This window comes from Streptomyces sp. NPDC056160, from assembly GCF_042268205.1.
In the GTDB taxonomy this organism is placed as follows: Bacteria; Actinomycetota; Actinomycetes; order Streptomycetales; family Streptomycetaceae; genus Streptomyces.
Window position 1 is genome coordinate 1 of sequence record NZ_JBHJUW010000041.1, and the last position, 56,664, is coordinate 56,664.

Here is a 56,664-nt window from a genome sequence, read left to right on the forward strand (position 1 = left end):
CCGCCGGAGCGCTCCCGCGCCGGCCCGCGCGCCCGCCCGGCCGCTCCGTCCACGCCCGCCGTCGGACGCCTCGCGGTACGGTCCCCACCAGGCAGTCCTCGCCGCCCCGCCGCTCCCGGGCGGGCGGGGCGGCACGGGTGCCGGCCCGGCGCCGTCGTCACGGAACGTGAGCGGCGGCTGAGGTGGAGGGCAGGCGCCGGGACGCCGTACGGGCCCGCGCGGCCGTGCTGCCCCCCGGCCCGGATCCGGCTCGCGCGGACCGCGCCGTACCTTGATCACGGAGAGTCGCCCCGGGGAGGCGGTCCCGGCCGGGTCTCGTCACGTCCCGGAGTCGCCGCCCCGCTCGGGTACCTTGTGTGAGATGCGAGTGGTTCCGAGGACCAGCCGTCCCGGTGTTGCCCGAGCGGCGGCCCAGGATCCGGCGGTGCGCGCCGCTGTTCACGAGGTCGGGCGGCCTGCGTCGCCCGCTCGTTCGATTCCCTGCGGTGGGCGTCGCACAGTATGCCGCACGAGTACTCCTTCGCGCGGGAATATGCCCGAAGCGCTTGTTGCGGTGACGGTACGTCAACCATGCTGTCTGGCAACGGAGTCACAGTCCGTGACCCTTGCTCTGGCCGTTGTTCTGGCCATGCAGAGAATGGCTGTGGTCGTGGCCCCCGGGTGGCGCGGGGTCGTCGGTCCGCCGGTTCGGATGGTGTGAGCGGTGCAGGTGCTTCAGGTGCAGTTGGAGATCCGGCCCGACCCCGCGGAGGTGGGACGGGCCCGCATGTGGGCCAGGTCGCGCCTCGCCCGGTCGGGGATAGCGGCCGACGAGTCGCTTGCCGAGACCTTGGTCCTGCTCGTCTCCGAACTGGTCACCAACGCGGTGGTGCACACCGGTTGCCCGGCCGTGCTGCGGCTCTCCCTGCCCGGTGCGGCGGTCGGGGCGGCCACCGTACGCCTGGAGGTGGCCGACGCCAGCACGTGCGCGCCCCTGCCGCGCCGTGCGGGCGACGAGGCGACGAACGGCCGTGGTCTCGCCCTCGTCGACGGCCTGGCCGACCGCTGGGGCTGGAGCGCCGAGGGCGCCGGCAAGCGCATCTGGTGCGAACTGGACCGCTGTGCGGCGCCGCCGCCCGCGGCGACGGCGACGCCCGCGGCCCGCGGCGGTCAGCCGCCGGTGTGCGGCGGAACCGGACTGGAGGCGGCGGCCTACCGGGGCACGGCCTTCCAGGACCTGGCCCCTCAGGGCGCGGCCGCACAGGGCGCCCCCTCTCGGGGCGCGGGGCTCCGGGGCGTGGGCTGGGAGAGCGTGGGCTGCGCGGGCCGTGAGGGCGCGGCCTGGGAGCGGTTGAGGTACGAGGTGGTGTAGGCCCCGGCTGGGAATGGTCGAGGTGCGAGGTGGTGTAGGCCCCGGCTGGGAATGGTCGAGGTGCGAGGTGGTGTAGGCCCCGGCTGGGAGCGGTCGAGGTGCGGGGTGGGGCGGGCGGCGCCGGGTGGAGTCGAGTGGGCCCTCGGGTGGGGCCGGGCGGGCGCCGGGCGATGCCGAGCGGGCGCCGGCAGACGCAAGGTGACGTCGGCGGCGCCGGGTGGGCCGGGTCCGGCACCCGCCCCCGGCCGGCGCGAGGCCGTGCGCCGGGGGTGCTTCTGTGCGCGCCCGTTGCGATCCCGGCAGAACGGGCAAATCTCCGGGCGGCTGTTGACGCGCCGTGTCCGTTTGATCACGCTTGGGGCAGCGATTCGCCGCGAGGGGACGCCAAGGGCGCCCGGAGGGGTCGGGGCCCTCGGCGAGTGTGAGTCGTGAGGTCGGCGTGGGCCGGCCCCTTCAGGGGTGAGGGGGGTGGGGTCGGTGCGCCGGAACCGGATGGCGGCGCGCGGTGCCGTGCTCGGGGCGGGCATGGGCGCGCCGCCACCCGGATCTTGTCCACAGCCTGTGGACAGACCTCGTCAGTGCCCGGACGCCGCCGACGAGACGGCGGCGCGCGCGGTCCGCTGGACCAGCGAGACGCCCTCGCTCATGGAGGCGTTGCCGTCGGACAGGACGGCGACCAGGTAGCGGTGCCCGTCCACCGTGATCCGGCCGACGCTGTTGACGTCCCAGAGCCCTGAGGTGCTGCGTTGCAGCCATCCGTTCTTCAGCGCCGTCGCCGACGGGGACCCGGCCGCCGAGACGCCCCAGGCCTGGTCGGCCGAGACCTGGTTCATCAGGGACCGGATGTAGGCGCGGGAGGCGGCGTTCAGCGCACTCCCGGTGCCGTCGCCGCTCCCGCCGGAGGTACTGCCGCTCGTGTCGAACACCGCGCGCAGCAGCCGGATCTGGTCGCTCGCCGTCGTCTGGGTCAGGCCCCACTTGGCCCCGGGGCCGCCCTTCGTCGCCGTCAGCCCGAGCCGCTTGTTGGCCGCCTCCAGGCCGGGTGCCCGGCCGATCCGGCGCCACAGGGCGTTCGCCGCCGCGTTGTCGCTGTGCCGGATCATGGGCTCCGCGTAGGCGCGTTCCTGTGCGGTCAGGGCCCTTCCGGCGTCCTGTGCCTGCAGCAGCGCGGTGGCGAGGATGTCTACCTTGATGATGCTGGCGGTGTCGTAGGGGGCGTCCTCGCCGTACACGGTCGGCTCGTGCCCGCCCCCCGCGGCCCCTCCGGGCCGGCCGGGGTCGTCCAGGGGGAGCACGGCGGCGGTCACGCGGCCTCCGCTCTGCGCCTGCGCCGGCGCGGCGGCGCCCAGGGCGCCGGCGGACAGCAGCGTCACGGCACAGGCGAGGAGGGCCCCGGCCCTGCGGGGGCTCGGCAGGGAGCGCAGACGTTTCAGCATGGGCGAAACATAGACAGAACACCTGTGCGCGGTCGGTGACTCCCGTCACCGAAATCCCCTTTTCGCCCGGATTGTGAGAAGCGCCATAGGGCAGCGCCACAGGGCAGCGTCACAGGGCAGAGGACAGGACCACAGGGCAGGGCCGTAGGGCGCGGAGGGGGCCGGGAAGGCTATGCGGACCGGCCGGCGCCCGCGACCCGGAAGGTGCGCCGGTAGGCGGTGGGGGTCACCCCGAGGGCCGCCTGGAGGTGCTGCCGCATCGACTGCGCCGTACCGAAACCGGCGTGCTCGGCCACCTGGTCGACCGACAGGTCCGTGGACTCCAGCAGGTGCCGGGCGCGTTCCACACGCTGCTGGGTGAGCCACTGCCCCGGACTGATCCCGGCCTCCTCGCGGAAGCGCCGGGTGAAGGTCCGTACGGACATGGCCTCCTGTTCGGCCATGTCGCGCAGCTGGATCGGCTCGTGCAGCCGCCCCAGCGCCCAGGCGCGGGCGGCGGTCGTCGTGGCCAGCTGCGGGTCCGGCAGCGGCCGGTGGATGTACTGGGCCTGGCCGCCGTCGCGGTGCGGCGGTACGACCGTGCGGCGGGCCACGTCGTTGGCGACGGCGGTGCCGTGGTCGCGGCGCACCATGTGCAGGCAGAGGTCGATGCCCGCGGCGACACCCGCCGAGGTCAGCACGTCGCCGTCGTCGATGAACAGGACGTCCGCGTCGACGTCGATGTGCGGGAACAGCCGCTGGAAGCGCTCGGCGTCGGCCCAGTGGGTGGTAGCGGGGCGGCCGTCCAGGTAGCCGGCGGCGGCCAGCACGTACACGCCGGTGCAGATGGAGGCGAGGCGGGTGCCGGGGCGGATGTGCGCGAGCGCGGCGGCCAGGTCCTCGGGCAGCACGCCCTCCTCGTAGAGCGGGCCGACTTCGTACGACGCCGGGACGATCACCGTGTCGGCGGTGGCCAGGGTCTCCGGCCCGTGCGGTACGACGATCGAGAAGTCGGCGTCCGTCCGCACCGGGCCCGGCGGCCGGACGGAGCAGGTGACGACCTCGTAGAGCAGTCGGCCCACGGTGTCCTTGGGCCGTCCGAAGATCCGGTGCGGGATGCCCAGTTCGAAGGGGAGCAGTCCGTCGAGCGCGAGGACGACGACGCGGTGCGGCCGGAACCGCGTGGTGGGGGAGGCGGCGGCGGTGCCCGTGGCGGGGTCCATGGCCCGATCCTAGCGAATGCTGTCCTTCCGGCCACTCGATGGGCGGAGCCCCGCCCGCGAAGCTGAATGACGTGACCCAGACAACGGAATCCGCCATCGACCCCGAGGCGCAGTGGCCGCCCCGGCGCCGGGCACGCGTGCACCGCGCGTGGTTCGTCGCCGCCGTCACCTTCGTCACCATCATCGGAGCGGCGGCGTTCCGGTCGCTGCCCGGGCTGCTCATCGACCCGCTGCACCAGGAGTTCGGCTGGTCGCGTGGCACCATCGGCGCCGCCGTCTCGCTCAACCTCGCGCTGTACGGGCTCACCGCGCCCTTCGCCGCCGCCCTGATGGATCGTTTCGGCATCCGCAAGGTGGTCGCGATCGCGCTGACCGTGATCGCGGTCGGCTCGGGCCTGACCGTGTGGATGACCGCCGCCTGGCAGCTGTGGCTGTGCTGGGGCCTGCTGGTCGGCCTCGGTTCCGGCTCGATGGCGCTGGCCTTCGCGGCCACGGTCACCAACCGCTGGTTCACCGAGCGGCGCGGCCTGGTCAGCGGCATCCTCACCGCCGCCTCCGCCTCCGGCCAGCTCATCTTCCTGCCCGTCCTGTCCTGGACGGTCCAGTCGCACGGCTGGCGCCCGGCGGCCGTGACCGTGGCGCTGGCGGCGCTCGCCGTCGTGCCGTTCGTCTGGCTGCTGCTGCGCGACCACCCGGCCGATGTGGGCGTACGCCCGTACGGCGCACCGGAGTTCACACCGAAGCCGCCCCCGGTCCCGGGAGCCGCGCGCCGCACCCTGGGCGTGCTGGCCCGGGCGGTGCGCACCGGGCCCTTCTGGCTGCTCGCCGGTTCCTTCGCGATCTGCGGGGCCTCCACCAACGGGCTGATCCAGACGCACTTCGTGCCCGCCGCCCACGACCACGGGATGCCGGTCACGACGGCGGCGTCGCTGCTCGCGGTCGTCGGTGTCTTCGACGTGGCCGGAACCATCGCCTCGGGCTGGTTCACCGACCGCTTCGAGCCGCGCCGCCTGCTCGCCGTCTACTACGCCCTGCGCGGTGTCGCCCTGCTCTTCCTGCCCATGCTGCTCGCGCCGGGCGTGCACCCGCCGATGATCTTCTTCATCGTCTTCTACGGCCTCGACTGGGTCGCCACGGTGCCGCCCACCCTGGCCCTGTGCCGGGAGCACTACGGCGACGACAGCGCGATCGTCTTCGGCTGGGTCCTCGCCTCCCACCAGGTCGGCGCCGCTGTCGTCGCCTACCTCGGCGGGGTCGCCCGGGACGTCTTCGGCTCGTACGACGTCGTCTGGTACGCCGCCGGGGCGCTGTGCGCGGCGGCGGCGCTGATGGTCCTGGTGATCCGGCGCCGGCCGCGCGCGCTCACCCCGGCGATCGCTTAGGGCGGGGCGGGCGGCCGGGGGCGCCGTGGCCGAGCCGGGCGGTCAGCGGTGGGTGCGGGCGATCGCCTTGGCGATCCTCCCGGCGTCCCGGGCCAGTTCGCGGAGCATGCCGCTGATGGGATTGGTGAAGCCGGTGAAGTACAGGCCGGGCGCACCGGCCGGGGTGCGCGGGCCGCGGACGGCCGGCCTGCCGTCGGGGGCCAGCACGCCGAGGTGCCCCACCAGGGGCTCCAGGCCCCGGGAGTAGCCGGTGGCGGCGATGACGGCGTCCGGTCGGACGCGCTCGCCGTCGGCGAGGACGACCTCGCCGTCCTCGAAGCCCTCGACGGCCGCCACGATCTCGACCCGGCCGGCCCGGACGGCGTCGATCAGGCCGACGTCCTGGACCGGGATCGAGCCCTCCCTGACCCGGGAGTACAAACCGGTGTCCGGGCGGGGCAGGCCGTGGGCCGACAGGTCGGGCACGCTCAGCCGCGTGAGCGGCCCGGCGAGCCGGTCGACGAGCGCGACGGGCAGCCGCCGGCACAGGACGCCCGTGTACTGCGCGGGCCACCCGGCGGTCGACCGGCGCAGGATGTGCGGGGCGGTGCGCACGGCCAGCCGTACCCGCGCGGCGCCGCCCTCGACCAGGTCGACGGCGATCTCGGCGCCCGTGTTGCCGGCGCCGACGACGAGCACGTCCCGGCCGGCGTACGGGCCGGGCGAGCGGTACTCGCAGGCGTGCCGCAGCTCGCGCGGGTACGCCTTCAGGCCGGGCCAGTCCGGCAGGCGGGGCGTGTGGTTGTAGCCGGTGGCGACGACGACGGCGGCGCCCGTCAGCTCCCGGCCGCCGGTGGCGTGCAGCAGCCAGCCGGTGCCGTCGGCGGTGCGCTCGACGCGGGAGACCTCGACGCCGGTCACGATCTCCAGTTCGTGGTGTTCGGCGTACTTCTCCAGGTACCGCACCACGTCGTCGCGCGCCACCCACCGGCCGAACCGGCGCGGCATCGGCAGGCCGGGCAGCGCGGAGAGCCGCCGTGTGGTGTGCAGGCGCAGCCGGTCGTAGTGCCCGCGCCAGGAGGCTCCGACGTGGTCGGTCCGCTCCAGGACGACGGCGCGTACGCCCCGCGCGCGCAGCGCGTGCGCGACGGCCAGGCCGCCCGGACCGCCGCCGACGACGTAGACGGGGCGGTCGGTGCGCTCCGGCGCGGGGGCGGAGGCGGCGGCGGTGGACGGGGAGTCGGCCATGAGCGCGAGCGTAACCACGCCCCCGCTTGATGGGTCTCGGTCAAGACCGGAATTGGTTGCGGATTGATCACGCGTGGACGCGGTGCGTACTCGATTGCGACGCGGAGCTCCCGGGCTGTCGCGACGCGGAGCTCCCGGATCGTTGCGAGGCGGAACCCCCGGACGGCGGCGACGCGGGACCGGGCCGCGACGGCGCGTCACTCGGATGTGGTGACCCCGCTCATTCGGCCACAATGGCCGGATGGCCGAGATACGTGAGAAGTTCCTAGCCGATCCCGCCCCCGAACTGCGCGGTCACGGCCTCCGGTTGCGTGTCTGGGACCCGGCGTCCGAGGCCGACCTGGAGCACTGGCTGCGCGGGCGGTCCGATCCGGAGTTCCGGCGCTGGAACACACCGCTGATCCTGGAACGGGACCTGGCCGACGCCCGCGAATCCCTCACCGCTCACCTCCAGGGCGTCGGCGACGGCACGGGCGTGCCGTTCTGCGTCACGGACGAGGCGACCGGCGCGACGCTCGGGCACGTCAGCGTCGCCGTCATCAGCCGCCCGATGCGTTCCGGGCGGGTCGGCTACTGGGTGCTGCCCGAGGCACGCGGGCGCGGCGTCGCCACGCTGGCGCTGCTCCTGGCCGGGCGCTGGGCGTTCACGGAGTTCGGCCTCCACCGCCTGGAGCTGGACCACGCCGTCGGCCACGAGGCGTCCTGCCGCGTCGCCGAGCGGTGCGGCTACCTCTACGAGGGGACCGCGCGGGGCGCGATGTGGGAGGCGGGGCGCTACGACGCCTTCCGGGACTGCCACTTGCACGCCCGCCTGGCCACGGACCCCGAGCCGGAGCCGCCCGCGCCGCGCTGACCCATCCGGGCCCGGCGGCCTGATGCCCCCTTGGTCCGGCGGCCCGACGCCCCCTGGGTCTCCCGGCCGCCCCGGCGAAATCCGGATGCGGGCCCGGCGGCCGGACGGAATCATGAAGCATGGCTCGCGACGACTGGTACCTCACCCCCGATCTCGACGAATTCCTCGCGTGGGCAGGGGAGTTCCTGCGCTCCCGGCCCGCACAGCACACCGTGCACCTGACCGTCACGGAGAACCTGCGCGCCCGCGGCGGACGCACTTACGGAGACGGCGCCCCCGAGTTCGGCGTGCTGGAAGGGGAACCGGAGGGGGCGGGCGCGCGCGGCGTGCGGGCCTCCTTCTTCCGTACGCCCCCGCACCCGCTCGTCCTCACCCAGCTGACCGAGGCGGAGGCCGACGCGCTGGCGGCCCTGCTGGCCGGGCGGGAGCGGGAGGGGGCCGGCACCGGGGGGCTTACGGGCGTCAACGCCGATCACGACACGGCCGCCGCCTTCGCCGCCGCCTGGCACCGGCACACCGGTGCCCGCACCACCGTCCTGCGTCGGCTGCGGCTCTACCGGCTGGGCGGGCTGACCGTGCCGCGGCCCGTCCCGCCGGGGCGGGCACGGGTGGCCGGCACGGCGGATGGGGAACTGCTCGCCCGGTGGTACACGGACTTCTGCGCCGCCGTCGGCGAGACGGCCGTGCGGGATCCGCGGGACTGGGCGGACGAGCACGCGCACTCCGGCGCCGTGACGTTCTGGCAGACCCCGGAGGGGACGCCCGTCGCCATGGCCGGGACCTCGCCGGTGGTCGCCGGACAGGTGCGGGTCAACGCCGTCTACACGCCCGCGCACCTGCGGGGGCGGGGGTACGCGGGCGCCGTCACGGCGGAGGTCAGCCGGGTCGCCGTGGCGTCGGGCGCGGCGGAGGTGCTGCTCTTCACCGACCTCGCCAACCCGACCAGCAACGGCCTGTACCAGCGGATCGGCTACCGGCCGGTGTCCGACTTCGCGGTGCACGGCTTCGAGGCGGGCGACGCCACCGGGTGACGTGTGTGCGTGTGGGCGGGCGGCGGTGCCGTCACGGCCACAGCAGCTCCCGCACCCAGCCCTCCGGGGCCGCCTGGGCCTCCGGGCCCGTCTGGGCATCCTGCCCGGCCTGTTCCTCCCGACCCTCCTGCTCCTCCTGCTCCCCCTGCTTCTCCTCGGCGCGGCGGTAGCGCAGGCGTACGTGGCGGCGCCGCGCGTCGCCCTGGAAGAACTCGACCTCGGTGGGGCGCAGCCGGTAGAGGGTCCAGGAGGGGGCGTCCGTGTCCGGCGCGCGCCCCGCGAGGGCCCAGGCCGCCTCCGACGCCCGGGCCAGTTCGTCCAGGGAGTCCAGGACGCGGCTCTGCGCGCCGGTGAGGGCGGCGGCCAGCGCCCCGGCCGACCGGGCGTGCAGGTCAGCCCGTGCCTGCGCGTGGGGTGCGGCGGTGACCGGGCCCCGTACCCGGACCTGGCGGCCCAGCACGGGCCAGTAGAAGACCAGGGCCGCGGCGGGGCGGCGGGCCAGGTGGCGGCCCTTGCGGCTGTCCGCGTGGGTGGCGAAGGCCCAGCCCTCCGCGTCGGCACCGTGCAGCATCACGATCCGGACGTCCGGGTCGCCCGCCTCGTCGGCCGTGGCCAGGGACATGGTGTGCGGCTCCCGCTCACCGGCCGCCACTGCCCGCGCGAACCAGCGGGTGAACAGGGCGACGGGGTCGGCGGGCGCCTCCCGCGGGTCGAACGCGGGCAGCTCGGTGACCTCCGGGTCCCACACGCGAAGGGATCTGAGCAGGGAGTCGAGTTCCGTGTTCATGTCCCGAGTATCGCCCGGTGCCGTTCCGCGGCGGCGCGCGAGACGCCCCGCACGAAGCGGCCCGCAACGCGACAGGCGGCGGTCCACCCGGGTGAACCGCCGCCTGCCTGACAGGACTTGTGGCCTGGAGGTGCCGTAAAAGGGCCCGGGGCCGAGGGGCCGGCTATCTCGTCGGCTTCTTCCCGGTGACACCGAGGTACACCAACAGGGCGAGGTTCGGTTTGAGTTCGGCCTGCTTGACGCCCCAGGAGGTGAAACCCTTCTGGTGCGAGGCGACCGCGGCGAGCATCGCGACCAGCGAACCGGCGACCGCCGCCGGGTTCACGTCCTTGTCGACCTTGCCCTTGGACTGGAGTTCGGCAACCGAATCCGAGAGGGAGCCGTTCACCGCGTTGAGGATCTTCATACGGAGTTTGTAGAAGCGCTTGTCGCCCTCGGCTGCCCCGAGATCGACCACGCGCAGGATCGCGTCGTTGCGGCGCCAGAAGTCCAGGAACCCGTCGACGAGTTCCTGCGCCGTCTGCCAGCCGGCCTTGCCGACCCAGGACCGGCCTTCGAGCAACCCGGTCAAATCGACGCTCTCGGCGGCCATTTGCTCGGCGATCTCCAGGACGGCGCCCTCGACGTCCGGGAAGTACTGGTAGAAGGTCGCGGGCGAAGTGCCCGCCTTCCGGGCGACATCGATGACCTTGACATCCCGGTAGGGGGAGGAGCTGAGCATCTCGCTGAGGCAGTCGAGCAGCTTCTGCCGGGTCGCCTGCCCTCGCCGGCCGGCCACGCGGCCGTCGACGGTACGCACTTGTCCTGTCATGTCGTCAGCTTACCGAGGGGTGATGGGAGCGCGATTCGGCCGACTGCAAATGGGGTGCGCGGGCGCCGGGAGGCTGGTGTGCCTGGTCTGCGGGGTGCGGGAGACCCGGCTACTTTGACGGCATGGCCGAAAACAGGGCATCCGCGTACACGGAGGGCGTCCCCTGCTGGGTGGACGCGCAGCTCCCCGACACCGCCGCGGGCCGGCGGTTCTACGGTGCGCTTTTCGGGTGGACCTTCGAGGAGAAGGAGGCTTACGGCGGCTCCGTCCTGGCCCTGCTGGAAGGGCAGCCCGTCGCCGCGCTCACCCCGAAGTCGGACGGCCGGATGCCCACCGTCTGGACCGTGTACTTCGCCGCCCCGGACCTCGGTGCGCTGGCCGCGCGGATCCGGGCGGGCGGCGGGCAGATCGTGGGGGAGGCCCGGCAGGTCGGCCGCTACGGCACGGCCGTGCCGGCCGCCGACCCCGAGGGCGCCGTCTTCGGCCTGTGGCAGCCGGGCCGGCACGCGGGCTTCGGCGTGCGCCACCGGCCGGGCGGCTTCGGCTGGGCCCAGCTCTACACCCGTGACACCGAGGCGGCCGACACCTTCTACGGCGGCCTCTTCCACGAGGCGCTGTTCGGCCGGGACGCCCGTCCCGACTTCGGCCGGGCCCCGGTCGCGGACGTCTTCCCGGCCGAGATGCCGCCGCACTTCGTCGTCCACTTCCTGGTCGAGGGGGTCGGCGCCGCCCTCGACACGGTCGTCCGGCTCGGCGGCCGGGTCCAGGTGCCGCCCTTCGAGACGTCGTACGCGACGGTCGCGGTCGTCGTCGACGATCAGGGGGCGTCCTTCGCCGTCATGGAGCGGTGAAAGCGGTGAAAGCGGTGAAAGCGGTGTAAGCGGTGAAAGGGGCAGTGGGAGGTGCACTGAAGGGGCACCGGAGCTGCACCGGAAGATGCACCGGAGCCGCAGTGGGGATGCGCCGGAAGGAGCGGTGAAAGTCGTGAAGGAGAGGTGAAAACGCGCTCCGGACACGGTCTCGGCGGCGGGAAACCGTCGTTTTGCGCCGGAAACGCACCAGGACATCCCGATTCGTCGGCGGGTTCGCAACCAGTGCCGCGGCCAGGAAGAATCGGAGTGCGTGCCGCCACGGCGGTGCGGTGGTGAGACGCTGCACGGGGGCCGCGTACACACGGAGGTGACGCGGCTCGTACGGGGAGGTGGCAGGCAAGTGGTGGATCAGCTGACGCAGCACGATCCGCGGCGGATCGGTCCGTTCGAGGTGCTGGGGCGGCTGGGCGCCGGCGGCATGGGGCTGGTCTATCTCGCGCGCTCGGCGTCCGGCCGGCGGGTGGCGATCAAGACGGTCCGCACCGAGCTGGCCGAGGACCAGCTCTTCCGGGTCCGCTTCACGCGCGAGGTCGAGGCCGCGCGGGCGGTCTCCGGCTTCTACACGGCCGCGGTGGTCGACGCCGACCCGCGCGCCGCCGTGCCCTGGCTCGCCACCGCCTACGTCCCCGCCCCCTCCCTGGAAGAGATAGTGACCGAGTGCGGTCCGCTCCCGGTGCAGGCGGTGCGCTGGCTGGCGGCGGGCGTCGCGGAGGCGCTCCAGTCCATCCACGGAGCCGGGCTCGTCCACCGCGACCTGAAGCCGTCCAACGTGCTCGTCGTCGAGGACGGGCCGCGCGTGATCGACTTCGGTATCGCCTCGGGCGTTTCGAACACCCGTCTGACCATGACGAACGTCGCCGTCGGCACCCCCGCCTACATGTCGCCCGAGCAGGCCAAGGACTCGCGCAGCGTCACGGGCGCGAGCGACGTGTTCTCCCTCGGTTCGATGCTCGTCTTCGCCGCCACCGGGCACCCGCCCTTCCACGGCGCCAACCCGGTCGAGACGGTCTTCATGCTGCTGCGCGAGGGCCCCGACCTCGAAGGCATGCCGGACGAGCTGCGCCCGCTGATCGAGGCCTGCATGCAGATGGAGATCGCGGGCCGCCCCACCCCCGCCGACCTCCAGGCCCAGCTCGCCCCCCACCTCTTCGGCTCCGGCTCCGACGACAGCGGTACCGCCTCGGCCTGGCTGCCCGAGCAGGCGGTGGGCCTCATCGAGTCCCGCCGCGGCGGACGCCTCACCGCGCCGCCCACCTCGGGCGGCCCGGCGAACGGCGCCCGGCCCGCCGTACCGCCGCCGCCCCCGCCCTCCTACGACCCCGTCGTCCCGGCCCCGGCCCAGGTCCAGGCCGCCCCGCCGCTGCCCGCGATGCCCGCGCCGGTCGGCGCCCCCGACACCGGCCCCGTGCGGCTGGCCGGCGCCCAGGTCCCCATCGGTCCCGGCCCGCGCGTCGCCGACGCCCGCGCCGCCGCCGTCAAGGCGCCCCCGCCGGAGGCGGGCCTCACCGCCACCTGGTCCAGACCGCGCCCCGGCGCCGCACCCGTCGTCCAGGCGGCGCCGATCGTGCCGCCGGAGACCGCGCCCGGCTGGCGCCCCTGGCGCTTCCGCATGTCCAACGACGTCTGGGGCACCCCCGCCGTCGCCGGCGACCTCGTCTACGTCACCTCCTTCGAGGTGCACGCCCTCGACGTGGCCACCGGCCGGCGCCGCTTCAAGACCCGGGACGTCGCCTGGTCCATGGCGGTCGCCGACGGCCGCGTGCACGCCTCCGACGGCCCCACCCTGTTCGCCCTGGACGCCCGGGACGGCGCCGACCTGTGGCGGCAGCAGACCGACGCCTGGGTGTACTCGATCAAGGCCGAACGGGGCACCGTCGTCACCGGCACCCGCGGCGGCGGAGTCCAGGCCCGGGAGGCCGCCGGCGGCCAGAAACTGTGGGAGATCACCGGCTGCCAGAGCGACTTCGAGTCCCCCGAGGCCGGCCCCGCCCTCCACGACGGCACCGTCTACGTCTGGCAGGACGCCCGCCTGCGCGCCCTGGAGGCCCGCACCGGGGACGAGCGCTGGTCCTACCCGATCGGGGACGCGGCCTCCTGCGGCGGCGTACCGGTGCGCATCACGGCCGCTCCCGACGGCTACGTCTACGTCTCGGCCGGCACCCGTGTCCTCGCCCTGGACGTGGCGAGCGGCCACGTCCGCTGGCACTTCGAGGCCCCCGCCGTCTTCCTCTCCCCGCCCGCCTTCGCCCCCGGCCCGGCGGTCACCGGCGGCGGCGTCTACCTGGCCGACTACCTGGGCACCGTCTACGCCCTGGACGCCACCGACGGCCGCGACCGCTGGCGCATCGCCACCGAGGCCCGCTCCTGCGTCGACCCGGTCCTGGTCGCCGCCGGACACGTGCACGTCGGCAGCGGCAAGGGCCTGTACACCCTGGACGCGGTGACCGGGACGCCCAAGTGGCGCTTCCAGTCCGGCGGCGAGATCGTCGGCTCCCCGGCGGTCGCCGAGGGCCGCATCCACTTCGGCTCCACCGACCACCTCCTCTACACGCTCAAGGCCGACGACGGCCGCCTGCGCTGGAAACTGGCGACCGGCGGCGAGATCACCGGCTCCCCGGTCGTCCGGGACGGCGTCGTGTACGCGTGCAGCAAGGACCGCTGCGTGTACGCCCTGGACGCGGAGAAGGGCACGGGCACGGCACGCACCACCGGGTAGGGTGCCGCGCCTGCGAACACGGGGGCGCGGACGCAGGCTCACGGCGGCGCCGGCGGTCGTGGTGCCCGCCCTGACGGGCTTCTCCCGCGGCCACGGGCGCCGGTACGACTCGGACGACGACGACACCCACGGCACGAAGAAGAAGCCGTACGCGAACGCCGAAGTGACCGACCCCGGCGACAGGTCCAGGACACACGTCGGCCGCGACGGCTCCCCCTCCGCGCCGCCGCGGCCGATCCCCCGTGTCCCCCGTGTCCCCCGAGCCCCCCCCAGCCCCCGTGTCCCCCCGTGTGGCTCCGGTCGGTCAGGCCTTCTCGTCCGTGATGTGCGTGTTGAGCGGCTTGACCTCGGTGCCGGCCTCGGCGTCGGTGATGTGCGTGTTCAGCGGCTTGATCTCCGAACCGGCCGCGGCGTCGGTGATGTGGGTGTTGTCCGGCTTGACGACCGGCTCGTCCTTGGTGGCGTCGCTCATGGTGGTGGTGCCTCCCCTTGAAGGTCGCGTACAAGCTGTGGGCGGCCCATCCGGTCACTCCCCCGAGTGTGCCCGGATGGGCCGTTGGAGCCGCCCACTCTAGATCGCGAGTGAGCCGGTCTCCCCGCCGGTCCGCCTGCCCCCCGACGCGACGGCCCGGCAACGACGAGCATGCCGTGCGGCGATAAACGTTCGATGAACGCGCCGGACGCGCCGGACGCGGATCAGGTCGCGTGCGCGGGGGCCAACAGGGTCCGCACGTCCGCTGCCTCGGGCGAGTTCGACCGCTCGTAGATCTCCAGCGCTTCCTGCCAGCAGACCCGGGCCCGGCCCGCCTGGCCGATCCCGTCGAGCGCCTTGCCGAGCAGGGTCAGCACGTTCCCGCGGCGCCACTCGCCCCCGATCTCCCGCAGCGGGGTCAGGGCCATCTCGGCGTTGGCCGCCGCCTGTGCGGGGCGCTGGGCGAGCAGGTCCACCTCGGCGAGCCGGAACAGGGTCATGCCTTCCCACAGCCGCTGCCTGCTGGTGCGGAACACGTGCAGGGCCTGGCGCAGGTGCTCGGTGGCGTCGGCCGGCTGGCCGTTCTTGCCGAGCGCCATGCCGAGCGCGTAATGGCCGTTGGCGGCCTTGAGCAGATGGCCCAGCCCCTCGTACATCTCCGTGCCCTGCCGGGCCAGGTCCACCGCGCTGTCCGCCCGCCCGGTCTGCAGGTGCAGGCGCGAGAGGTTGCACAGTGCCGCCGCCGCGCCGGAGAGGTCGCCGCAGGCCCTGAAGTCCGCGATGGCCCGTTCCAGGTGCTCCTCGGCCTCCGCGTACCGGCTCTGGTAGAAGGCGAAGGCGCCGAGGATGTTCGCCGCCCAGCAGCACGGCAGCGGATCGGCGGCGGCCTCGGAGAGGGCGAGTGCCTGCCGTGCCTCCAGGTCGGCCTGGCCGAACTGGCCCGACCAGTGGCGGGCGTTGGCCAGCACGAGGCAGGCCCGGCCCTCGGCGCGGCTGTCGCGGGCCGCCCGCGCCGCGTCGCGCAGGGCCGCCCCGGCCGCTTCGTACTCCTTGGAGTTCGCCCCCGACTCGGCGAGGTCGACCGCCGCCCACAGCAGGTCGACGGCCCGGCGCAGCGTCGTACCGCCCGACGACTGGCGTACGCAGGCCAGAAGCGGTACCGCCTCGGCGTAGAGCCAGTCCTGCGCGGCGCGGCGATCGGGGAAGACCAGCCCCGGGACGGCTGTCTCCTCCAGGTGGTCCACCAGCCGGTCCCCCGGCCGCTCGATCGCGTACACCCCCGCCGCCGTGGCCAGGTAGAAGTCCAGCAGGCGCGACATCGCCGCGTCCCGTTCGCCCGGGGGGCGTTCGTCGCGTTCGGCGCAGGCTCGGGCGTAGAGGCGGACCAGGTCGTGGAAGCGGTAGCGGCCGGGGGCGGCGGACTCCAGGAGGGAGGTGTCGACCAGGGACTCCAGCAGGTCCTCGGTGTCCTCGACGGGCAGGTCGAGGACGGCTGCTGCCGCCGCCAGGGAGATGTCGGGGCCGTCGGCGAGGCCCAGCAGGCGGAAGGCGCGGGCCTGGGCCGGTTCCAGTTGGCCGTAACCCAGTTCGAAGGTGGCCTTCACCGCCAGGTCGCCCGCCTGGAGTTCGTCCAGGCGGCGCCGCTCGTCGGCCAGTTTGGCGGCGAGGACGGAGACCGTCCAGGTGCGGCGGGCCGCGAGGCGGGAGGCGGCGATGCGGATGGCGAGGGGCAGGAAGCCGCAGGCGGCGACCACGTCCAGGGCGGCCTCGCGTTCGCTCGCCACCCGCTCCTCGCCGACGATGCGGGTGAAGAGCTGCAGGGCCTCCTCCGGGCTCATCACGTCCAGGTCGACCAGGTGCGCGCCCGCCAGGTCGACCATCCGCACCCGGGAGGTGACCAGCGCGGCGCAGCCCTCCGTGCCCGGCAGCAGGGGTCTGACCTGCGCGGCGTCGCGCGCGTTGTCCAGCAGGACCAGGACCCGGCGGCCGTCCAGGACGGAGCGGTACAGGGCCGCCCGCTCCTCCAGGGAGTCGGGGATCGCCGAGTCCGCGGTGCCGAGGGCGCGCAGGAAGGAGCCGAGGACCGTCTCCGGTTCGGCGGCGCGCTGCCCGGCGCCCTGGAGGTCGGCGTACAACTGGCCGTCGGGGAAGGCCGTCCGGGCGTGGTGCGCCACGTGGACGGCCAGGGTCGTCTTGCCGACGCCGCCGATCCCGGCCAGCGCCGACACGGCCATCACCCGGCCGTCGGCCGAGGCCAGCATGGTGCCCAGTTCGGCGACGAAAGCCGCGCGTCCGGTGAAGTCGGGTACGGTCGCCGGGAGTTGGGCGGGCCGTACGGGCGTGACGGAGGGTTCCGGGGCGGGCGCGGAGGGCTGGGCGAGGGCGGGGTCGGCGCGCAGGATCCGCTGTTGCAACTCGCGCAGTTCCGGGCGCGGGTCCACGCCCAGTTCGTCGGCGAGCAGCCGGCGGGTGTCCGCGTAGACCGCCAGCGCCTCCGCCTGCCGGCCGCTGCGGTACAGCGCGAGCATCAGCAGTTCGCGCAGGCGCTCCCGCAGCGGGTGGGCCGCGGTCAGGGCGGTGAGTTCGGAGACGGCCTCGCTGTGGCAGCCCTGTTCCAGGTCCATGTCGAGGCGTGACTCCAGCAGTTGGAGCCGCCACTCGTGCAGGCGTACCCGCTGGGCCTCGGCGTACGGGCCGGGCACGCCGGCCAGCGGCTCGCCGTCCCACAGGTGCAGCGCGCGGTCGAGCAGCGTCCGCGCCCGGTGCAGGTCCCCTGCCGCCCGGGCCTTCTCCGCCTCCGTGGCGAGGTCCTGCGCCGCCCCCAGGTCCAGCGCGCCCTCACCCAGGCCGCGTACGGCGTATCCGCCGGACTCGCTGACCAGGACCCCGGCATCGAGGACCTTGCGCAGCCGGGACGCGTACGTGCGCAGCGCGGCCAGTGCCTGCGACGGCGGTTCCTCGCCCCACAGGGCGTCGATCAGCTCGGACGCCGTGGCCGTACGCCCCTCGCGCAGCAGCAGCGCGGCGAGCAGGGCCCGCTGCTGCGGTGAGCCGGTGGGCAGCGGTTCCTCGCCGCGCCAGGCGCGCACCGGCCCGAGTACGCAGAAGCGCAGCGCCGCCGACCGCTCGGCACGCCGCTGCTCCGGTACTCGCGGTACACCGTCCATCGCTGCTCCCTGGCCGCTGCCGAACTTTCCATCACCGAGAGGCCAGTTTGCCTTGTTCATGGCAGATGCGTCAGCTCCGGGAGACAGCGATCACAGGCCGTGGTGCCCGGTCTCACAAGGCCCACACACGCTCTCCGCTTGCGGAGGCGCCTCAGTCGGTCAGATCCACCCGGACGGTCAGCAGGTCCGTGCCGAAGGCGCGTACCGCCGCGCTGTTGAACCGGGGCAGGCGGCGCAGCCGGGCCCGGGCGTCGTCGTCGGGCAGGAGGTGGGCGGTGCCGTGGTGCCAGCGGCCCCGGATGCGGACGCGGACGGCCGGATCGGCCTCGATGTTGCGGACGTACTGGGACCGGTGGCCGAACTCGGAGACGATCCAGAAGGATCCGTCCGTCAGGCGTCCGCCCACGGGGGTGCGGCGGGGCAGCCGGGAGACCCGGCCGGTGGTCTCCAGCAGCGTCTGCGAGGGCAGGCGCCGGTTGACCGGGTTGGCGACGTACCGCTGGAAGCGGGTGACCACCCGGTGCTTCAGCTCGCTGTGGCGGGTCATGGGCGGTCAGCCTAGGGCCTCGGCCGGGCCCTGGGGCCGGTGCCGGGCCGAGGAGGTGCCTGACCTGTGATGGGCCGGTGCCGGGAAGCGGGTCGCGGTGCGGCCGGACCGGACCCGGGGTATGGCCCCCACGGCAACGCCATGGGCCGGGAGCGGGCGCCGAGGGGAGCGGCGCGGCAGATCACGCGGCCACCGGCGCGCGGCCGGGCGGGTCCGTGCGGGGCCCCGCCACCGCCCGAGCGGGACCGTGCGGGTCCCCGCCACTGCCCGAGCGGGGCCGTGCGGGTCCCCGCCTGCCCTCACACCGCGCGCCTGCCCTCATGCCGCGCGCCTGCCCCCGCGCCGCGCGCCCACCCCCGCCGCCGCTGGTCAACGCGATCGTATGCTCGGAGGATGACGACTTCCGCGACCTCCGGAACCGGCCCCACCGAGAACTCCCTGCGTCGCGCCCTCAAACGTGCCCGGGACGGCGTCGCCCTCGACGTCGCCGAGGCGGCGGTGCTGCTCCAGGCCCGCGGCGAGCGGTTGCAGGACCTCGTCGCCTCCGCCGCCCGGGTGCGGGACGCCGGCCTGGAGGCCGCCGGCCGCCCCGGTGTCATCACCTACTCCAAGAGCGTCTTCGTCCCGCTGACCCGGCTGTGCCGGGACAAGTGCCACTACTGCACCTTCGTCACCGTCCCCGGCAAGCTGCGCCGCGCCGGACACGGGATGTTCATGTCCCCCGACGAGGTCCTGGACATCGCGCGCCGCGGCGCGGAACTCGGCTGCAAGGAAGCCCTCATCACCCTCGGCGACAAGCCCGAGGACCGCTGGCCCGAGGCGCGCGAATGGCTCGACGCGCACGGCTACGACGACACCATCGCCTACGTCCGCGCCATCTCCGTCCGCATCCTGGAGGAGACCGGCCTCCTGCCCCACCTCAACCCGGGCGTCATGACCTGGACGGACTTCCAGCGCCTCAAGCCCGTCGCGCCGTCCATGGGCATGATGCTGGAGACCACGGCGACGCGCCTGTGGTCCGAGCCCGGCGGCCCGCACCACGGCTCCCCGGACAAGGAGCCCGCCGTGCGGCTGCGGGTCCTGGAGGACGCGGGCCGCTCCTCCGTCCCGTTCACCTCCGGGATCCTGATCGGCATCGGCGAGACCTACGAGGAGCGCGCGGAGTCCCTGTTCGCGCTGCGCAAGGTCGCCCGCGCCCACCACGGCATCCAGGAGCTGATCATCCAGAACTTCCGCGCCAAGCCGGACACGGCGATGCGCGGCATGCCGGACGCCGAACTGGACGACCTGGTCGCCACGGTCGCCGTCGCCCGGCACATCATGGGCCCCTCCGCCTGCCTCCAGGCCCCGCCCAACCTCGTGGACGGCGAGTACGAACGGCTCATCGCGGCCGGTATCGACGACTGGGGCGGCGTCTCCCCGCTCACCATCGACCACGTCAACCCCGAACGCCCCTGGCCGCAGATCGACCAGTTGCGCGAGCGTTCCGCCGCCGCCGGGTTCGAACTACGCGAACGGCTCTGCGTCTACCCGGAGTTCGTCACCCGGGGCGAACCCTGGCTCGACCCCCGCCTCCTCCCGCACGTGAGCGCCCTCGCCGACCCCGCCACCGGTCTGGCCCGCGAGGGCGCGACCGTCGAGGGCCGCCCCTGGCAGGAACCGGACGAGGCGTTCACCGCGTCCGGCCGTACCGACCTGCACACCTCCATCGACTCCGAGGGCCGCACCACCGACCGCCGTGCCGACTTCGACGAGGTCTACGGCGACTGGGACGCCCTGCGCGAGGCAGCGGCGCCCGGCATGGCACCCGAGCGCATCGACACGGACGTCCGCGAGGCCCTGCGCACCGCCGCCGACGACCCGACGCGGCTGACCGACGCCGAGGCCCTGGCCCTGCTGCACGCGGACGGCCCGGCGCTGGACGCCCTCACGCGGATCGCGGACGACGTCCGCAGGGCGGCGGTCGGCGACGACGTGACGTACATCGTCACCCGCAACATCAACTTCACCAACGTCTGCTACACCGGCTGCCGCTTCTGCGCCTTCGCCCAGCGCCGCACGGACGCCGACGCCTACACCCTCTCCCTGGACCAGGTCGCCGACCGCGCCCAGCAGGCCTGGGACGTGGGCGCGGTGGAGGTCTGCATGCAGGGCGGCATCCACCCCGACCTGCCCGGCACGGCCTACTTCGACATCGCCAGGGCGGTCAAGGAACGCGTCCCGGGCATGCACGTGCACGCGTTCTCGCCCATGGAGGTGGTCAACGGCGCGTCCCGCACCGGCCTGTCGATCCGCGAATGGCTGACGGCGGCCAAGGAAGCGGGCCTGGACACCATCCCCGGGACGGCGGCGGAGATCCTGGACGACGAGGTCCGCTGGGTCCTGACCAAGGGCAAGCTGCCCACCGCGACCTGGATCGAGGTCGTGAAGACGGCGCACGAGCTGGGCATCCGCTCCTCCTCGACCATGATGTACGGCCACGTCGACCAGCCCCGCCACTGGCTCGGCCACTTCCGCACCCTGGCACGCGTCCAGCAGGAGACGGGCGGCTTCACGGAGTTCGTCACCCTCCCCTTCATCCACACCAACGCCCCGGTCTACCTGGCCGGGATCGCCCGCCCCGGACCCACGGTCCGCGACAACCGGGCGGTCACCGCGATGGCCCGCCTGCTGCTGCACCCCTGGATCCCCAACATCCAGACGAGCTGGGTCAAACTGGGCACGGAGGGCGCCGCCGAGATGCTCCGCTCCGGCGCCAACGACCTGGGCGGCACCCTCATGGAGGAGACCATCTCCCGCATGGCGGGTTCCTCCTACGGCTCCTACAAGTCGGTCAAGGACCTCGTCGCGGTGGCGGAAGCGGCGGGCCGCCCGGCCCGGCCGCGCACCACGCTCTACGGCGAGGTCCCGGAGGAACGGCAGCGAGCGGCGGCGGCCTCCGACGGCCACCTGCCCGAGCTGCTGCCGGTGCTGGACTGAACCGCGCGGGAGGCGGCCCACAGTACGATGAGCCGACGGTTCCCGGGGCCGAACAGCTGAGTAGCCGAGGAGATGCGTGCCCATGCCTGCCCGAATACCTTCGTGGGCCTGGGTCAGCGGCCTGACCGTCGCGGCGGTCGTCGCGGTCGGGGTGCTGGCGGCCCAGGCGGACCAGGGTGAGCACCCCGTCGCCGCGTCCGCCCGCCCGAGCCCGTCGGCCTCGGCGGGCAAGCACCCCGCGGCAGGTTCCCCCAAGCACACGGCACCGCCCGCGCCCCCGGCCGACTCCGGCACGGGCCGCCGCGTCGTCTACTCCCTCGGCCAGAAACGCGTCTGGCTCATGGACGAGCGCGGCATGCCGTCCCGCACCTTCCCCGTCTGGCCCGGCACGGTCAGCCCCGACCCGGGCGCGTACGCGATCTCCCAGCGCGTCGCCGACCCGACGAAGGGCTCGGACGGGGTGCAGATCGAGCACATCATGTACTTCGCGGGCAAGTCGGGCGTCTTCGTCGCCTTCAGCAACGCCGTCGACGGCTCCTCGCCGCCGCCGGTCGCCGAGGGCATCAAGACGGGCGGCGTCCGCACCGGCAAGCAGGACGGCGCGGCCCTGTGGGCGTTCGCGGAGAAGGGGACGCGGGTGGTGGTCGTCGACTAGCTAGCGCCGCGCCGCGAAGCCCAGGAACTCCGCCCAGGCGCTCCCGGCGAACGCCAGCCGGCCGCCGTCCCTGGCCTTGGAGTCACGGACGTGGACGGTGGCCTCGGCGGCTATGGCCACCTCTACGCAGTCGGGGCCCTCGTTGCTGCTGTAGCTGCTCTTGAACCATTCCAGGGCTACTTCGATGCAGTCGGGGCCGTCGTTGCCGCTGTAGCTGCTCTTGAACCAGTTCAGGGCAGTCATGTCAGGTCTCCCAGTCGTTTCTCGATGAAGGCCAGCGACTCGTCGGGTGAGAGGGCCTGCGCCCGGATCATTCCATAGCGCATCTCCAGGATTTGGACGTCCCGCGGGTCGCTGATCACACGGTCGTACAACTGCCCCTCTGAGTGACCCAGTGTTTTGCCGTCCCGGAGCTTCAGTACCCGCAACGAACCCATCATGCCCGCGTGATCCTCCCGATCCGTCGGCATCACCTGGATCGACACGTGCCTCAACTTGCTGATCTCAAGCAGGTGTTCGAGCTGGCGACGCAACACCATTCTGCCCCCGATGGGCCGCAGCAGGGTCACCTCTTCCTGGACGAAGGTGATCAGCGGCCGGGGTACGCGCTCGAAGACGGCCTTCCGGGCCATGCGTGCCGCGACGAGCCGTTCGACCTCGTCCTCCGTGTACGCGGGCCGCCGCATCGCGTACAGCGCCTGGGCGTACTCGGGGGACTGGAGCAGTCCGTGGACGTGGAGGCCGGCGTACGCCCCCAACTCCACCGCGTCCTCCTCCAGCTTCTTCAGGTCCCGTACCTTCTTCGGGTACCGCGCCTCCTCCACGTCCTTCTTCATCGCGGAGAGCTTGCCGCCCGCGCCGAGTGCCTGGTCGGCGTTGTCGAGGAAGTCGGGCTTGGGGACGCGCCGCCCGCGTTCCACCGACGAGACCATCTCCTCGCCGTAGCCGATGGCGGCGCCGAGTTCCGCCTGCTTGAGCCCGGCGGTCTCGCGCCACATCTTGATCTGCCGGCCGACCGTCCTGAGTACGGCCTCGGCCTCCTCGTCCTCCATGGTCTTCCCCTCCTGGCGTACGAGCCGTACGACCCCGGTGAGCGTCCGGACGGTCACTGCGCGTACCGGGCCCGTGGCTGTTCAGCGTAGGGTCGAGCGGCCACGCTGGGTGACATGAGTCAGGAACTGCTCCCCGGGGTCACTCCCGCCACGGACCATTTCGTCGTGCAGCTGTCCGCCACTCGAAGAGGTGCGCGACTGGCCCGGCTGCTGGCCGAGCGGCAACTCGACGACTGGGGACAGCCGTTCGAGGCTGCCGTGCAGGTCGTGGCGGAGCTGGCGTCGAACGCGGTGTTCCACGGGCGGGTCGCGGGCCGCGACTTCCGGCTGACGCTGCGGCGGTACTCCGGCGGCATGCTGCGGATCGAGGTGACCGACGCGCGGGGTGACCGGTTCCCGCAGGTCGCGGAGGCGTCGGGGGAAGCGGAGGCGGAGTCCGGGCGGGGTCTGCGGATCGTCGCGGCGTACGCGGACCGCTGGGGTGTGGAGGAAGCGCCGGCTCGCGCGAAGACGGTGTGGGCCGAACTCGACCGACCCTGAACACAGGGTTCCCCTTCGACTACAGTGCCGAACGTCGTACGTACGGACGGTGCCGTGAGGAGGTCTGGGTGGGTACGACGTCCGGGGCCGTCTGGGGGCGTGCCGAGCAGCAGGACTTCCGGGGCCGGGTGCGCGGCACGCTGCTCGGGGGCGCGCTGGGTGACGCGCTCGGGGCGCCGGTGGACGGGCTGGGGCTCGGGGAGATCCGGGAGGCGCACGGGCCCGAGGGCGTCGCGGACCTCGTTCCGGCGCACGGGCGGCGCGGGGCCGTCACGCACCTCACCCAGCTCACCTTGTTCTCCGTGGACGGGCTGATCCGGGCGCAGGTGCGTCGGGACGCCGGGGCCTGGCACCCGCCGACCGACGTGCACCGGGCGTACCTGCGGTGGGCGGCGACCCAGCGGGACTGGGGGCCCGACGAGCGGCGCGAGGACGACGGGTGGCTGGCCCGTGAGGAGTGGCTGTACACGCGGCGGGAGCCGACGCGGGCGCTGCTCGGCGGCTTCGGGGACGAGACGATGGGGACGCTCCAGGCGCCGAAGAACCCCGGCGAGGCGGGGGCGGAGGCCGCCGCGCGGTCCGCGCCGTTCGGGCTGCTGGTCGGGTGGGAGCCGCAGCTGGTCGTGCAGCTCGCCGTGGAGTGCGCCGCGCAGAGCCACGGGCACCCCTCGGCCTGGCTCGCGGCAGGCGCGTACGCCGCGATCGTGCACGCGCTCACCCGCGGTGACGGGCTCGACGCCGCCGTGCAGAAGGCGCTGGCGCTGCTGGCTGTACGCCCCGGCCACGAGCCGGTGTCGGACGCGTTGCAGCACGCGCTGGGCGCGGTGCGCCAGGGGCTGCCGGGCCCCGCGCGGGTGGAGGAACTGGCCGGTGAGGGCACCGCGCAGGGACTGCTGGCCGTGGCGGTGTACTGCGCGCTCGTCGGCGAGGACGTACGGCACGGGCTGTGCCTGGCGGTGAACCAGAGCGGCCCCTCGGGCGCGGCCGGGGCCCTCACCGGCGGCCTGCTCGGGGCCCTGCACGGCGAGACGTCCCTCCCGCCGGCCTGGCTGGCCGAGCTGGAGGGACGTCCCACCCTTCTGGTCCTGGCGGACGACTTCGCGATGGAGATGACCCAGGGCGCCGCGCTGCACGGACCCGCCGGGTCGGCTCCGGGCTGGCTCGCCCGGTATCCGCGGGGTACCGCCTAGAGGGGCCGGTCAGGACGGCCGCGGGCCGATCACGTCGTCGCCCGCGCCCGCCGGGGCCGGTACCGCGGCGGCCCCCGCCGCACCGCCGGGCCCGTCCCCGTCGGTGTTGACCCGTTCGATGACCGCGAGCCGCTCGGGGGTGTCCTCCGGCCGGACGTAGCCGACGACGATGTACAGGACCAGGGAGACCGCGAGCGGGATCGACACCTGGTACTGGAGCGGTACGCCGCCGTCGACGTTCCAGTTGATCGGGTAGTTCACCAGCCAGAAGGCCAGCAGACCCAGGCCCCAGCTGGTCAGCGCGGCCGTGGGGCCGGAGCGGCGGAAGGGGCGGAGCAGGCCGAGCATCATCGGGATCGCGATCGGCCCCATGAGCCCGGCGACCCACTTGATGACGACCGTGATGATGTCCTTGAACGCGGGGGAGTTGACCTGCGTGGCCACCGCCATGGACAGGCCGAGGAAGACGACGGTCGTCACCCGGGCGGCGACCAGGCCGCTGCGCGCGCCCCACCCCCGTGCCCGCCGCGACAGCACGGGCGCCACGTCCCGGGTGAAGACGGCGGCGATGGCGTTGGCGTCGGAGGAGCACATGGCCATCGTGTGGGAGAAGAAGCCGACGATGACCAGGCCCAGCAGCCCGTGCGGCAGGAGCTGTTCGGTCATCAGGGCGTAGGAGTCGGAGCCGTCGGGCTTGCTCGCGTGGACCAGCAGCGGCGACATCCACATGGGGAAGAAGAGGACGACCGGCCAGACGAGCCACAGGACCGCCGACAGCCGCGCCGAGCGTTCGGCCTGGCGGGCGCTGCCCGTGGCCATGTAGCGCTGGGCCTGGTTGAGCATGCCGCCGTTGTACTCGAAGAGCTTGATGAAGAGGAAGGCCAGCAGGAACACCGTGCCGTACGGGCCGATGAGCGGCTTGCCGTGGCCGTGCAGGGCGGGCTCGTCCCAGGCGCCGAGGAAGCCGATGCCCTTGTCGTTCAGCTTCAGGACGACGGCCACGAACATCGACACGCCCGCCAGCAACTGGATGACGAACTGCCCCAGTTCGGTGAGCGCGTCCGCCCACAGGCCGCCGATCGTGCAGTAGACCGCGGTGATCGCGCCGGTGATGAGGATGCCCTGGTTCAGGCTCATCCCGGTGAAGACGGAGAGCAGGGTCGCGATCGCCGCCCACTTGGCGCCGACGTCCACGATCTTCAGCAGCATCCCGGACCAGGCGAGGGCCTGCTGGGTGGAGAGGTTGTAGCGGTTCTTCAGGTACTCCAGCGGTGAGGCCACGTGCAGGCGGGAGCGCAGCCGGTTGATGCGCGGCGCGAACAGCTTCGATCCGATGGCGATGCCCAGCGCGATGGGGAACGACCAGGTGACGAAGGAGGTGACGCCGTAGGTGTAGGAGATGCCCGCGTACCCGGTGAACAGCACCGCGCTGTAGCCCGACATGTGGTGCGAGATGCCGGACAGCCACCAGGGCATCTTGCCGCCGGCGGTGAAGAAGTCACTGACGTCGCCCACCCGCTTGTGCGACCAGACGCCGATCGCGACCATCACTCCGAAGTAGCCGATGAGCACGGCCCAGTCGAGACCGTTCATGTGCCCCCTCCCAGGGTCCGCCTTGTGAACTCCGCTCAGCTGGTTGGCACTTCGCCTGAGCGGGGTAGGGGCGAGGAAGGCCGCGAAGTGCCCGCTCATCGTGGGATCGGTTACGCGGGCACGACAAGAAAGCGGAAGGTCAAGAGCGGGTAAAGACATCCGTGCTACTGACCTTGGTTCATCTACATGAACGCCTGGGGATGTGAAAGAGACACGGGACGAAGCGGGGAGGGGGTGCGGAAAAGGGCACGAAAAAGCCCCCTCGGCAAGGACGGCGAACTGGCCGGGGGGCTTTTCGTGCGGCGCTCGCGGTGCCGCTCGCGCCTGCTGTGCTCTTCAGTTGTCTGTCACGACGCGTGAGGGAGGCCGGAAGGGGCCTCCCTCACGCCCTGACCGATGCCACGAACGAGTTCCACGCGTCGGCGGGGAAGCCGAGCACCGGGCCCTCGGGGACCTTGGAGTCCCGGACCGCCATGGCCGCGACGACCGGTGACTTGACCTCGACGCACGCGCCGTTGCCCGTGGAGTACGAGGACTTGGTCCACGTCTCCGTGGCGCCCTGACGAATTGCCATTTCTGCTCCGGATTGCGAGTGAGGGGTTGAGTTGCTGTCACCGCACGACGCGTTCGGGGAACCCACAGCGCGGTTTGGGCCAACGGTGTTGCTCGATGGCGTGATCGACGCTACTCGCCGGCCCCGACAGGTGAAGTGATCGTTCACTCGACCGGATGGCATATTCCAACGGCTCTTCCGTAAAAGGGCGTTGGCGGTGTACTGTGCGCCGTCCTCAGCGCGCGTAGTCCTTCGCGGCCTTCTCGATGAACTCGCGCGACTGCTCCACGTTCAGCGCCTGCGCCCTCAGGTGCTCGTACATCACGCTGTACTTCTGCACGTCGTTGGCCTTCTCCAGGTACAGGTCGCTGGTGACGCCCTCGATGTAGACGACGCTGGAGTCGGCCGTGTCCGGGAACTCCAGGATGGCGTACTGTCCGTTCAGCCCGGGGTGCGCGCCCATCTCGAACGGGATCACCTGGACCGTCACGTGCGGCAGTTGAGACTGCTCGACCAGGTGCTCCAGCTGCTCCCGCATCAGTGAGCGGTTGCCGACGACCCGGCGCAGCGCGGCCTCGTCGAGTACCGTCCACAGGCGCAACGGGTTCTCGACGGCGGAGATTCGTTCCTGCCGCCGCATCCGCACCTGGACGCGCTTCTCGATGTCCGCGGGCGCCGTCTCGGGCAGCGCCCCGGCGATCAGCGCCTCCGCGTACTGCCGGGTCTGGAGCAGGCCGGGGACGACCTGGGGGTCGTACACCCGCAGGCTCGCCGCATCGGTCTCCAGGCCGATGTAGACGCTGTACGGGATGTCGCCGAAGGAGTGCCACCAGCCCTGCTGGCGCGAGTCCTTGGCCATCTGCATCAGCGAATCGACGACCCGGTGGTCCGCCACCTCGTAGACCCCGCACAGGTCGCGGACGTCGCGCTGGCTGATGCTGCGCCGGCCGTTCTCCAGGCGGCTGATCTTCGACTGCGACACCAGCAGCCGCTCCGCCACCTCCTCGGCCGTCATGCCCTTGAGCTCGCGGAGCCTGCGCAGCTCCTGGCCCAGCCGGCGCCGCCTGACGGTGGGATTGACATTGGACGCCACGGGACGTGCACCTCCGGCTGCATGCCTCTACTTTGCGTATCTGCTGCTGAGCAGACTGCCACCAAGGTGCTTCTCGGCGCTGGGAAACGCCGGATATGCGCCGCCTGCGCGCCGGTTCGGGGCCGTGGTGAACGGCCGGGCGGGGCGGAGGGACCCGGTGATCCCTCCACCCCGCCCGGACCAGCGGCTCCCGAACCGGGTCCGGGGACTGCGGTGCGGCGCTCAGGTCGGTCGTTCCGCCACTTCGTGTCGCGTGACGTTTCTGCTGCCGCGGCGGCTCAGTGCGCCACCGCACGGGCCATGGAACCGACGCCGCCGCGCTGCGGCTGCATCGGAACGCCGTGGGCCGGTTCCGGCGCGGGCCTGCCGCCTGCCGTGGCCTGCCGCCCGCCGGCCGAGGCCGGACCGCGGCGTGGCTGGGCCCCCACGCCGTTCTGCACGTCCATCACGGCGTGCGCCACGAGACCGCCCATCGGGTCGTGGCGGATCAGGTCCCGCAGCCGGGAACGCGACGAGCGTCCCTCGTTGCCCGGATACAGGTGCTTGCCGAGACCGACCGCGTGGGCCAGTGCGGCGAGCGCCGCGGTCCGCGGGTCCGGCGGGACGCCGGTGCGGATCGCGGAATCGAGCCGGGACCGGATCTCCCGGCTGATCGCGTTGTCCGTGGCCTGATAGCGAGTCGTCGGCAGTACCCCGCACATCTGGCCGGCCACGGCGTGCACCATGCCGCACCGTTCCAGGTGCGAGAGATAGGTCTGGCGGAGCCCGAGACGGGGCCCGCCGATCCAGTGGACGGCCCGTACCGGAGCGCCGCGCCTTCGCAGCAACTCCAACGCGCAGTCCAGAGTCGGATCTCCTGTCGGCCGTGGTACCACCACGGCGATACGATCCCCGTCTGGGGCTATCCGTCCGGCCAGCGCCAGCTCCACTAGCTGTGCTCCGGCCAGACCCAGGTCGAGCGACTGCGGCTGTGCAGTGGTACCCGTGGTCGGGTCCAGCGCCAGCAGCAGAAGCTCCTCCGGAAGTGTTCTGCGGCTCCTGCCCATCCATGCCTCCCCGCGTGGATGAATGACAGGGTGACCCCTCTCACATTGGTCTGTCGAGGGTGCGTGACCGGTTCGTAGTGGAACCAGTAGGTATGTCGTTCTCGTCTTCCGCTTTGGGTTTGGCCCGCGCACAGGACACTGGTACATGGTTCGGACAGTGGTACGACCGAGTGGTACAGGCGGTGGTACGGCCACTGGTCCGGCCGGACGGTACGGCTGTCGTGCGGGCGGCGGTTCACGGTTCGTAGCGGCACGCGGGGCGTGCGGCACAGAGGAGGCATCGGTGGCGGGCGAGTCCCCCGACAGGTCGAAGCAGCGCGAGTCGTCGGCAGAACCGACGTCGGGGAGCGCGGGTCCGGTTCCCGGGGCCAGGAGCGAGGCACGCGATGCCCGCGATCCTCGCCTCACGGTGGCGGGGGAGTCCGGGGATTCCGGTACGTCGTCCGGTACGCCGGAGAGCCGGGGTGGCGTGGACACGGCCACGCGGGTGCTCTCGGTGCGGGGCGTGGTGACGGAGTCCGACGAGCCGGGGAAGTCCCGGGGCGGGGACGACGGCGGGGCCGAGGACGAGAGCGGGAGCGAGGGCAAGGGCGAGGGAAACGGCTCGAAGCCGGCCGAGAAGGCCGAGGAGAGCGCGGGCGCCGGTACGGCGGACTCCGGCGCGGAGGACGGCGCGGAGGGCGCGGGCGAAGGCGAGAAGGCGGCCGCAGGCGAGCGCACCGCCACCTCGGGTGACACACGCCTGCGGGCGGCAGTGGCCGCGTGGGTGGACGCCAAGGACGCCGAGGACGCCGAGGACGCCGACGAGGGCGTGGAGGCGGCCGAGGCGGCGGGCGACGCCGAACCCGAGGGCGAGACCGGCAAGGACAACCTGGACGACCAGGACGGCGAGGACGGCAAGCGCTCCGAGCCCCAAGCGGACGGCGAAGACGCGAAGGCGTCCGAGGCCGAGGATCCCGAGGCGCCCGAGGCCAAGCCCGACGGCGGGTCGAAGCCGGAGTCCGAGCCGGAGACCGAGGCACCCGGGTCCAAGACCCCGGCCGGGCCCCCCGTCGACCAGCCCACCGCCGTCTTCAAGACGCCCAGGCCCGCCGTCGACCAGCCCACCACCATGCTGAAGCTGGGCGGCGCACCGAAGAGCGGGACGAAGAGCGGGACGAAGAGCGACGCGAAGGCCGAGACGAAGGGCGCCGCGAAGGCCGAGACGAAGGGCGACGCGAAGAGCGGCGCGAAGGACGGAGCGAAGGGCGACGCCAAGTCCGCCCCGAAGCCCGCGCCCGGGTCCCGCGCGGCCGAGTCCGAGGCCGAGCGCACCAGCAAGTTCGTCGCGCTCAAGCCCCTCGACGACGCCCCGAAGGCGGCGCCCACCGCGCCCACCGCGCCCACCGCGCAGGCGGCGCCCACCGCGCCCGCGGTGACACCCACCCCCACCGCCCGCAACCACCGGCCCGGCTTCGAACCCACCACCCAGCAGCCGCTGCCCCCCAAGCCCCCGCTGGACCTGCTGGCGGAGCTGACGAACACGCCGCCGCCGCCTCAGACCCCGCTGCGCACCACCGTGCGCCGGGTGAAGATCTGGACCCCGCTGGTCCTGCTGCTCGTGGTGGTCTTCGCGGTCGTACAGGCGCTGCGCCCGCTGCCCTCGCCCACCCTCGCTCTCACCGCGAAGGACACCTTCACCTTCGACGGCACCAGGCTGACCCTGCCGTGGCCGAACGAGGGCCAGGGCTGGATGGACGTCGACGGCGTCGGCACGATGGACCACTTCGGCGAGCAGAAGCCGGTGGCCATCGGGTCGGTGGCCAAGACCATGACGGCGTACATCATCCTGCGCGACCACCCGCTGAAGGTGGGCCAGGAGGGGCCGAAGATCACGATCGACCCGCAGGCGGAGAAGGAGGGCGGCTACGACAAGACCGGTGACGAGTCCACCCTCAACACGGTCAAGGCCGGCCAGACCCTCACCGAGAAGCAGGCGCTGTCCGCCGTCATGATCCCGTCCGCGAACAACATCGCGCGGCTGCTCGCGCGCTGGGACGCGGGTTCCGAGGCGGCGTTCGTCAAGAAGATGAACGCCACCGCCAAGGAACTGGGGATGGCCAACACGACGTACACCGACCCCTCCGGCCTGACGAAGACCACCGTCTCCACCGCCGAGGACCAGGTGAAGCTCGGCGACCAGGTCGTGAAGAACCCGGCGCTGGTGGCCATCACCAGCGCGGCCAGCTGGACGGACCCCTCCGGCAAGAACTGGCCGAACTACAACGAGCTGCCGTACCGGATGGGCGCCATCGGCATCAAGACCGGCAGCACCACCGCGGCCGGCGGCAACCTGCTCTTCGCCGCCCGCAAGAAGGTGGGCGGCCAGACGGTCACCGTCGTCGGCGCGATCCTGGGGCAGCGCAAGAGCCCCATCCTGACGACCGTCAACAACGTCAGCAAGACCGCCCTCCAGGCCGCCAAGGAGGCGCTGGCCTCGGCGAAGATCCTCAAGAAGGGCGACGTCGTCGGGTACGTGGACGACCAGCTCGGGGGTCACACCCCGGTCGTGGTCACCGAGGACGTCACCGCGGTCGGCTGGGCCGGTTCCAAGGTGAAGGTGTCCTTCGCCCCGGTCCAGGTGCCGCACTCGGCGAAGGCCGGTGCCAAGGTCGGCACGCTCACCGTCGGCGACGGCGGCGCGGGCGGCGTGGTCAGGGTCCCGGTCGCCCTGCAGAAGGACCTCGGCGAGCCCGGCTTCACGGACAAGCTGACCCGCCTCGGCTGACGGGGCCCCGGCACCCCGGGTGCCGGGAGATCCGCGGGCCTTGGCGCACCCCGTTGGGGAGCCCCACCCGGGCGCTCCCCGGCGGGGTGCGTGCTAGCGTCACGAATCGGGCACGTCACCGGTCGTGGGACGAGGCCGCGAACAGAGGACGGGACACGGGGAGTGCCTTCAGGTGGCCACTGCGGAGCCGACACGCGCCGACGACGCCGATCCGGGCCCGGGAGCCGGCCCGCGAATAGGTTCGCGCGCGACCGACACGGAACGTGATTCCCTGGCCGCGCGCGGTGATGACGCCGCCCCCGGGTGCTCAGCGGGCCGCTCCGGGGACGACGCGGCCGTCCCCGCTTCCCGGTGGCCGCGCGGGCGGGCCGCCGTCATGGCGCTGCGGGAGCGGATGCTCCAGCACCCCGTCCTCTCGATCACCGGCCTGGCCGGTGTGCTGCACATCGTCTGGTTCTTCACCTTCGCCAACAGCGGCGGTGACCTCGCCGCGCAGGACGCGTGGGCCGAGTTCGTCGGCCGGCACCCGGACTCGGCGTACAACCTCGCCTGGTACGGCGGCATGCACGCCGTCTCGTACAGCATGGTGTCGCCGTACCTGATGTCCGTGCTCGGCGTCCGGACCACCATGATGATCGCGGGCACGGTGTCCGCGGGCCTGCTCACCCTGATCCTCATCCGCAGCCGCGCGGTGAGGAACCCCCTGTGGGCGGCGCTGGCCGGCGTGTTCGGGCTGCTGTGCAACGCGATATCGGGCCGGGTGACGTTCGGCCTGGGCACGATGTTCGCGCTCGGCGCGGTCGCCGCCGTCTTCTGCTGGCCGCACCGCTGGCGCCACAAACGCTGGGCGAAGGCACTGGTCGCGGCCCCGCTGGCCGCGCTCGCCACCATGGGCTCGCCCGTGGCGGGTCTGTTCGTGGGCCTGGTCGCGGTCGCCCTGTTCCTCCAGAAGCGCCGCCCCGGCGCCTGGGCCCTCGGCGTGGCGCCGAGCGTGGTGGTGGCCGTCTCCGCGCTGCTGTTCCCCTTCTCCGGCACCCAGCCCATGGGCTTCGGCTCGGCGTCCCTGCCGCTGCTGTACGCCGTCCTGGCCGCCGTTCTCGTCCCCCGGCAGTGGAAGACGGTCCGGATCACCGCCTGGGTGTACGCGCTGGCGGTGGTCGGGGTCTGGGTGATCAGCTCCCAGATCGGCTCCAACATCACCCGGCTGGCGATGCTGTTCGCGGGGACGGTGCTGGTGGCGGCGCTGCCGTTCACGGTGCCGCGCTCGCGCAGGTGGTACGCGGCCGTACTGGCCCTGGTCGGCTTCGGCGTCTGGATCGGCGTCAAGACGGTGGACGACATCGTGCACACCGCGCCCGCCGCCTCCTGGTCGCGCGAGCTGGCACCGCTGGTGCACCAGTTGCAGAAGGCCGGCGCGGCGAAGGGCCGGGTCGAGGTGGTCCCGGCCAGCTCGCACCGCGAGGCGTCCGCGCTGGCGCCCTACGTCAACCTCGCCCGCGGCTGGAACCGCCAGGCCGACATGGAGCGCAACCCGCTCTTCTACGACGACACCCTCAACTCGGCCAACTACCACGAGTGGCTCCAGCGCTGGGCGGTCCACTACGTGGTGCTGCCCAAGGGCGAACCGGACGGCGACGGCGGGCAGCGCGAGCGGGCGCTGGTGCAGCGCGGCATGCCGTACCTCAGCCAGGTGTGGGGCGACGCCAACTGGCAGCTGTTCAAGGTCACCGACCCCACGCCGCTGGCCGAGCCGAACGCGGTCGTCGACCGTGCTGAGCAGGGCGAGCTGACCATCGAGGTGCGCAAGCCGGGCCGCGTGCTGATCCGCATCCCGTACTCGCCCTGGCTGAGCCTCGTCGACGACCACGGCAAGAGCCTCAAGGCGCCCCAGGAGACCGAGGCGTCAAAGCACCGGCTCAAGGGCACGCCGAAGACGTTCGACAACGTCAACGGGTGCCTGGCGGAGACACCGCAGGACGCCAAGGGCGACAAGTGGACGATGCTGCTCGCGCCGGAGACGGGCACGTACCGGCTCGCGGCGCCCTACCGGCTGCCGCGCGGCACCCCGTGCCCGGACGAGCTGAAGCCGGCGAAGTGAGGAGCGGGCCGCGGAGCCGGCACCGGCGCCCGGCCCCCCTCACCTCGTCTCACCTCACTCGACGGGAAAGGCCACGTCGCACACGGGGTCCTGCGGCCCCGCCGCGTCCCAGTCGGCGAAGTACACCTCGCGGCACGGCCCGGCCTGCGTGAGCCCCCGCGCGGCGATCCACTGCTCCACCGCCTCGAAGGCGGCCATGATCTGCGGATGGGCCACCTGCGCCTTGGTGATCCGGGTGTACGCCAGCCGCCGGGCGGGCTCCACGCGCACCGCCGTCTGCCAGGACCGCCCCCCGGCCGCCGCCCAGGCGCGCGCGGCCCGCTCGTCGGCGACCGGCACGCAGGACTCCGCGGGACCGTCGCTCTCCATGGACACCTCGGCGTGGTAGACGACGTACGGCGCCGCCGTGACACCCCCGCACGTCCGCGCCGCGTCCTCCAGCCGGGTCAGCGACGCCCCGATCCACGCGGGCAGCTCGCCCGCCAGCGTGTGCCGGGTCTCGGTGATCACCACCCGCCCGGGCACGTCGACCGTCTCGACCACGAACTTCCCGTACATATCGGAACTCCTCCCCGACAGCCGTCCACGGAGGTATTCGGCGAGGGTCCGCTGCCCGGCCACGCGGCTCTCGACGCCGGCCCAGTACGCGGCGAGCCGGCCGGCCGCCTCGGCGCCGTCCACCTCCACCGCCGCGACCACCTCCGCCACCCGCGCCAGCGGCATGTCCAGCTGGCGCAGCAGTGCCACGAGCCGGGCCCGCTCGGTCTGCGAGGCGCGGTAGTAGCGGTAGCCGCTGGCCTCGTCGACGTGCGCGGGCGCCAGCAGCCCGAGGCGGTCGTAGAGCCGCAGCGCCTTCGCCGACAGCCGGGACCGCGCCGCGAACGCGCCGATGGTGAGCAGTTCTGCGTCCCCGTCGTTCCCGTCCACCCTGCCATCCTCCGTCACCGGGCGGTCTGTTCCGCCCGGTGACGGGAGACTCGGCCCTGCCCCAGGGGCAAGGTCAAACGGCGCGGCCGAGCTGGGTCTCGACGGCCGCGACCAGTTCGGGCGCGTCCGGCTCGGTCTGCGGCGAGAACCGGGCGACGACCGTGCCGTCCCGCCCGACGAGGAACTTCTCGAAGTTCCAGCGGATGTCACCGCTGTGCCCGCCGGCGTCGGCGAAGCCCGCCAGACGCTCGTAGAGCGGATGCCGGCCCTCCCCGTTGACCTCGACCTTCTCGGTCATGGGGAAGGTGACGCCGTACGTCGCCGAGCAGAACTCGGCGATCTCCCCCGCGCTGCCCGGCTCCTGCCCCATGAACTGGTTGCAGGGCACGCCGAGCACGGTGAAGCCCTGGCCGGCGTAGCGCTCGTGGAGCTTCTCGAGTCCGGCGTACTGCGGGGTGAGCCCGCACTTGGACGCCACGTTCACGATGAGTACGGCCTGCCCCGCGTACTGCCCGAGGTCCGCGGAGCCGCCCTGGAGGGCGCCGATCTCCACACCGAGGGGAGAGCCCTGGGGGACGGCGCCGCCGTTGCTGTGTTCAGTGGTCATGCCGGGATGCTAGGCCCTGTCACCGGCTTCCCCTCCGTCCCGGTGCCCGAGGCGGCCGCGACGAGGACCTGGCCCGCGCCCGTGCGGGAGTACAGCACCGACCGCCCGGCCCGGCGCCGCTCCACCAGCCCCGCGTCCAGCAGCACCCGCAGGTGCCGGCCGACGGACCCCAGCGCCTGCCCGGTCACGGCGGTCAGCTGGGTGGTGCTCAGCGGCGAGTCGAGCAGGGCGAGCACCTGCGCCCGGGACCCGCCCAGCAGCGCCCCGAGCGCGGCGGGGACGGTGGAGCGCCGCCGCCCGTCGGCACCGGCGGCCAGGACACCCGCGCACGGGTAGACGACGGCGTACCGGCGCTCGGACTCGTCCCACGCCACCCAGCCGCGCTGCGGTGTCACCGGCACGAACAGGAGCTGGGCGCCGGAGATCTCACGCGGCGGGTACTCGTGCAGGTTGACCTGGAACCGGTTCTCGCCGAGCCAGCGCGTCCCCGGCCGCAGGGCGTCCAGCACGGCCGCCCAGCCGCCCCGGCCCATCTGCGCGGTCCGCGCCACGACGTCCGCCTCCAGGACGCGCCGCCGCCGGTCCCAGGAGGTCCGTACGGTCTGCGTCCAGACGTACTCCAGCAGTGCGGCCGCGCGCTCGGGCAGGTCGTCCCGCTCCAGTTCCGCCGGGACGGCTCCCGCGAGCGAGGTCCGCAGGTGCGCGCGGGCGGCGGCCGGGTCGGCGGCCCGCACCCGCGCGACCCCCTCGGCGAAGGACTCCCCGTCGCGGGGCGTGGGCGTGAGGAAGTCGGCGATCCACTCCCGGCCGAGCCCGGCCCGTACGAGCAGCGCGGTGACCGGGTCCAGGGCCAGCCGCGCACGGTAGGCGGGCAGGTGGGCGCGGAGCCAGGCCCGCTCGCCGGGGTGCCCGCCGCCGTACCCGCCCGCCCCCTTGTGCAGCAGGATCAGGCTCGCGAAGGTCTCGGCGAGCGGCGAGAGCACGAACCGGCTCCCGGCGAGCGTGTCCGCGTTGACCTGCCACCAGCCCATGTCCGTCCCTGCCCGCCCGTCGTTTCGCGTCGGCGCGAAACAATAACGAGCGCCCGCGCCCCCGGCCCAGACTCCGGCGCATGCGCAGCTACCAGGACCTGTTCCGCACCCCCGAGTTCACCCCGCTCTTCCTCTCCGCCGCCGCCCAGACCGCCGCCCAGACGATGAGCGGCCTGGCGCTGGGCACCCTCGTCTACCGGGCCACCGACTCACCGCTGCTGTCCGCGGTGAGCATGTTCGGCTCCTCCCTCGCGCAGGTGCTGGGCGCCACCCTGTTCCTGTCGGGCTCCGACCGGCTGCCGCCGCGCAGCGCCCTGACGGGCCTCTCGCTCGCCTTCGCGGCCGGCACGGCGGTGCTCGCGCTGCCCGGCCTGCCGCTCTGGGCCGTCTTCGCGGTCGTCCTCGTCCAGGGCCTCGTCGCCTCGCTCGGCGGCGGCGTCCGCTGGGGCCTGCTGAACGAGATCCTCGCGTCCGGCGGCAACGACGGCTACCTGCTGGGGCGTTCGCTGTTCAACATGATGAGCGGCGTCATGCAGATCACCGGGTACGGGATCGGCGGCGCCCTGGTCGCGCTGGTCTCCCCGCGCCCGTCGCTGCTGCTGTCGGCCGCGCTGTACGCGCTGGCGGCCGCGGCCGCCCGCCTCGGCCTGAGCCCGCGCCCGCCGCGCGCCGCGGGCCGCCCGTCCGTCGCGGCGACCTGGCGCACCAACGGCCGCCTGTGGTCGGACCGCCCGCGCCGCCTGACCTACCTGGGCCTGTGGCTGCCCAACGGCCTGGTGGTCGGCTGCGAGGCGCTGTACGTGTCCTACGCCCCCGGCGCGGCGGGCACCCTCTTCGCCTGCGCGGCCCTCGGCATGCTCGCCGGTGACCTCACGGTGGGCCGGCTGCTGCCGCCCGTCCCGCGCCGCCGGGCCGCCACGCCCCTGCTGCTGCTCCTGGCGGGGCCGTACCTGCTCTTCGCCCTGCACCCGCCCGTCCCGGTCGCCGCCTGCCTGGTGGCGCTCGCCTCGGTCGGGTTCGGCGCGAGCCTGGTCCAGCAGGAGCGGCTGATGGCCCTGACCCCGGCAAAACTGAGCGGCCACGCCCTCGGCCTGCACTCGGCGGGCATGCTGACCCTCCAGGGGGTGAGCGCGTCCCTGGCGGGCGCGGTCGCCCAGGTCACCTCACCGGCGGCGGCGATGACGGCACTGGCGGCGGCGTCGGCCGCCGTGACCCTCACGCTGGCGGCGGCCGCCCGGCGCACCCGCACGGTGGCGGGGGCGGAAGCGGGGGAGACGGGAGAGGCGGGGGACGCGGGGGGCACGGGGGAGCGGCCCCGTCCGGCCCCGGCCCCCTGACCGCGGCAGAAGGACTCCCCGTACCGCGGGATGGCTCGCCCTGCCGCGGGATAGAGTCGCCTGATGAACCGGCCGTGGGGGCGGCCGGTGACGCGTGGCGGTGCCGGGTCGGGCGCCGGGGAGGGGGCCTTCGGGCATGAGTCGTCGCTCTACTGGTTTGGCCGGTGTCTGGGCCGAGGCGCAGCGGCAGCAGCAGCGCCAGCGGGAGGCCGACGACAGACGGCGCCGCGAACAGACCCGGCAGGCGCAGGCCTACCAGCGCCGGGCCGCCCAGGACCACCGGCAGTACCGGCAGGCCGAGGCCCGGCGGCGTACCGACGAACTGGACGCACAGGTCGCGGCGTTGCAGGGCCTGCTGGGCGCGGGCTGCCGCGGGCCCGTCTTCACGGCCGCCTCGCTGCTGCGCGCCGAGGAGGTGGCGCCCTTCGCCCCGGGCCCGCTCGCGCAGCCCGTACCCATGCCGCAACCCCACCAGTACCAGGCGCAGGGCGGCTGGACCGCGGGCCGGCGAGCCCAGGCGGAGGCCGAGGCGCGCGCCAGGTTCGAGCAGGACTGGTACGCCGCCCAGGCCGCGGAGGCCCGCCGTCAGCAGCAACTGGAGGCCTACCGGCGGGAGTACGAGCAGTGGGCCGAAGCCCAGCTCGCCCAGGTGCGCCGGCACAACGCGGGCGTCGCCGAGATCACGGAGGGCGTACGGCGCCGTGACCCGGACTCCGTGGTCGAGTACTTCTCCGCCGCGCTCTACGCGTCGACGGCCTGGCCGGAAGGCTTCCCCCGGCAGCTCTCGGCGGCCTACGACGCCCCGGCGGGCCAGCTGGTCCTGGACTGGGAGCTGCCCGGCTACGACGTCGTCCCCGCGGTGAAGTCCGTCCGCTACGTCGCCGCCTCGGACGAGGACAAGGAGAGCGCGCGCCCGGTGACCCAGTGCCGGGCGCTGTACCGGGAGGTCGTCGCCCAGTGCGTGCTGCTGGTGCTGCACGAACTCTTCGCGGCGGACGCGTTCGGCGCGCTGGAGTCCGTGGCGCTGAACGGCTTCGTGGACGCCCACGACCCGGCGACGGGCCGGCAGGGGCACATCCCGCTGGCGACCGTGATGGCGCCGCGGTCGACGTTCGGCGGGCTGCACCTGGAGCAGGTGGACCCGGTCAGCTGCCTGACCGACGCGCTCAGGGGCCAGCTGACGGCCCGGCCCGACCAGCTCACTGCCGTACGCCCCGGCAGGCGGCCGGAGGACGTCGGCGACGGCGGCCGGGTCGTCACCCACGGCGGCGAGGGCGACGACGAGCCGGACCTGTACACGATGGACCCGATCGCCTTCGAGTCCCTGGTCGCCGACCTGTTCCGCGCGATGGGGATGCAGGCCGTGACGACCCAGCGCTCGGGCGACGGCGGGGTGGACGTCGACGCGCTGGACCCCGCCCCGATCAGGGGCGGCAAGATCGTGGTCCAGGTGAAGCGCTACCGCAACACCGTGCCGCCCACGGCCGTGCGCGACCTGTACGGCACCGTCCAGGACCAGGGTGCCAACAAGGGCGTCCTGGTGACGACGTCGAAGTTCGGCCCCGGCTCGCACACGTTCGCGGGCGGCAAGCCGCTCGAACTGGTCTCCGGCACGGAACTCGTCGACCTGCTCCACCGGCACGGCCTGCGCGGCAGACTGGGCGACCGCCGCCCGTCCCCGGCCCCGGTGCGGCCCGCCCCGGCCCGCACCCCCGCCGCCCCGGCGCCCGACGACTACAACATCCTGGGCATGTCCTGGTCCGGAGCCGTCGCGCTGGACGTGTGCGCGCTCGTCTGCCGCGGCGACCGGGTGCTCGACGACGACCACTTCGTCTTCTACAACAACCCGCAGACTCCGGACGGCTCGGTCGGCGCGGTCGCGGCCACGCCCCCGGACAAGGCGGCCCTGCGGGTCTCCTTCGACGCGCTCCCGGCCCACTGCGACCGGCTCGTCCTGGTCGCCGCGGTCGACCCGGAGGCGGACCCGGACGCCGACCTCTCCGGCTTCACCGACGCCTGCGTCCGGCTCCTCGACCCGGCCCTGACGGAACTGGGCCGCCTGGAGGTCTCCGACGGCCGCCCCGGCGAGACCGCCCTGGTCCTCGGCTCCTTCCGCCGCCGGGCCAACGACGACTGGGACTTCGTCCTGGGCGGCAAGGGCTACCCGGGAGGCCTGGTGGAACTGGTGGAGGACCACGGCATAGAGGTGGAGTGACCCCTCTCCCTGTCCTTCTCCCTCTCCCTGTCCCGGACTCACCCGTACGGCGGCCTCCCGCTGGTGGGACGCCCTGCCGCTGCACACGGTGGACGCATCCGACCGCAGGGAGGACGACATCATGACGCAGCATGCGCAGACTCCGGGTCCCCCGCCCCGGGACCCCGCCGCCGACCGGGGCAGGACGAGCTCCTGGGCGGCGGGCGGAACGGTGTTCGCCGGGGTGGTGCTGCTGGTGAACGGCCTGCTGGACATCCTCAAGGGCATCTCGGCCATCGCGTCCGACGCCATCTACGCGCGCGTGGGCGACTACGTCTACCGCTTCAACCTCACGGCCTGGGGCTGGGTCCTCGTGGTCGTGGGAGTGATCGCCGTGGCCACCGGCCTCGGCCTCCTCATGGACGCGCTGTGGGCCCGCGTGCTGGGCGTCTTCATGGCCTCCGTCAGCCTCATCGCCAACTTCCTCTGGCTCCCCTACCAACCCCTGTGGGCGATCATCTCCATCGGCCTGGCCGCATGGGTGATCTGGGCGCTCACGGCCCACCGGGCGTCCCGCGCCGCCGGGTGGTGAGCCGACCGCCCACCGGCGCCCCCGTGGGTGCCCGTCGCACCGCCTCCGCTCCGGAGCTTCGACGGACGCGGAGGCGTCGGCCAGGGCACAATGTGAAGGTATGACCCTGCGGGACCGTGCGGGGCCGTGCGGGACCATGGGGGGCGCCATGGGGCGCCAAGGGGGGACAGTGCCGTTCTTCATACCGGTCGTGCTCATCGGTGTCGGAATGGCGACCGGTGGCAGCGGGGTCGCTCTCGGCGGCAAAGGCGCCCACGACCTCAAGCGTTCGAGGGGCCGGCTCAAGGACGCGGCCCAGGCCTACGAGCGGCGCCTGGCCCGGTCCGGGGACGCACTGGCAGCTACGAACACTGCCCTCAAGGCACTGCGGGAGCAGCAGAAGCAGGCGTTCGCCGATGTCGTCCTGCGCATGGTCGACTTCCTGCGGCGCCACGAGCGACAGGTGCGCGAGAGCGAGCGACTGCTCGTGGAGGGCATCGACGCCACCACGACCGAGATCCCCGGGCTCCGCGGCCTCGACGTCGACGCGGTGGCATGGATCGGCGGGGCTCTGGGATCCGCGGCGGCGGGAGCGGGCGCGGGCGCCGGGATCACGGCGGCAGCGAGCAGCTTCGGAATCGCGAGCACCGGAGCGGCGATCTCGGGCTTGTCGGGTGCCGCGGCCGAGAGCGCGACCCTCGCCTTCCTGGGCGGCGGGTCGCTCGCATCGGGCGGCGGCGGGATGGCGCTGGGAGCCACGGTGCTCAACTTCGTCACCGTCGGTCCCGCGCTGCTCGTCGGCGGGCTGGTTCTCAAGGGCCAGGGAACGAAGGCGCTCACCCGGGCAAGGGAGTACGAGGCGAAGACCGCCGTGGCGATCGCCGAACTCGACGAGACGGACGCCCGCCTGAAGGGCGTCGGCGCCCGCGCGGCGGAGTTGCGTGAGCTCCTCACGGCCCTCACCTCCCGGGCGCTCGCAGCGCTGGAGCTCCTGGAGTCCGAGCCGTTCGACCCACCGAGGCACGCCGTCCGCTTCCAACGCGCCATGGCACTGGCCATGGCGGTCCGCGACGTGGCGGTGGCTCCGATCGTCGACGCCGAGGGCGGGCTGGACGAGCGCAGCGCGAACCTCACCATCAGATACACGCCCCTGACCGAGGAGATCCGAGATGCCTGAACAACCCAGGGTGCGCGTGGGGAAGGTCGTCAGCGCGGCCAAGGGCTCGGTCCGGGCGATGGACGGCTTCGACGCACTGAACCGGCTGGTCGAAGCCACCCGTGAGTGCATCCACATCCACGAGGTGGAGAGCACCAAGCGATCCCGCCTGGAGGCCTACGAAGCCACGGAGACCGCACGGATCAGGGCCGCCGAAGCCGTCCTCAAGGAGTACTTCGCACAGGCATTCGCGGAACGGCGCAGCATCTACGAGGAGATGTTCGCCCGGCTGGACCGGGCACTCGACGAGGGCAACGGCGAAGTGCTGAACACCGTCGTACGGGGAATCGTCGACATCGCCAAGAGCTCGCCGCTCGCGGACATCGGAGACCTCTCTCAGGTCCGGGCGGCACTGGACGACCCCGATCAGGTATGGGAACTCTGACCGCAGTGCGTCCGCAGGCGGCACCGCCGCCGGGACACGAGCCGTTGCGGCGGTGGCACCGGGTGGTACCGGGCGGCGAAGACCTACAGCGGCGACGCCACCACACCTGAGCGGCACCCGCTGTACCTCGACTGCTCAGCCCCGCGACGAGGGGCCGGTCCGGGCTCGTGGGCGATGGGCGCCGACGCGGCCACACCGGCCGGACGACGGCGGACCTCGCAGTCGTGTCGGCGCGGCCCTCGGTTTGAGAACCGCGCGGCCTCCCCATCCTCCGGACGTTCGGAGAACCGTCAGCGCCTTCGCCGAGTAACGCATGGTGAGGGCAGTGACGGCACGTCCGTCGCAGCGGCGAAGGCGCGTTGATCACATTCGGTTCCGGTGGGCGGGCGATGACTGCTCGGGTGTGTGTCTGAGCTGTTTGGCGGTGCGTCTCTCGTCCCTTCGTGTGGTCGCCCCGGTGGGGGGCCCGTGCGGCGGGGTGACACCGGTCGACGATCAAGGCGCTGGATTCGACGGGATCGCAGGAGGAGCCTGCGACCGCTGCGTGAGGGTAGGTCACCGTGATCGACAGGCGGAACGTGCTGCGGGCAGGCGCGTTGGGCAGCGTGGGTGCGGCGCTGGGGCTTCAGGCACCGGGGAGTACGGCTGCGGCGGCCGAGGCAGCAGGACCGGTTGACGCCCGGGACTGGAAGCGGTTGGCCGATGCGCTGTCCCCCGGCGCCACCCTCTACCGGCCGTACAGCTCCGAATACGTGTCGCTGGCCGTACCGTTCAACCACAGGTACGCCGGAATCCTGCCGGCCGGCATCGTCGCCTGCGCGACTGCCGGGGACGTGTCAGCGGCGATCTGCTGGGCTCGCTCGGTAGGGCTGCCCGTCGTACCGCGCTCCGGGCTGGGACACAACTACGCCGGGTATTCGACCACCAGGGGCCTGCTGCTGAACATGGCCCGCATGAAGAGCATCGTCTCCACCCCGGCACCGGGCGGCGCCCACTCGCGGGTCTACGGGCCGATGAAGGTCGTGCACGACGCCGGTACCGTCACCGTGGGGGCCGGCGTCACCAATGGCGACCTGCATCCGATGCTGGAGGACCACGGCATGTTCGTGCCGACCGGTCGTTGCCCCAGTGTCGGGGTCGCAGGCCTGGTGCTGGGCGGCGGCATCGGCTTCAGCGACAAGATGTTCGGCCTGACCTGCGACCGGCTCGTGTCCACGACAGTCGTGCTCGCCGACGGACGCGTGGTCGAGGCCGGCAAGGACACGCATCCCGACTTGTTCTGGGCCTGCCGCGGCGGTGCCGGCAACAACTTCGGCGTCAACACCTCATTCACGTTCCAGTACGAGCAGTTCGAGGGCACCGTGGGCTTCTACCAGCTCCGCTGGAGCCTGGACTCCGTACTGCCGGTGGTCGCCGCCGCGCAGCACATCGCGCAGGCCACCGTTGGCGACAGGCGGTTCCATCTGCGCCTGGGCATCGGTACCAACGGGACGACCAGGACCCAGATCCGTGCGAACGCCAACGTCAACGCCATCGGCCAGTTCTACGGCACCGTCCAGGAACTGCGTGCCATCCTCGCCCCGCTGCTCAGGATCGGCACGTCCGAGGAACGCGCCTCCAACCGCGCGTCCGTTCGTCAGGTCACCCCCGGTGAGGCGAGCGAACTGCTGAGCGCCACCACGCCGATCGAACGCTTCGCCACCAAATCGGCGATCCTGGACGCCCGCTCCGTCCTGACCGACCGGCAGGTCGGTGCGGCAGCCGAGCGCCTGCTGGAGTGGCCTGGCAGCGGCAACGAGGACGGAGCCGGGTTCGCGATGTTCGCCCTCGGCGGTGAGATCAACCAGGTGCCGCCGAACGCCACCGCGTTCGTACACCGGGACGACCTCTTCGTCTTCGCCGCCGAGACCTCGTGGGCAGACTCCGACCTCCCCAGCGTCGCCGAAGCCAACCTCCACTGGCTCAGGCAGTTCTACGACGACATCTTCGCCGAAAAGTCGCCCGAGCAGGCGTACCAGAACTTCCCCGACCCCACACTGGAGAACTGGCGGGAGGCGTACTACGGCTCGAACTATCCCCGCCTGGTCCACGTGAAGCGGAAGTACGACCCGACCGGCTTCTTCGACTACGCGCAAGCGATCGGCACGAATTGAGCCCGAGCGGCGCGCCGGGGAGAGATCACCGGCCCCCACTCGTCGCAGCCGGCCTCGCCAGCCGCGGCCTCTGCCCCGGCCACCAGGTCCGGCATCGCCGCGGCATCCTGTACGACGACAAGCCCAAGACCCGCCGCCGCGCCCTCCCGCTGTCCGCAGGGGCCACCCGATCGAGCCGCGCGGCCTCCACGCCCTTCCACCCGCGCCGCCCAGCCCGCAGGCCTCCGCGTCGTCCGCCGGCGCCGATGCCGGTAGCAGATGCCAAAGGCCCCGGACCATGATCGGTCCGGGGCTTTTCGCCTGGTGTGCCCCCGGCAGGATTCGAACCTGCGACACCCGCTTTAGGAGTTTTCCCTGGAAAGGGCTGTGACCTGCGGAAACAGCAGCCAAATGCGTCTGAACTGGGGAAACACCCCCCTGTAGTTCTCACGTGTTCACGGGGTTTCCCGGTCTCATGTGTGCCGAATCCGTTCTGGCCAGCTGGCTGCCCGGGACAGGGCGAATCTTGAAAATCGGCCCCGTGGCACGAGGAGTAGCGTGTAAAAGGCGAGGCGAGTCCCGTGATCGCGCCGATTCCCGAAGACGGGTGATCCTTATGACCGGCTCCGATGCACGGCCTGTTTCCCGGCATCTGCCCAGCGGTGTTCACGAGGCCGTGCAGCCGGGATGTGCGCTGCTCAGGCTGGAGACCACGGAGTCGCGCGAAGGCGTCCTCGACGGTGCGTGGTGGCCGCGGTCGCGCGACATCGCCGCCGAGCTGCCCGCGCTGCTGAGCGCCCTCACCGGTCATCTCGGCCCCGTCACGCGCGTCGGGCTGGACACCACGGCCTGGAAAGGGCTTCCGACGCGGATCGTCGTCGACGACCGGGTGGTGCACATCGACTCCTTTCCGCTGGGCGACGACACCGTGCTGATCACCCGAGGTGACCAGGACATCTTCTCGCTGCTGGTGGTTCCGCCGGACACAGCGCCCGAGGCCGCCCGTGCCGCGATGGCTCAGGCCGTCCGGGCCGACAACGTCACCCAGGCGAATCAGATACTCATCGACACAGGAAGCGCGCAGGTGCCGCCGGAGTGAGGTCAGCCGCGCCACTCCACCAGGAGCAGCGTCGCGTCATCCGTGGTGTGTCCGCCCCGCGCCCGCTTGAGCGTGTGGGACAGGGACCGTGCCACCGCCCGGATTCCGCGGCCGGTTCTCTCCAACTGGTTCACCCAGTCGATCATCAGGTCCTCCCCGAACTCGTCCTCCCCGGTCTTGTGCTCCTCGATCAGTCCGTCCGTGAAGCAGAGGAGGCGGTCCCCCGGCTCCAGCTTCATCTCGCTCGTCTGCGGCTGCGGACCCCCGAAGCCGACAGGGAGGGTTGTCGGACCGGTCAGCCGGAGTGTGACGCGGTGATCACGGACGAGCATCGGTGACGGGTGCCCGGCGTTGACCCACTGAAGATGCCCCGTCGTGGTGTCCAGCTGCAGCATTTGCGCGGTGACGAAGTGCTCGGGGCCGAACTGGTCCGCCACAGCGCGGTCCATGAAGGCGTAGATCTCCGGCAGCCCGGTGCCGGCGCGGCGGGCGTGGCGGTAGGCGCCGATGGCCACGGTCGCCATCGTGGCCGCGTCCAGTCCGTGCCCCATCGCGTCGATCATGGCCACATGGAGGACATCTTCGTTGAGGGCGTAGTCGAAGCTGTCACCCGCCACGTCATAGGCGGGTTCCAGGATCCCGGCCACGGCGACCCGAGGCATGATCATCGCCAGCGGTGGCAGCAGGGCCCACTGGATCTCGGCGGCGACGCTCATCGGTTCGCGGCGTCGGACACCGAAGAAGAGGTCGGAGTAGCCGTGCTTGGTCACCAGTAGGTCGGCCACCAGGCCGGCGAGCCTGCGCAGCATGCGGCGGTCCTGGTCATCGACGCCGTCCAACGTCACTGCCATGACTCCGACCTGATCGCCGCCGTCCAGCAGCGGCAGCAGGATTCGCACGCCGTCGTCCTCGGGCAGCTCGACGGGGTGAGCGTCGAGAAAGCAGCGGCCCGCCTCGGAGTCGTCGATCACCTGCGGTTCCCCGTCCGTGAGGCCGCCGCCGGGCAGGGGGACGAGCAGCAGTTGGCCGTAGTCCTGCAGCAGCACCTGCGGCCGGCGACCCCCGAGCCGCTCCACCACGTCAGCGACCAATGGCCCGATGAGATGGGGCGGCAGTTCATGCGCGCGATCGAGGACCTCTCCCAGCAGAGCTTCCCCGAAGCTCTCGGAGCGGTCCGCGCGCTGTCCGGCCGTCATCCCCTCACCCGCCATGATCCGAGCCGATCGGAGCGGCGGGCTGGGACGGTGCAGGGTCTGCCAGTGTCATCGCTCCATCGACGGGTCGTAGATGCCCCGGGACTGGCCCCGTCACCCGGGTCCGTCCGGATCGGGCCTCTCACCTGAGTCCGGACCCTCCTTCCGACTCCCATGTGTCTTGTCCGTCGAGGCCGCTCTCGACGAGTGCCAGCAGGCGCGGAGCCGACAGTGGGTTCCCGGCGTCGGCGGCAGCGGTCAGCAGCCGGGTGGCGGCTCCGGCCGGCTCGTCCGGGGGGATCACCAGCAGTTCCCAGCGTCCCACGGTGCCGCAGTCCACGGTGATGGCATGCACCTCGGCGGCAAGATCGGTCAGGACCACCTCGATCACATGGCCGGGCGCCATCACCTCCTGCGGGGCATCGGGCCAGGTGGCGGTCCCCACGGTGACGCGGGTGACGGTGCCGATGCTCGGATCCAAGGAGCCGACCAGCGCGGGCAGCTCCAGTTCCAGTGCGTCGCAGCGCGGCCACCATGCCCCGTCCAGCGGGCCATGACTGACGTCCGGCGTGAGGCGCAGCCGGGGCAAGGGCATCCGGTAGGAGTGTCCGTCACCTGGCGCCGTACCTTCGGCGGGCTTTGTGATGGCGTTCATCGTGCGATCCCGTTCCAGGCGGCTTCAGGCTGCCCGTGTCTGTCACTCGCCGGGAACGGCGCCGCCGTGGTCGTGCGCCCGAAAAGCTCTCGGTATCTGTCAGGCTACTCCCGGCCGTGGCGGGCGGCGTGGTGCGCAGCCATCGCGCGGAGAGGCAGACAGCCACCGCGTGGAGACACGTCCGTACGGCGGACGACGGGTGCCGTGACCGCCCCGGCCGGTACGACCGTCGGCTCATCGCTCCTCTGCCACATCATCGGCGTGCCAAGGGCACCCCTTCGACAGGCAGGGTCAACACGCAAGGGGCGACAGGGCCAGGCAGCCCGACGACCTCACCCATGCTCTGCCAGCCCCAGGACCAGAAGGCGGCTTGTCCTGCCTGGTCGGCAGGATGCAGCAGGGTGACCCCGAGGGAGGAGTGCAGGTCTGTGAGCAGACGGTGTTGCAGGCGGCGGGCGATATCGCGGTGCTGAGCGTGCGGATGGGCCACGACCTGGGTGAGGACGACGAACCGTGCGCGGGAGGTGAGCCGCTGGATGATCTCCTGGAGCGTTCCGTCGAACCCCCCGCGACCGGAGCCGTCAGAGCCCACCGGAAAACCGAAGGCGCAACCGACTAGCACCGTCGTCTCGGCGACCAGCAGGGCGAAGCCGGGGCGGTGGGCAGTGACCGCCAAGCGGTGCAGGAAGTCTCCGCGGTCGTGGTACGCCTCGCCAGCGGTGCCCGCGACGGACTCCGCAGCCAGGTCCGCGATGTCCTCGCGCATACCTTCGGCCTGCCAGCGGGTCAGCCGGCGAAGCCGGATCCCGTCCTTGAGGACCGGCTGATCCGGCCGACGAGCGGGGTCATCGAGCGCCCGCGGCACGGTACTCGTGAGGTCACCGGGCGCGGCGGGCGGCACGGGACTCACGGGGGCCGTAAGGAGCAGCGAAGTCGATCCGGTCGCATCGAGGAGCCGGGTGATCTGCGCGCACGGATGGTGCAGCCGCAGGCGAGCGTGGACCCGGCCGGCGCGCCGTGATGCCGACAGGAGGACGTCCAAGCCCCTGGCGTCGCAGGACCGGACCGTGGTCAGGTCGATATCGATCACGGTGACGCCGTCCAGCAGACACTGCTCCACTGCGGCCCGCAGCAGCGGCGTCGTGGTCGGCCCGATGTCACCGGCAAGCGTGACGAGCGTCCGCTCTCCTCGGTTCCGCCGATGGATGTCCAGCCGGGAAAAGGTCATCACGCCTCCCCTCGGCGGGGTTGCGGACCTGCACGGGTGCTCAGCGCGGCCCCTGCCATGATGAGCTTGCGCGGAGTTGCTCCGACCGCGGCGGACATGATGCCGACCCGTCTCCGCGCCGACCACTGGGGCGGCCCGGGGTTCGTCTCTCGCCGAGGACGACCCGGCGGGGCAGCCGGAGTGCGTAATGCCCTCGGTACTTCAACCGTACGTCGGCCGCAACCGGAAGCGGCTGCGGCGACGGGCGCGCGGCACGGTAGGTGCCGCATCACCTCACGGGCCGTCCCCCGGTCCGGGCTCTTTGGCGAGTACGAGCGCGTGGGTCCGCGCCAGGCCCGGCTTGCGAAGGCCACCTTCGGCGTTGCCCTCCACCCCTATGACGTGGTGAACCGAACGCCCTGCCGTCAGGCGGCCTGACGCGCGGGCGGACTTGCCCCGACGACAGGGCGTCTGAAGGATCAGGTCTTGAGGCGGCTGACTGTGACGCGCTGGCCCTTCAGCAGGGGCAGGTTGCGCACGTGGAAGGCGTGGGCGCCCGTGACGTTGCTTATCTCGTCCAGGATATGCGGCATGGCCGCGAGGTAGGCGGCCGTGGAGTTCACGATGTACAGCAGGCCGTCCGCGTCCGGTTGACGATGGCCGATCCAGTGGAGGCCGGTCTCTATGAGTGCGTCGCGCTCGTCCCGGTTCGACAGCTGGTTGCGGTCCTGCGTCATGATCGCGTCGAAGCCGCGATCACTGACTGCGTGTATGAGTTCTGTGTCCATCACCCCGGACAGCCCCTCGTCGTGGGCGGTGCGGAACTCGTGATGGAAGAAGACTGTACTCAGAGGGGGCAGGATGGCCGGCGTCTCGTTCTCGTCAAGGAAGAACCTCATGCGGCGCGACCGCCGATCTGCACGACCTCCTGGTGGAAGTCTGCTGCGTCTGCCGCTCCGGACACTTCGACGGTCGGGTAGAAACGATGTACTTCGGCAGGCGCGACGCCTCCGGCGACCAATTTGGCGACAGCGTCGTACGGTACGCGTGTCCCTTGGATGGTCGGCCATCCTCCGAGCCGGTTCTCCTTGACCTCCAGGTGTGGCCGAGGACGGCGAAAGTCTGCGACCGAGCGTCCTTGCATGTTTTCGAAGGGCGCGAAGACGTTGGCCAAGCTGTAGATCACCTCTTGACCGGGCCGGCGGACAAGGTCGATGGCCCGTTCCTCCTGTATGAGGAAGACTGAATCCCCTTCAGTGACAAGCTTGTAGGCCGCCGGGTGCTCGGTCAGGTCCCACTTGCGCAGCTGATCCATCGCCTTCCTGATGCGCTGCAGGGGCAGCTTGCTACGCAGGTATACGAACGTGCGCAGTGCCACCACATCTCGGAATGAGTAGCGGACCGGGTTGTCCTGCACTTCCGGTTCCAGCAAGTGGGTACGTCGCCAGCTGTGCAACTGCGCGACCGAGGCGCCGCTGAGCGCCGCTGTGAGGTCTACGGGGAAGCTCATGATTCACCCCCTCTCGCGAGCTTCTCGGCGACGATTGAATCGCGCTTCAGCGACGCGAGCATCCCACAGACTCACTCTGCCCCCAGGCGTAGCCCGAATGCCGGAATAGTAGTTGCTTGCGAGGCGTCCGTCAGCGGGTACGACCGTGCCGGCGGCTCCCGCAGCTGGAGGGGCTTCTCGGATCGGTGTCTGGGCTAGAACCCGGCCCCTCGTCCAGTTCCCTACATGAAGGCGAGTGCGCGGAATGCGTTGCGGACATCGGTCAGTGGCGCGCGGTCGCGGGTGTAGTAGAGCTTGTTGGTCAGGAGTACCGCCCACCGGCCCCGAGCAGGCGAGATCCACATCCCTGTGCCGGTGAAGCCGTAGTGGACCCACACGTCCTCTTCCACGGACGTGCCAGGGGCGGGGTGCCAGAACAGTCCACGGGCCGGCTGGAGTCCGCCGGTCTGAATGGTGAGTGAGCATGCGGTCCACGCGGTCGTGAAGCCTGCGCTGGTGCGGGACGTGGAGCCGTCAAGCATGTAGCGGAGGAATGCGGCGAGGTCGTCCAGGACGGTGAAGACGCCGGCGATACCGCAGACACCGCCCAGAAGGCGTGCGGAGAAGTCGTGGGCCGTTCCCTTCAGGTGGGTGTCGGTGTCCTGGTCGAGTTCGGTCGGTGCGCAGCGGGCGGCGATTTCGGCGGGCAGGGGGCCGAAGCAGGTGGAGGTCATGCCCAGTGAGTGCCAGGTGCGGGCGGTGGCCAGTTGGTCCAAGAGGTGGCCGGAGAGGTGTTCGGCGAGGTAGCCAAGGATGAGGGCGGCGCGGTCGGTGTACTCGACGGCTTCGCCGGGTGACCGGTGGAGTGGCTCGTGCAGTACCCCGCGGCGGATGTGGTCCGGGTTGGTGCCGTAGAGGTTCTTCAGCTGGGCTCGCAGTGGGACGCCGGCGGTGTGCGTCAGCAGCTGCCGGGCGGTGACGGCTCCGAGCGGGCGGCCGGTGACCTCCTGCCAGAAGCTGCCGAGCGGCTGGTCGAGGTCGAGGGTGCCGTCGTCCCACAGGGCGCCGATGGAGGACCAGACGGCGAGGATCTTGGTGAGGCTGGCGGCGTCGAAGACGGTGTCGGTGCGCATCGGCACGTCCGGCTCGTCGGGGTCGAGGACGCCGGTGGTGCCCTGGGCGAGGGTGCCGGTGGCGTCGCCGACGGCCCACACGGCGCCGGGATACACCTTGTCGCGGACTCCCTCGTCGAGCAGGGCTTTGATGCGGTCGCGGTCGTACGTCATGGTCTCCCTTTTCGCCGGGACATCCCGTCGATCAGCGTAGTGACGTTGGTGGAGCGGTTCGGGTAGTGACGTGTCAGGCCATCGGAAGCAGTTCAAGAGAGCTGGCGACCAAGGTCGGTCAATGACCGTGCGGTCGCCGAGAGGGGGTAGCGTGCCGCATTCGTATACCCCGCCTGCCGCAGGGCGGCCTGCAGGCCCGGGTAGGTGCGCAGTCGGTTGAGGTCACGCGTCAGCGCCGCAGAGTGAGTGAAGTCGGTGGCCATGCCGGATGCGGCGAGGGCTTCGTTGAGGCCGGGTACGGGCTGGTAGAGGACGGGTAGTCCGCATGCCTGGGCTTCCAGCGCGACCAGTCCCATGGCTTCCAAGGTGGTGGACGGCACGACCAGTACGTCGTGTTCGGCGAAGGCTTTCCACAGCTGTGGGCGGCGGAGCCAGCCGAGGTAGCGGGCTCGTACGCCGGCTCGTTGCAGCAGTGGGGCCAGTGCGTGGAATTGGGCTCTGGGCGCCGCGACGCTCAGCTCGACACCGGGCACCGGAGCCAGACTCTTGACCAGAACTTCGGCGCCCTTTTCGGCGGTCAGGCGTCCTGCGTACAGGAGCCGTAGGTGGCTGGTGGTGGCGCGCGCAGGCCGGGCGGGCGGTTCGGTGAGCAGGTGGTCGGGGATGCCCCAGGGGATGTGGGTGATCTTGCGGCGTTCGATCTGCGGGGCGAGCTTGAGGAGGCGGTCGGCCATCGCGTTGGTCGGGACCACGATGGCGTCGGCGGCCCTGGCTGTTTCGCGCAGCACCTGGAGCTGGTCTCGGGTGGTCTCGGCGAAGAGCAGGTCCGTGCCGTGGACGAGGGCGATCCGGGGATGCGTGGGCAGAGCGCGGATGAGGGCAGGAGTGGCGCCGAATGCGAGGTGCTGCAAGTGGAGGACGCCGATCTGTGTGGGATCGAGCGTGGCTGTAAGCGCTCTGCGCAGGGTGGCGACGTAGCGGCTGAAGGCCGTTCCTTCCAGGCATTTACCTGCTACGGGGAGCACGTTGAGTCCGGCGGGTGGACGGGGAGAGTGACCAGGCGGTGCGAGCATGAAGGCGCGGGCCGGGATGAGGGGTTGCTGTCCGGTGTAGAGGTCGAGGAAGAGTTCGACGCTGCCGCCGGGGCTTCCGACGGGGAGGTCCAGGAAGGTGGCGGCCATCGGGCCGGTGGCCGAGCGAGCGTTCACCGCGCTCCTCCGTCGATCTCCTCGTAGAGGCGCGAGATGTCGATGCCTTCCGTGGACGCGTACTTGGCAGGCTGCTGCTGGTAACTGGCCGGGGCGCCGAAGGTGGTGAGGAAGACGAGCTTGCCGAAGGTCATGCCCGGATACACGCGCACCGGTCGGGCGGCGCGGATCTCCAGCGTCCAGCGGATCGCATGGCCCTGGTGTCCGAGCGGAGCCGACACGTGAACCCAGATGCCCAGGGAGCCGGTGCTGCGGTCGCCGTTCAGCAGCTGCGCGTACGTCTCCGAACCAGTCCGCTCCAGCGTGATGCCGAGGTAGAGCATGTCAGGGCGCAGCACGAGGCCGGTGTCGGGGATGGGCTGCTCGGTGAAGGCGGTGGGGGTTGCGGCGTCGAGGTTGCCGTGGCAGACGCGGATCGTGCCACCGAGCCGCCAGTCGTAGGCGTTGGGGGAGAGGCGGCTGGGCTCGTACGGGTCGATGGTGATCTCGCCGGCCTGGACGGCGGCGGCGATGGCGGGGCCGGTGAGGATCACGATGCCACCACCCGGAGTCGGGCGAGGTCTCGCCAGTAGGCGGAGGGTTGCGGACCTGCGGCGGCCTGGTACTTGCCGCGGTAGAGGTCCACGGCGCCGGTGGAGACGAAGAACATGATCTGCCCGATCTTCATGCCGGCGTACACGCGCAGCGGTCGGATCGGGGTGAGCATGAGCGTCCACTGGCCGTGGAACCCGATGTCGCCGATGGGTGCGGTGATCTCGACGAACAGGCCGAGGCGGCCGACGGAGGAGCGGCCGAACAGCAGCGGCACGAAGGTGTCGGAGCCGACCTCTTCGAGGGTGTGGCCGAGGTAGAGCTCGCCTGGCTGGAGGACGTGCCCGTCCGGGCCGATGGTGGTTTCGCGGGTGGGGTTGGGCCGGTGGGCGTCCAGGATCGTGCTCGTGTACTTGATCAGGGTGGGGCCCAGACGCACGTTGTAGCTGTTGGGGTTGACCTGGTCGGCGGCGAACGGGGTGATGCGGAGGCGGCCGTCGTGAGCGGCAGCGGTGATCTCCGGGCCGGTGAGGATCATTACCTGCCTCCTTCCGCGGTGTCGGGAGCGGTGAGGATGTGCTGGACGGCCTGGTCCAGACGAAGGCCGGCCTCGTGCGTGCGCTCGCCGAGGTAGGTCTCGGCGAGGTAGTCGGTGGTCAGGACGGTGGTGATGGTGTCCGGCAAGGGATCGGGGGCGGTGACGAGCGGGCCGGTCTGGGTGGACAGCTGTGACAGCCAGCCGGGGAGGTCGCCGCGTGCCGGCTCAGGTACGTGGGCGTGCACGAGCTGGTTGGCGAACGGTTCGATGGAGAGCAGGTCGCCTTGGGTGAGGGTGTCGCCGAGTGGTACGGCGCGTAGTGCCGTCTCGTTGAGGATGACCGCGTCTGCGCCGAGTGCCGTACGCAGGCGGGCGGTGAGGTCCAGGAGCAGGCTGCGCCGGTCGAGGGACTGGTGACGGTAGGCCGGTCTGATCGGGCCGAGGACGTCGGCCAGCTGTTGCTTGACGTCTTCGATGCGTGAGCGCAGATCCGCAAGCTGCGTGGGAACGACGCTCGGGGCCCGATCGGGGAAGGATGTGGTGCCCGCGCCCCATCCCGTGCCCACGGGCGTGGCGATCGCGTATCCGTCGGCGAGTTCCCGGCCCTTGACGACCAGGGTGCCGTCGACTCGGACCGGCCCGTACTGATCGCTGTGGCAGTGCCCGGCGAAGACCACGTCGAGCAAGGGACAGGCCGCCGCGAGTTTCCGGTCCTCATCGAAGCCGGAGTGGCTGAGCAGGACCCAGCTGTCCACCTCGTGGTGGTGGGCGAGCATCAGCTCGCGGAGGGCCTGGACGGGATCAGTGACGCAGTGGCCGGCTCGCTGGGCGGCTGGGATCGAGTGGAAGGCTTGCCGGCCGATCACAGCGGTTACGCCGACGCGTCGTCCATCGATGTTGGCGATGTACAGGCGGTGGAAGAGTGCGTCGCCGGTGTTGGCGTCGACGGCGTTGGCGCAAACAGTGCGCCGGTGAAGGTCGGGTTCGAAGTGGTGGGGCCAGCCGTGGTTGCCAGGGGCCAGCACGTCGTACAACTCGAGCAGGATCTCCCGCTCGATGGTGCCGCGAGCGAGGCGGTAGTACCCGCTGCCTTCGAAGAAGTCGCCGCAGTCCACGATGAGCGAGGTCGGGCGCAGCGCGTGAAGGTGGGTCAGGAACGGCGCGGCGTTGTCGAAGGCGGAGTGGACGTCGGTCGTGGCAATGATCTGGCGGAGTTTGCGGCCGTCGGTGGTCATGGGGTGACCTCGCAGATGTCGGCACCCAGGGTGCGCAGCTTGCCGGGCAGGTCGGCGTGGCCGCGGCGCAGCTGGTCGAGGCCGCCGATGGTGGTGACGCCTTGGGCGGTGAGGCCGGTGATCATAAGGGCGGAACCGGTGCGGATGTCGGTGGCTTCGACGCCCGCGCCCGTCAGCTGCTGGGGCCCGGTCAGGCGGCATTCGGTGGGGGAGATCTCCTCGATCTCGGCGCCCAGGCGGGCCAGCTGCGGCAGCAGGTTGCCGTGGCGGCCGGGATTGATGGCGTCGGCGAACAGATGCGTGCCGGGCAGTCCGAGGGCGAGTGCCATGAGCGGTGGTTCGAAGTCGGCGTCCAGGCCGGCCGGGCTCAGTGAGGCGATGGCCCGCAGGGGACGACCAGTGGGGGCTGCCTCTTGTGCGCGGACGGTAAGGCCGTCAGGCTGCGCGTCTGCAGGGATGCCGAGCTGATGAAGGGCAGCCACGAACGGGCCTACGTGCCTGCCCTGCACGCCGTCGATACGGGCGGTACCGCGCGTCGCTGCGATCGCGCAGGCCAGCGTGGCTGCCTCGATCTTGTCTCCGGGCACTGTCCAGGCAGCGGGGGCAGTCGGCGGCGAGGCGGGCGGTGAGAGAGTGAGTACATGCTCGTCGGCGCGCGTCTCCCAGCCCACCGAACTCAGGGCGTCGAGCACGCTCAGGACTTCGGGCGAGAGGTTTGGCTGACCCAGCCGTAAAGGTCGGCCGGTTGTGAGGGCGCGTAGTGTCGCGGCCACGGTCGCACCGCGGGAGCGGAAGGGCAACGCGATGGAGACGGTGCCCGTATTAGGGGTAAGGGCCTCGATGCCATATCCGGAACTGTCCTGCCGGCTCCGGTCGCCGAACGCCTCGTACACCTTGAAGTGCAGATCCATCCCGCGCGCACCGATCCGGCAGCCACCTGGCCAGGGCAGCCGCGCCTGGCCGTAACGCGCGAGCAGGGCGGGGACGAGGTAGTACGAGGCTCGGATGTGGGCTGCCTGCGCCAGATCGGGCAGTCCCCGAGATGACTCCGTCGGCAGGATCACATAGATGGTCGGTTCGCCGACGGGCTGCGTGACATGCCAGCCCGCCTGTTGCAGCAGAGTGAGCATGATCTGGACGTCCGTACTGTCCGGGACGTTGCTCAGCCGGACCGGGCGGCTGAGGGCAGCCATGGCGGCCAGGAGTGGCAGAGCGGCGTTCTTGGAGCCGTCAACGCTCACGGTGCCGGCGAGTGACGGCCCGGGGCGTACGGCGATCACCTCGGCGGCCACGCCGGGGGCGTGGGTGGTCGTCATCATCAACTCCTCTGGAGGGGAAGGAAACAGGCGACTTCCTGGCTGGGTTTGCTGGTCAGGTCGATCTCGGCCCAGCAGCGCTTGCCGTCCTTCCTCGGCTCGGCGTGGTACCGGTCGGCGAGAGCGGCGACGAGGAACAGGCCCCGGCCGCCCTCGCTGTCCGCAGCTGGCAGAGCCGGCTGGGGCAGCACCGGGCTCGCGTCGCAGACCTCGATCCGCAGGACGGCCCCGTCTAGACAGACCGTGAGCGAGACCGATCCGGTGCCGGCGTATTGGACCGCGTTCGTGACGAGCTCGCTGACCAGCAGTTCAGCCGTGCGCACCACCTCGGTGGCCAGCTCCGTGTCCCAGCCCGCTATCGCGTCCACGGCCTGGTGCCGGGCCTCGCTCGCTGCGGCGGGCGTCGCGGGCAGGGAAAGAGCGAGCTGGTGCGCTTCCATGAGCGGCCTCCCGGTGTAGGTGGGGCCACACCAAGCAACCAGCCCGTCGCCGGGAGTGGTTAGCTCGTGCGCGGGCGCTGCATGACTTATGCAGGAGCTGCATCACCGCCAACTACGGCTGCCCTATGCTCGATTGAGCAGGCAGGATCGGCGACGGCGGAGGGAGCCGTGGCAGATGGCCGATGCATATGGGGAAGCGAGACGGATCGGAGAACGGATCCGTCGGGCACGGGTGTTACAGCGGCGTTCACAGCACGACGTGGCCGCAGCGCTCGGGTATCACCAGTCCAAGGTGAGCCGTCTGGAGAGCGGTCGCGGCACGGAAGACATCCGCGTACTACGCGCCGTCGCTCAGGAACTGGACATCCCGCCCAACGAGTTGGGCCTCGCTGCCGCTCAGGACGCCTCTGTCGCCGACCCAGAAGCTGATGACATGCACCGCCGCACCTTCCTCGCCGCGAGCATCGCAGCGCTCGCGACCCCGGCCGGCTCTTCCGGCTCGCACACCGCCCTCATCCAGGCACTCCTGCCCGGCCCCGGCCACGCGGGCACCGGTGGCCCACAGGACACGGCCGTCCTGTACGAACGAGTCGGGTCGGCGCTCAGGCTCTTCCACACCTGCGACTACGCGGAGCTGGAGCGCACCC

49 protein-coding genes (1 of these 49 only partly in view) are annotated in these 56,664 nt (G+C 72.2%); 20 read left to right on the plus strand and 29 right to left on the minus strand.

Annotation, left to right across the window (positions count from 1 at the left end; genetic code table 11):
* Positions 1-718 precede the first annotated feature (718 nt).
* A complete protein-coding gene (locus ACFC02_RS17305) occupies positions 719-1,351 on the plus strand; it encodes an ATP-binding protein (RefSeq protein ID WP_376357463.1) in 633 nt (210 codons plus the stop codon).
* A gap of 575 nt (positions 1,352-1,926) precedes the next feature.
* Here the strand turns inward: ACFC02_RS17305 and ACFC02_RS17310 are convergent.
* Together ACFC02_RS17310 and ACFC02_RS17315 are read right to left on the minus strand one after the other, a co-directional pair.
* On the minus strand, positions 1,927-2,787 hold the full coding sequence (locus ACFC02_RS17310; protein WP_376357370.1) for a serine hydrolase: 861 nt from the start codon (positions 2,785-2,787) through the stop codon (positions 1,927-1,929).
* Between the two features lie 170 nt (positions 2,788-2,957).
* A complete protein-coding gene (locus tag ACFC02_RS17315) occupies positions 2,958-3,989 on the minus strand; it encodes a GlxA family transcriptional regulator (RefSeq protein ID WP_376357372.1) in 1,032 nt (343 codons plus the stop codon).
* Positions 3,990-4,060: 71 nt separating this feature from the next.
* Here ACFC02_RS17315 and ACFC02_RS17320 point away from each other — a divergent pair, with 71 nt between their 5' ends.
* Positions 4,061-5,371 (plus strand): MFS transporter, encoded by a 1,311-nt coding sequence (locus ACFC02_RS17320; protein WP_376357374.1) that lies wholly within the window; start codon positions 4,061-4,063, stop codon positions 5,369-5,371.
* Between the two features lie 42 nt (positions 5,372-5,413).
* Here ACFC02_RS17320 and ACFC02_RS17325 read toward each other — a convergent pair whose 3' ends face one another.
* Complete coding sequence (locus ACFC02_RS17325) at positions 5,414-6,598, minus strand: flavin-containing monooxygenase (RefSeq protein ID WP_376357376.1); 1,185 nt, start codon at positions 6,596-6,598, stop codon at positions 5,414-5,416.
* A gap of 241 nt (positions 6,599-6,839) precedes the next feature.
* On the opposite strand from ACFC02_RS17325, the gene ACFC02_RS17330 reads away from it, so the two are divergent.
* Together ACFC02_RS17330 and ACFC02_RS17335 are read left to right on the plus strand one after the other, a co-directional pair.
* Complete coding sequence (locus tag ACFC02_RS17330; RefSeq protein ID WP_376357378.1) at positions 6,840-7,451, plus strand: GNAT family N-acetyltransferase; 612 nt, start codon at positions 6,840-6,842, stop codon at positions 7,449-7,451.
* 119 nt (positions 7,452-7,570) lie between these two features.
* A complete protein-coding gene (locus ACFC02_RS17335; protein WP_376357380.1) occupies positions 7,571-8,482 on the plus strand; it encodes a GNAT family N-acetyltransferase in 912 nt (303 codons plus the stop codon).
* A 31-nt stretch (positions 8,483-8,513) separates the two neighbouring features.
* Here ACFC02_RS17335 and ACFC02_RS17340 read toward each other — a convergent pair whose 3' ends face one another.
* Positions 8,514-9,269, minus strand: a complete 756-nt coding sequence (locus ACFC02_RS17340) for a pyridoxal 5'-phosphate synthase (RefSeq protein ID WP_376357382.1) — start codon at positions 9,267-9,269, stop codon at positions 8,514-8,516.
* A gap of 163 nt (positions 9,270-9,432) precedes the next feature.
* A complete protein-coding gene (locus ACFC02_RS17345) occupies positions 9,433-10,068 on the minus strand; it encodes a TetR family transcriptional regulator (protein ID WP_376357465.1) in 636 nt (211 codons plus the stop codon).
* Between the two features lie 134 nt (positions 10,069-10,202).
* Between ACFC02_RS17345 and ACFC02_RS17350 the strand changes: the two genes are divergently transcribed.
* Together ACFC02_RS17350 and ACFC02_RS17355 are read left to right on the plus strand one after the other, a co-directional pair.
* On the plus strand, positions 10,203-10,931 hold the full coding sequence (locus ACFC02_RS17350) for a VOC family protein (protein ID WP_376357384.1): 729 nt from the start codon (positions 10,203-10,205) through the stop codon (positions 10,929-10,931).
* A 361-nt stretch (positions 10,932-11,292) separates the two neighbouring features.
* A complete protein-coding gene (locus ACFC02_RS17355; protein ID WP_376357386.1) occupies positions 11,293-13,668 on the plus strand; it encodes a PQQ-binding-like beta-propeller repeat protein in 2,376 nt (791 codons plus the stop codon).
* Positions 13,669-13,972: 304 nt separating this feature from the next.
* On the opposite strand, the gene ACFC02_RS17360 is transcribed toward ACFC02_RS17355, so the two are convergent.
* The 3 genes from ACFC02_RS17360 to ACFC02_RS17370 form a co-directional block, all read right to left on the minus strand.
* A complete protein-coding gene (locus tag ACFC02_RS17360) occupies positions 13,973-14,140 on the minus strand; it encodes a hypothetical protein (protein ID WP_360967022.1) in 168 nt (55 codons plus the stop codon).
* A gap of 224 nt (positions 14,141-14,364) precedes the next feature.
* Positions 14,365-17,307 (minus strand): BTAD domain-containing putative transcriptional regulator, encoded by a 2,943-nt coding sequence (locus tag ACFC02_RS17365; protein ID WP_376357389.1) that lies wholly within the window; start codon positions 17,305-17,307, stop codon positions 14,365-14,367.
* Between the two features lie 151 nt (positions 17,308-17,458).
* Entirely contained in the window at positions 17,459-17,854 is a 396-nt protein-coding gene (locus ACFC02_RS17370) for a nitroreductase/quinone reductase family protein (protein WP_376357391.1), read from the minus strand.
* 393 nt (positions 17,855-18,247) lie between these two features.
* On the opposite strand from ACFC02_RS17370, the gene ACFC02_RS17375 reads away from it, so the two are divergent.
* Positions 18,248-20,833: a bifunctional FO biosynthesis protein CofGH gene (locus tag ACFC02_RS17375; protein ID WP_376357393.1), complete on the plus strand. Its 2,586-nt coding sequence runs from the start codon at positions 18,248-18,250 to the stop codon at positions 20,831-20,833.
* Between the two features lie 82 nt (positions 20,834-20,915).
* Positions 20,916-21,488, plus strand: a complete 573-nt coding sequence (locus tag ACFC02_RS17380) for a hypothetical protein (RefSeq protein WP_376357395.1) — start codon at positions 20,916-20,918, stop codon at positions 21,486-21,488.
* On the opposite strand, the gene ACFC02_RS17385 is transcribed toward ACFC02_RS17380, so the two are convergent.
* A complete protein-coding gene (locus ACFC02_RS17385; protein ID WP_376357397.1) occupies positions 21,489-21,731 on the minus strand; it encodes a DUF397 domain-containing protein in 243 nt (80 codons plus the stop codon).
* Positions 21,728-22,540, minus strand: coding sequence for a helix-turn-helix domain-containing protein (locus ACFC02_RS17390; protein ID WP_376357467.1), 813 nt, complete (start codon positions 22,538-22,540; stop codon positions 21,728-21,730). Before ACFC02_RS17390 ends, ACFC02_RS17385 begins: the two co-directional genes overlap by 4 nt.
* Positions 22,541-22,654: 114 nt before the next feature.
* On the opposite strand from ACFC02_RS17390, the gene ACFC02_RS17395 reads away from it, so the two are divergent.
* Positions 22,655-23,080 (plus strand): ATP-binding protein, encoded by a 426-nt coding sequence (locus ACFC02_RS17395; RefSeq protein WP_376357399.1) that lies wholly within the window; start codon positions 22,655-22,657, stop codon positions 23,078-23,080.
* Between the two features lie 68 nt (positions 23,081-23,148).
* A complete protein-coding gene (locus tag ACFC02_RS17400) occupies positions 23,149-24,270 on the plus strand; it encodes an ADP-ribosylglycohydrolase family protein (RefSeq protein WP_376357401.1) in 1,122 nt (373 codons plus the stop codon).
* A 9-nt stretch (positions 24,271-24,279) separates the two neighbouring features.
* On the opposite strand, the gene ACFC02_RS17405 is transcribed toward ACFC02_RS17400, so the two are convergent.
* The 4 genes from ACFC02_RS17405 to ACFC02_RS17420 all read right to left on the minus strand — a co-directional run bounded on the left by ACFC02_RS17405 (position 24,280) and on the right by ACFC02_RS17420 (position 28,555).
* Complete coding sequence (locus ACFC02_RS17405) at positions 24,280-25,863, minus strand: sodium:solute symporter family protein (protein WP_376357403.1); 1,584 nt, start codon at positions 25,861-25,863, stop codon at positions 24,280-24,282.
* 382 nt (positions 25,864-26,245) lie between these two features.
* The gene (locus ACFC02_RS17410; protein WP_360966995.1) at positions 26,246-26,437 is read right to left on the minus strand and encodes a DUF397 domain-containing protein; all 192 of its coding nucleotides are present in this window, start codon (positions 26,435-26,437) and stop codon (positions 26,246-26,248) included.
* Positions 26,438-26,651: 214 nt separating this feature from the next.
* A complete protein-coding gene (locus tag ACFC02_RS17415) occupies positions 26,652-27,509 on the minus strand; it encodes a helix-turn-helix domain-containing protein (RefSeq protein WP_376357405.1) in 858 nt (285 codons plus the stop codon).
* A 278-nt stretch (positions 27,510-27,787) separates the two neighbouring features.
* Positions 27,788-28,555 (minus strand): GPP34 family phosphoprotein, encoded by a 768-nt coding sequence (locus tag ACFC02_RS17420; RefSeq protein ID WP_376357407.1) that lies wholly within the window; start codon positions 28,553-28,555, stop codon positions 27,788-27,790.
* Positions 28,556-29,024: 469 nt separating this feature from the next.
* Between ACFC02_RS17420 and ACFC02_RS17425 the strand changes: the two genes are divergently transcribed.
* Together ACFC02_RS17425 and ACFC02_RS17430 are read left to right on the plus strand one after the other, a co-directional pair.
* On the plus strand, positions 29,025-31,322 hold the full coding sequence (locus tag ACFC02_RS17425; RefSeq protein WP_376357409.1) for a D-alanyl-D-alanine carboxypeptidase: 2,298 nt from the start codon (positions 29,025-29,027) through the stop codon (positions 31,320-31,322).
* A gap of 172 nt (positions 31,323-31,494) precedes the next feature.
* Positions 31,495-33,420 (plus strand): MFS transporter, encoded by a 1,926-nt coding sequence (locus tag ACFC02_RS17430; protein ID WP_376357411.1) that lies wholly within the window; start codon positions 31,495-31,497, stop codon positions 33,418-33,420.
* Positions 33,421-33,474: 54 nt separating this feature from the next.
* Here ACFC02_RS17430 and ACFC02_RS17435 read toward each other — a convergent pair whose 3' ends face one another.
* The 3 genes from ACFC02_RS17435 to ACFC02_RS17445 are packed head-to-tail and all read right to left on the minus strand — an operon-like array spanning position 33,475 to position 35,985.
* Positions 33,475-34,365: a MerR family transcriptional regulator gene (locus ACFC02_RS17435; protein WP_376357413.1), complete on the minus strand. Its 891-nt coding sequence runs from the start codon at positions 34,363-34,365 to the stop codon at positions 33,475-33,477.
* Between the two features lie 55 nt (positions 34,366-34,420).
* On the minus strand, positions 34,421-34,954 hold the full coding sequence (locus tag ACFC02_RS17440; protein WP_376357415.1) for a glutathione peroxidase: 534 nt from the start codon (positions 34,952-34,954) through the stop codon (positions 34,421-34,423).
* Entirely contained in the window at positions 34,951-35,985 is a 1,035-nt protein-coding gene (locus ACFC02_RS17445; protein WP_376357417.1) for an ArsR/SmtB family transcription factor, read from the minus strand. Before ACFC02_RS17445 ends, ACFC02_RS17440 begins: the two co-directional genes overlap by 4 nt.
* 80 nt (positions 35,986-36,065) lie before the next feature.
* Between ACFC02_RS17445 and ACFC02_RS17450 the strand changes: the two genes are divergently transcribed.
* The 7 genes from ACFC02_RS17450 to ACFC02_RS17480 all read left to right on the plus strand — a co-directional run bounded on the left by ACFC02_RS17450 (position 36,066) and on the right by ACFC02_RS17480 (position 44,919).
* On the plus strand, positions 36,066-37,322 hold the full coding sequence (locus tag ACFC02_RS17450) for an MFS transporter (RefSeq protein WP_376357419.1): 1,257 nt from the start codon (positions 36,066-36,068) through the stop codon (positions 37,320-37,322).
* Between the two features lie 136 nt (positions 37,323-37,458).
* Positions 37,459-39,537: a restriction endonuclease gene (locus tag ACFC02_RS17455; protein ID WP_376357421.1), complete on the plus strand. Its 2,079-nt coding sequence runs from the start codon at positions 37,459-37,461 to the stop codon at positions 39,535-39,537.
* A 121-nt stretch (positions 39,538-39,658) separates the two neighbouring features.
* Complete coding sequence (locus ACFC02_RS17460) at positions 39,659-40,108, plus strand: hypothetical protein (protein WP_376357423.1); 450 nt, start codon at positions 39,659-39,661, stop codon at positions 40,106-40,108.
* A 169-nt stretch (positions 40,109-40,277) separates the two neighbouring features.
* Positions 40,278-41,264 (plus strand): hypothetical protein, encoded by a 987-nt coding sequence (locus ACFC02_RS17465; protein ID WP_376357425.1) that lies wholly within the window; start codon positions 40,278-40,280, stop codon positions 41,262-41,264.
* Positions 41,257-41,688, plus strand: a complete 432-nt coding sequence (locus ACFC02_RS17470; RefSeq protein ID WP_376357426.1) for a hypothetical protein — start codon at positions 41,257-41,259, stop codon at positions 41,686-41,688. The genes ACFC02_RS17465 and ACFC02_RS17470 overlap by 8 nt, the downstream gene beginning before the upstream one ends.
* Before the next feature lie 560 nt (positions 41,689-42,248).
* Positions 42,249-43,841 carry an FAD-binding oxidoreductase gene (locus ACFC02_RS17475; RefSeq protein ID WP_376357428.1) on the plus strand — a complete coding sequence of 531 codons (1,593 nt, stop codon included), beginning with the start codon at positions 42,249-42,251 and terminating at the stop codon, positions 43,839-43,841.
* Positions 43,842-44,436: 595 nt separating this feature from the next.
* Positions 44,437-44,919, plus strand: coding sequence for a DUF5994 family protein (locus tag ACFC02_RS17480; RefSeq protein WP_376357430.1), 483 nt, complete (start codon positions 44,437-44,439; stop codon positions 44,917-44,919).
* 2 nt (positions 44,920-44,921) lie between these two features.
* Here ACFC02_RS17480 and ACFC02_RS17485 read toward each other — a convergent pair whose 3' ends face one another.
* The 12 genes from ACFC02_RS17485 to ACFC02_RS17540 form a co-directional block, all read right to left on the minus strand.
* A complete protein-coding gene (locus ACFC02_RS17485) occupies positions 44,922-46,115 on the minus strand; it encodes a PP2C family protein-serine/threonine phosphatase (RefSeq protein ID WP_376357469.1) in 1,194 nt (397 codons plus the stop codon).
* Between the two features lie 139 nt (positions 46,116-46,254).
* A complete protein-coding gene (locus ACFC02_RS17490) occupies positions 46,255-46,767 on the minus strand; it encodes a DUF5994 family protein (protein WP_376357432.1) in 513 nt (170 codons plus the stop codon).
* Positions 46,768-47,020: 253 nt separating this feature from the next.
* A complete protein-coding gene (locus tag ACFC02_RS17495; RefSeq protein WP_376357434.1) occupies positions 47,021-47,995 on the minus strand; it encodes an STAS domain-containing protein in 975 nt (324 codons plus the stop codon).
* Between the two features lie 458 nt (positions 47,996-48,453).
* Entirely contained in the window at positions 48,454-48,873 is a 420-nt protein-coding gene (locus tag ACFC02_RS17500) for a hypothetical protein (protein ID WP_200420772.1), read from the minus strand.
* Positions 48,870-49,484 (minus strand): DUF433 domain-containing protein, encoded by a 615-nt coding sequence (locus tag ACFC02_RS17505; protein WP_200420771.1) that lies wholly within the window; start codon positions 49,482-49,484, stop codon positions 48,870-48,872. The genes ACFC02_RS17500 and ACFC02_RS17505 overlap by 4 nt, the downstream gene beginning before the upstream one ends.
* 221 nt (positions 49,485-49,705) lie before the next feature.
* Complete coding sequence (locus ACFC02_RS17510) at positions 49,706-50,749, minus strand: serine hydrolase domain-containing protein (RefSeq protein ID WP_376357437.1); 1,044 nt, start codon at positions 50,747-50,749, stop codon at positions 49,706-49,708.
* 92 nt (positions 50,750-50,841) lie between these two features.
* Positions 50,842-51,930 carry a glycosyltransferase family 4 protein gene (locus tag ACFC02_RS17515; RefSeq protein ID WP_200421083.1) on the minus strand — a complete coding sequence of 363 codons (1,089 nt, stop codon included), beginning with the start codon at positions 51,928-51,930 and terminating at the stop codon, positions 50,842-50,844.
* 23 nt (positions 51,931-51,953) lie between these two features.
* Entirely contained in the window at positions 51,954-52,490 is a 537-nt protein-coding gene (locus ACFC02_RS17520; protein ID WP_376357439.1) for a deoxycytidine triphosphate deaminase, read from the minus strand.
* Positions 52,487-53,026 (minus strand): dCTP deaminase, encoded by a 540-nt coding sequence (dcd, locus tag ACFC02_RS17525; RefSeq protein ID WP_376357441.1) that lies wholly within the window; start codon positions 53,024-53,026, stop codon positions 52,487-52,489. The genes ACFC02_RS17520 and dcd overlap by 4 nt, the downstream gene beginning before the upstream one ends.
* Entirely contained in the window at positions 53,026-54,261 is a 1,236-nt protein-coding gene (locus tag ACFC02_RS17530) for a metallophosphoesterase (protein ID WP_376357443.1), read from the minus strand. The genes dcd and ACFC02_RS17530 overlap by 1 nt, the downstream gene beginning before the upstream one ends.
* The gene (locus ACFC02_RS17535) at positions 54,258-55,577 is read right to left on the minus strand and encodes a UDP-N-acetylglucosamine 1-carboxyvinyltransferase (RefSeq protein WP_376357445.1); all 1,320 of its coding nucleotides are present in this window, start codon (positions 55,575-55,577) and stop codon (positions 54,258-54,260) included. The genes ACFC02_RS17530 and ACFC02_RS17535 overlap by 4 nt, the downstream gene beginning before the upstream one ends.
* 2 nt (positions 55,578-55,579) lie before the next feature.
* Complete coding sequence (locus tag ACFC02_RS17540) at positions 55,580-56,017, minus strand: ATP-binding protein (RefSeq protein ID WP_376357447.1); 438 nt, start codon at positions 56,015-56,017, stop codon at positions 55,580-55,582.
* Positions 56,018-56,192: 175 nt separating this feature from the next.
* Between ACFC02_RS17540 and ACFC02_RS17545 the strand changes: the two genes are divergently transcribed.
* On the plus strand, positions 56,193-56,664 hold the 5' portion of the coding sequence (locus ACFC02_RS17545) for a helix-turn-helix domain-containing protein (RefSeq protein ID WP_376357449.1). 800 nt of this gene lie beyond the right edge of the window; the window shows 472 of its 1,272 coding nt (coding positions 1-472); it begins with the start codon at positions 56,193-56,195; its stop codon lies beyond the right edge, outside the window.

Excerpts from the sequence above, each read along its gene's own strand:
- ACFC02_RS17310 (WP_376357370.1), bottom strand. The coding sequence starts at position 2,787 with ATGCTGAAACGTCTGCGCTCCCTGCCGAGCCCCCGCAGGGCCGGGGCC.
- ACFC02_RS17315 (WP_376357372.1), bottom strand. The coding sequence starts at position 3,989 with ATGGACCCCGCCACGGGCACCGCCGCCGCCTCCCCCACCACGCGGTTC.
- ACFC02_RS17325 (WP_376357376.1), bottom strand. The coding sequence starts at position 6,598 with ATGGCCGACTCCCCGTCCACCGCCGCCGCCTCCGCCCCCGCGCCGGAG.
- ACFC02_RS17330 (WP_376357378.1), top strand. The coding sequence starts at position 6,840 with ATGGCCGAGATACGTGAGAAGTTCCTAGCCGATCCCGCCCCCGAACTG.
- ACFC02_RS17335 (WP_376357380.1), top strand. The coding sequence starts at position 7,571 with ATGGCTCGCGACGACTGGTACCTCACCCCCGATCTCGACGAATTCCTC.
- ACFC02_RS17340 (WP_376357382.1), bottom strand. The coding sequence starts at position 9,269 with ATGAACACGGAACTCGACTCCCTGCTCAGATCCCTTCGCGTGTGGGAC.
- ACFC02_RS17350 (WP_376357384.1), top strand. The coding sequence starts at position 10,203 with ATGGCCGAAAACAGGGCATCCGCGTACACGGAGGGCGTCCCCTGCTGG.
- ACFC02_RS17360 (WP_360967022.1), bottom strand. The coding sequence starts at position 14,140 with ATGAGCGACGCCACCAAGGACGAGCCGGTCGTCAAGCCGGACAACACC.
- ACFC02_RS17365 (WP_376357389.1), bottom strand. The coding sequence starts at position 17,307 with ATGGACGGTGTACCGCGAGTACCGGAGCAGCGGCGTGCCGAGCGGTCG.
- ACFC02_RS17370 (WP_376357391.1), bottom strand. The coding sequence starts at position 17,854 with ATGACCCGCCACAGCGAGCTGAAGCACCGGGTGGTCACCCGCTTCCAG.
- ACFC02_RS17375 (WP_376357393.1), top strand. The coding sequence starts at position 18,248 with ATGACGACTTCCGCGACCTCCGGAACCGGCCCCACCGAGAACTCCCTG.
- ACFC02_RS17380 (WP_376357395.1), top strand. The coding sequence starts at position 20,916 with ATGCCTGCCCGAATACCTTCGTGGGCCTGGGTCAGCGGCCTGACCGTC.
- ACFC02_RS17385 (WP_376357397.1), bottom strand. The coding sequence starts at position 21,731 with ATGACTGCCCTGAACTGGTTCAAGAGCAGCTACAGCGGCAACGACGGC.
- ACFC02_RS17390 (WP_376357467.1), bottom strand. The coding sequence starts at position 22,540 with ATGGAGGACGAGGAGGCCGAGGCCGTACTCAGGACGGTCGGCCGGCAG.
- ACFC02_RS17395 (WP_376357399.1), top strand. The coding sequence starts at position 22,655 with ATGAGTCAGGAACTGCTCCCCGGGGTCACTCCCGCCACGGACCATTTC.
- ACFC02_RS17405 (WP_376357403.1), bottom strand. The coding sequence starts at position 25,863 with ATGAACGGTCTCGACTGGGCCGTGCTCATCGGCTACTTCGGAGTGATG.
- ACFC02_RS17410 (WP_360966995.1), bottom strand. The coding sequence starts at position 26,437 with ATGGCAATTCGTCAGGGCGCCACGGAGACGTGGACCAAGTCCTCGTAC.
- ACFC02_RS17420 (WP_376357407.1), bottom strand. The coding sequence starts at position 28,555 with ATGGGCAGGAGCCGCAGAACACTTCCGGAGGAGCTTCTGCTGCTGGCG.
- ACFC02_RS17440 (WP_376357415.1), bottom strand. The coding sequence starts at position 34,954 with ATGACCACTGAACACAGCAACGGCGGCGCCGTCCCCCAGGGCTCTCCC.
- ACFC02_RS17445 (WP_376357417.1), bottom strand. The coding sequence starts at position 35,985 with ATGGGCTGGTGGCAGGTCAACGCGGACACGCTCGCCGGGAGCCGGTTC.
- ACFC02_RS17450 (WP_376357419.1), top strand. The coding sequence starts at position 36,066 with ATGCGCAGCTACCAGGACCTGTTCCGCACCCCCGAGTTCACCCCGCTC.
- ACFC02_RS17455 (WP_376357421.1), top strand. The coding sequence starts at position 37,459 with ATGAGTCGTCGCTCTACTGGTTTGGCCGGTGTCTGGGCCGAGGCGCAG.
- ACFC02_RS17460 (WP_376357423.1), top strand. The coding sequence starts at position 39,659 with ATGACGCAGCATGCGCAGACTCCGGGTCCCCCGCCCCGGGACCCCGCC.
- ACFC02_RS17470 (WP_376357426.1), top strand. The coding sequence starts at position 41,257 with ATGCCTGAACAACCCAGGGTGCGCGTGGGGAAGGTCGTCAGCGCGGCC.
- ACFC02_RS17480 (WP_376357430.1), top strand. The coding sequence starts at position 44,437 with ATGACCGGCTCCGATGCACGGCCTGTTTCCCGGCATCTGCCCAGCGGT.
- ACFC02_RS17485 (WP_376357469.1), bottom strand. The coding sequence starts at position 46,115 with ATGACGGCCGGACAGCGCGCGGACCGCTCCGAGAGCTTCGGGGAAGCT.
- ACFC02_RS17490 (WP_376357432.1), bottom strand. The coding sequence starts at position 46,767 with ATGAACGCCATCACAAAGCCCGCCGAAGGTACGGCGCCAGGTGACGGA.
- ACFC02_RS17495 (WP_376357434.1), bottom strand. The coding sequence starts at position 47,995 with ATGACCTTTTCCCGGCTGGACATCCATCGGCGGAACCGAGGAGAGCGG.
- ACFC02_RS17500 (WP_200420772.1), bottom strand. The coding sequence starts at position 48,873 with ATGAGGTTCTTCCTTGACGAGAACGAGACGCCGGCCATCCTGCCCCCT.
- ACFC02_RS17505 (WP_200420771.1), bottom strand. The coding sequence starts at position 49,484 with ATGAGCTTCCCCGTAGACCTCACAGCGGCGCTCAGCGGCGCCTCGGTC.
- ACFC02_RS17510 (WP_376357437.1), bottom strand. The coding sequence starts at position 50,749 with ATGACGTACGACCGCGACCGCATCAAAGCCCTGCTCGACGAGGGAGTC.
- ACFC02_RS17515 (WP_200421083.1), bottom strand. The coding sequence starts at position 51,930 with ATGGCCGCCACCTTCCTGGACCTCCCCGTCGGAAGCCCCGGCGGCAGC.
- dcd (WP_376357441.1), bottom strand. The coding sequence starts at position 53,026 with ATGATCCTCACCGGCCCGGAGATCACCGCTGCCGCTCACGACGGCCGC.
- ACFC02_RS17530 (WP_376357443.1), bottom strand. The coding sequence starts at position 54,261 with ATGACCACCGACGGCCGCAAACTCCGCCAGATCATTGCCACGACCGAC.
- ACFC02_RS17535 (WP_376357445.1), bottom strand. The coding sequence starts at position 55,577 with ATGACGACCACCCACGCCCCCGGCGTGGCCGCCGAGGTGATCGCCGTA.
- ACFC02_RS17540 (WP_376357447.1), bottom strand. The coding sequence starts at position 56,017 with ATGGAAGCGCACCAGCTCGCTCTTTCCCTGCCCGCGACGCCCGCCGCA.